59 protein-coding genes and 1 pseudogene (1 of these 60 only partly in view) are annotated in these 55,542 nt (G+C 75.5%); 24 read left to right on the top strand and 36 right to left on the bottom strand.

Annotated features, from left to right (window positions below; all coding sequences use genetic code 11):
- From BUE37_RS20560 to BUE37_RS20535, 6 genes are all read right to left on the bottom strand, one after another.
- A protein-coding gene (locus tag BUE37_RS20560) for a xylulokinase (RefSeq protein ID WP_073422318.1) crosses the window boundary here: on the bottom strand, positions 1-1,557 show its 5' portion. 66 nt of this gene lie to the left of the window's left edge; the window shows 1,557 of its 1,623 coding nt (coding positions 1-1,557); it begins with the start codon at positions 1,555-1,557; its stop codon lies beyond the left edge, outside the window.
- Positions 1,558-1,700: 143 nt separating this feature from the next.
- Positions 1,701-2,747, bottom strand: a complete 1,047-nt coding sequence (locus BUE37_RS20555; RefSeq protein ID WP_217651340.1) for a LacI family DNA-binding transcriptional regulator — start codon at positions 2,745-2,747, stop codon at positions 1,701-1,703.
- 74 nt (positions 2,748-2,821) lie between these two features.
- Positions 2,822-3,886: a galactofuranose ABC transporter, permease protein YjfF gene (yjfF, locus tag BUE37_RS20550; protein ID WP_083628971.1), complete on the bottom strand. Its 1,065-nt coding sequence runs from the start codon at positions 3,884-3,886 to the stop codon at positions 2,822-2,824.
- On the bottom strand, positions 3,883-5,070 hold the full coding sequence (locus tag BUE37_RS20545) for an ABC transporter permease (protein WP_073422316.1): 1,188 nt from the start codon (positions 5,068-5,070) through the stop codon (positions 3,883-3,885). Before BUE37_RS20545 ends, yjfF begins: the two co-directional genes overlap by 4 nt.
- On the bottom strand, positions 5,063-6,625 hold the full coding sequence (locus BUE37_RS20540; RefSeq protein ID WP_217651339.1) for a sugar ABC transporter ATP-binding protein: 1,563 nt from the start codon (positions 6,623-6,625) through the stop codon (positions 5,063-5,065). Before BUE37_RS20540 ends, BUE37_RS20545 begins: the two co-directional genes overlap by 8 nt.
- Before the next feature lie 96 nt (positions 6,626-6,721).
- The gene (locus tag BUE37_RS20535; protein ID WP_083628970.1) at positions 6,722-7,714 is read right to left on the bottom strand and encodes an ABC transporter substrate-binding protein; all 993 of its coding nucleotides are present in this window, start codon (positions 7,712-7,714) and stop codon (positions 6,722-6,724) included.
- Positions 7,715-7,979: 265 nt separating this feature from the next.
- Here BUE37_RS20535 and BUE37_RS20530 point away from each other — a divergent pair, with 265 nt between their 5' ends.
- A complete protein-coding gene (locus BUE37_RS20530) occupies positions 7,980-8,921 on the top strand; it encodes an aldose 1-epimerase family protein (RefSeq protein WP_073422315.1) in 942 nt (313 codons plus the stop codon).
- A 125-nt stretch (positions 8,922-9,046) separates the two neighbouring features.
- On the opposite strand, the gene BUE37_RS20525 is transcribed toward BUE37_RS20530, so the two are convergent.
- Positions 9,047-10,408, bottom strand: coding sequence for a dicarboxylate/amino acid:cation symporter (locus tag BUE37_RS20525; protein WP_073422314.1), 1,362 nt, complete (start codon positions 10,406-10,408; stop codon positions 9,047-9,049).
- Positions 10,409-10,658: 250 nt separating this feature from the next.
- On the opposite strand from BUE37_RS20525, the gene BUE37_RS20520 reads away from it, so the two are divergent.
- From BUE37_RS20520 to BUE37_RS20500, 5 genes are read left to right on the top strand one after another with little or no spacing between them, the layout of a single operon-like run.
- Positions 10,659-10,985 (top strand): DMT family transporter, encoded by a 327-nt coding sequence (locus tag BUE37_RS20520; protein WP_073422313.1) that lies wholly within the window; start codon positions 10,659-10,661, stop codon positions 10,983-10,985.
- Positions 10,985-11,554 carry a TetR/AcrR family transcriptional regulator gene (locus BUE37_RS20515; protein WP_073422312.1) on the top strand — a complete coding sequence of 190 codons (570 nt, stop codon included), beginning with the start codon at positions 10,985-10,987 and terminating at the stop codon, positions 11,552-11,554. The genes BUE37_RS20520 and BUE37_RS20515 overlap by 1 nt, the downstream gene beginning before the upstream one ends.
- Positions 11,555-11,604: 50 nt before the next feature.
- The gene (locus BUE37_RS20510; RefSeq protein WP_073422311.1) at positions 11,605-12,186 is read left to right on the top strand and encodes a sugar O-acetyltransferase; all 582 of its coding nucleotides are present in this window, start codon (positions 11,605-11,607) and stop codon (positions 12,184-12,186) included.
- The gene (locus BUE37_RS20505) at positions 12,183-12,740 is read left to right on the top strand and encodes a TetR/AcrR family transcriptional regulator (RefSeq protein ID WP_073422310.1); all 558 of its coding nucleotides are present in this window, start codon (positions 12,183-12,185) and stop codon (positions 12,738-12,740) included. The genes BUE37_RS20510 and BUE37_RS20505 overlap by 4 nt, the downstream gene beginning before the upstream one ends.
- A gap of 20 nt (positions 12,741-12,760) precedes the next feature.
- Positions 12,761-13,957, top strand: coding sequence for an MFS transporter (locus BUE37_RS20500; protein ID WP_139253081.1), 1,197 nt, complete (start codon positions 12,761-12,763; stop codon positions 13,955-13,957).
- Positions 13,958-13,966: 9 nt separating this feature from the next.
- Here the strand turns inward: BUE37_RS20500 and BUE37_RS20495 are convergent, their stop codons facing one another.
- On the bottom strand, positions 13,967-14,305 hold the full coding sequence (locus BUE37_RS20495; RefSeq protein ID WP_073422309.1) for a hypothetical protein: 339 nt from the start codon (positions 14,303-14,305) through the stop codon (positions 13,967-13,969).
- A 186-nt stretch (positions 14,306-14,491) separates the two neighbouring features.
- On the opposite strand from BUE37_RS20495, the gene yidD reads away from it, so the two are divergent.
- The gene (yidD, locus tag BUE37_RS24645) at positions 14,492-14,896 is read left to right on the top strand and encodes a membrane protein insertion efficiency factor YidD (protein ID WP_245794817.1); all 405 of its coding nucleotides are present in this window, start codon (positions 14,492-14,494) and stop codon (positions 14,894-14,896) included.
- A 69-nt stretch (positions 14,897-14,965) separates the two neighbouring features.
- On the opposite strand, the gene BUE37_RS20485 is transcribed toward yidD, so the two are convergent.
- The 3 genes from BUE37_RS20485 to BUE37_RS20475 form a co-directional block, all read right to left on the bottom strand.
- The gene (locus tag BUE37_RS20485; RefSeq protein WP_083628968.1) at positions 14,966-16,708 is read right to left on the bottom strand and encodes a bifunctional metallophosphatase/5'-nucleotidase; all 1,743 of its coding nucleotides are present in this window, start codon (positions 16,706-16,708) and stop codon (positions 14,966-14,968) included.
- Between the two features lie 90 nt (positions 16,709-16,798).
- Positions 16,799-17,350, bottom strand: a complete 552-nt coding sequence (locus BUE37_RS20480) for a DUF1353 domain-containing protein (protein WP_073422308.1) — start codon at positions 17,348-17,350, stop codon at positions 16,799-16,801.
- A gap of 20 nt (positions 17,351-17,370) precedes the next feature.
- Positions 17,371-18,876, bottom strand: a complete 1,506-nt coding sequence (locus BUE37_RS20475; RefSeq protein WP_073422307.1) for an MFS transporter — start codon at positions 18,874-18,876, stop codon at positions 17,371-17,373.
- Positions 18,877-19,037: 161 nt separating this feature from the next.
- On the opposite strand from BUE37_RS20475, the gene BUE37_RS20470 reads away from it, so the two are divergent.
- Both BUE37_RS20470 and BUE37_RS20465 read left to right on the top strand, forming a co-directional pair.
- Positions 19,038-20,048, top strand: coding sequence for an iron-containing redox enzyme family protein (locus BUE37_RS20470; protein WP_073422306.1), 1,011 nt, complete (start codon positions 19,038-19,040; stop codon positions 20,046-20,048).
- 114 nt (positions 20,049-20,162) lie between these two features.
- Positions 20,163-21,719: a methyl-accepting chemotaxis protein gene (locus BUE37_RS20465; RefSeq protein ID WP_073422305.1), complete on the top strand. Its 1,557-nt coding sequence runs from the start codon at positions 20,163-20,165 to the stop codon at positions 21,717-21,719.
- 48 nt (positions 21,720-21,767) lie between these two features.
- On the opposite strand, the gene BUE37_RS24640 is transcribed toward BUE37_RS20465, so the two are convergent.
- The 5 genes from BUE37_RS24640 to glnA all read right to left on the bottom strand — a co-directional run bounded on the left by BUE37_RS24640 (position 21,768) and on the right by glnA (position 28,656).
- Positions 21,768-22,178 (bottom strand): CDGSH iron-sulfur domain-containing protein, encoded by a 411-nt coding sequence (locus tag BUE37_RS24640; protein ID WP_245794815.1) that lies wholly within the window; start codon positions 22,176-22,178, stop codon positions 21,768-21,770.
- A gap of 43 nt (positions 22,179-22,221) precedes the next feature.
- Positions 22,222-23,031 carry an aquaporin gene (locus tag BUE37_RS20455; protein WP_073422304.1) on the bottom strand — a complete coding sequence of 270 codons (810 nt, stop codon included), beginning with the start codon at positions 23,029-23,031 and terminating at the stop codon, positions 22,222-22,224.
- A gap of 120 nt (positions 23,032-23,151) precedes the next feature.
- On the bottom strand, positions 23,152-26,247 hold the full coding sequence (locus tag BUE37_RS20450) for a bifunctional [glutamine synthetase] adenylyltransferase/[glutamine synthetase]-adenylyl-L-tyrosine phosphorylase (RefSeq protein WP_073422303.1): 3,096 nt from the start codon (positions 26,245-26,247) through the stop codon (positions 23,152-23,154).
- A 1-nt stretch (position 26,248) separates the two neighbouring features.
- Positions 26,249-26,986, bottom strand: a complete 738-nt coding sequence (locus BUE37_RS20445) for a type 1 glutamine amidotransferase (RefSeq protein WP_073422302.1) — start codon at positions 26,984-26,986, stop codon at positions 26,249-26,251.
- A gap of 329 nt (positions 26,987-27,315) precedes the next feature.
- Positions 27,316-28,656, bottom strand: coding sequence for a type I glutamate--ammonia ligase (gene glnA / locus BUE37_RS20440; protein WP_073422457.1), 1,341 nt, complete (start codon positions 28,654-28,656; stop codon positions 27,316-27,318).
- A 133-nt stretch (positions 28,657-28,789) separates the two neighbouring features.
- On the opposite strand from glnA, the gene BUE37_RS20435 reads away from it, so the two are divergent.
- The 6 genes from BUE37_RS20435 (at position 28,790) to BUE37_RS20410 (ending at position 33,847) form a co-directional block, all read left to right on the top strand.
- Positions 28,790-29,269, top strand: a complete 480-nt coding sequence (locus BUE37_RS20435) for a GNAT family N-acetyltransferase (protein WP_073422301.1) — start codon at positions 28,790-28,792, stop codon at positions 29,267-29,269.
- Between the two features lie 80 nt (positions 29,270-29,349).
- The gene (locus BUE37_RS20430; protein ID WP_175562949.1) at positions 29,350-29,883 is read left to right on the top strand and encodes a DinB family protein; all 534 of its coding nucleotides are present in this window, start codon (positions 29,350-29,352) and stop codon (positions 29,881-29,883) included.
- 85 nt (positions 29,884-29,968) lie between these two features.
- The gene (locus BUE37_RS20425) at positions 29,969-31,801 is read left to right on the top strand and encodes an NAD+ synthase (protein ID WP_245794813.1); all 1,833 of its coding nucleotides are present in this window, start codon (positions 29,969-29,971) and stop codon (positions 31,799-31,801) included.
- Positions 31,798-32,628 carry a 3-methyl-2-oxobutanoate hydroxymethyltransferase gene (gene panB, locus BUE37_RS20420; RefSeq protein ID WP_073422298.1) on the top strand — a complete coding sequence of 277 codons (831 nt, stop codon included), beginning with the start codon at positions 31,798-31,800 and terminating at the stop codon, positions 32,626-32,628. The genes BUE37_RS20425 and panB overlap by 4 nt, the downstream gene beginning before the upstream one ends.
- A 41-nt stretch (positions 32,629-32,669) precedes the next feature.
- Positions 32,670-33,275: a hypothetical protein gene (locus tag BUE37_RS20415; protein WP_073422297.1), complete on the top strand. Its 606-nt coding sequence runs from the start codon at positions 32,670-32,672 to the stop codon at positions 33,273-33,275.
- Complete coding sequence (locus tag BUE37_RS20410; RefSeq protein WP_073422296.1) at positions 33,272-33,847, top strand: hypothetical protein; 576 nt, start codon at positions 33,272-33,274, stop codon at positions 33,845-33,847. The genes BUE37_RS20415 and BUE37_RS20410 overlap by 4 nt, the downstream gene beginning before the upstream one ends.
- Here the strand turns inward: BUE37_RS20410 and BUE37_RS20405 are convergent.
- Positions 33,822-34,298 carry a DUF2784 domain-containing protein gene (locus BUE37_RS20405; protein WP_073422295.1) on the bottom strand — a complete coding sequence of 159 codons (477 nt, stop codon included), beginning with the start codon at positions 34,296-34,298 and terminating at the stop codon, positions 33,822-33,824. The genes BUE37_RS20410 and BUE37_RS20405 overlap by 26 nt on opposite strands.
- 74 nt (positions 34,299-34,372) lie before the next feature.
- Between BUE37_RS20405 and BUE37_RS20400 the strand changes: the two genes are divergently transcribed.
- Positions 34,373-35,488: a glycosyltransferase gene (locus tag BUE37_RS20400; RefSeq protein ID WP_073422456.1), complete on the top strand. Its 1,116-nt coding sequence runs from the start codon at positions 34,373-34,375 to the stop codon at positions 35,486-35,488.
- On the opposite strand, the gene npdG is transcribed toward BUE37_RS20400, so the two are convergent.
- Genes npdG through BUE37_RS20385 form a run of 3 tightly spaced genes read right to left on the bottom strand, consistent with a single transcriptional unit; the run spans position 35,475 to position 36,893 of the window.
- On the bottom strand, positions 35,475-36,176 hold the full coding sequence (npdG, locus tag BUE37_RS20395) for an NADPH-dependent F420 reductase (protein ID WP_245794811.1): 702 nt from the start codon (positions 36,174-36,176) through the stop codon (positions 35,475-35,477). The two genes, BUE37_RS20400 and npdG, sit on opposite strands and share 14 nt — an antisense overlap.
- Entirely contained in the window at positions 36,177-36,362 is a 186-nt protein-coding gene (locus tag BUE37_RS20390) for a hypothetical protein (RefSeq protein WP_073422294.1), read from the bottom strand. It lies immediately after the preceding gene.
- A gap of 60 nt (positions 36,363-36,422) precedes the next feature.
- Entirely contained in the window at positions 36,423-36,893 is a 471-nt protein-coding gene (locus tag BUE37_RS20385; RefSeq protein WP_073422293.1) for a cupin domain-containing protein, read from the bottom strand.
- An 85-nt stretch (positions 36,894-36,978) separates the two neighbouring features.
- Here BUE37_RS20385 and BUE37_RS20380 point away from each other — a divergent pair, with 85 nt between their 5' ends.
- Together BUE37_RS20380 and BUE37_RS20375 are read left to right on the top strand one after the other, a co-directional pair.
- On the top strand, positions 36,979-38,136 hold the full coding sequence (locus BUE37_RS20380; protein WP_073422292.1) for a GGDEF domain-containing protein: 1,158 nt from the start codon (positions 36,979-36,981) through the stop codon (positions 38,134-38,136).
- A 50-nt stretch (positions 38,137-38,186) separates the two neighbouring features.
- Positions 38,187-39,476 (top strand): M24 family metallopeptidase, encoded by a 1,290-nt coding sequence (locus BUE37_RS20375; RefSeq protein ID WP_073422291.1) that lies wholly within the window; start codon positions 38,187-38,189, stop codon positions 39,474-39,476.
- Here BUE37_RS20375 and BUE37_RS20370 read toward each other — a convergent pair whose 3' ends face one another.
- The 3 genes from BUE37_RS20370 to BUE37_RS20360 form a co-directional block, all read right to left on the bottom strand.
- On the bottom strand, positions 39,477-39,902 hold the full coding sequence (locus BUE37_RS20370) for a ChaB family protein (RefSeq protein WP_073422290.1): 426 nt from the start codon (positions 39,900-39,902) through the stop codon (positions 39,477-39,479).
- A 75-nt stretch (positions 39,903-39,977) separates the two neighbouring features.
- Entirely contained in the window at positions 39,978-40,712 is a 735-nt protein-coding gene (locus BUE37_RS20365) for a polysaccharide deacetylase family protein (protein ID WP_073422289.1), read from the bottom strand.
- Between the two features lie 13 nt (positions 40,713-40,725).
- Positions 40,726-41,904 (bottom strand): endo-1,4-beta-xylanase, encoded by a 1,179-nt coding sequence (locus BUE37_RS20360; protein ID WP_073422288.1) that lies wholly within the window; start codon positions 41,902-41,904, stop codon positions 40,726-40,728.
- A 161-nt stretch (positions 41,905-42,065) separates the two neighbouring features.
- On the opposite strand from BUE37_RS20360, the gene BUE37_RS20355 reads away from it, so the two are divergent.
- Positions 42,066-43,085, top strand: a complete 1,020-nt coding sequence (locus tag BUE37_RS20355; protein ID WP_073422287.1) for a LacI family DNA-binding transcriptional regulator — start codon at positions 42,066-42,068, stop codon at positions 43,083-43,085.
- A 16-nt stretch (positions 43,086-43,101) separates the two neighbouring features.
- On the opposite strand, the gene BUE37_RS20350 is transcribed toward BUE37_RS20355, so the two are convergent.
- The 4 genes from BUE37_RS20350 to BUE37_RS20335 are packed head-to-tail and all read right to left on the bottom strand — an operon-like array spanning position 43,102 to position 45,140.
- The gene (locus BUE37_RS20350) at positions 43,102-43,461 is read right to left on the bottom strand and encodes an acyl-CoA thioesterase (protein ID WP_073422286.1); all 360 of its coding nucleotides are present in this window, start codon (positions 43,459-43,461) and stop codon (positions 43,102-43,104) included.
- A gap of 38 nt (positions 43,462-43,499) precedes the next feature.
- Positions 43,500-43,730, bottom strand: coding sequence for a hypothetical protein (locus BUE37_RS20345; protein WP_073422285.1), 231 nt, complete (start codon positions 43,728-43,730; stop codon positions 43,500-43,502).
- A 4-nt stretch (positions 43,731-43,734) separates the two neighbouring features.
- A complete protein-coding gene (locus BUE37_RS20340; RefSeq protein WP_073422284.1) occupies positions 43,735-43,992 on the bottom strand; it encodes a DUF2795 domain-containing protein in 258 nt (85 codons plus the stop codon).
- A 14-nt stretch (positions 43,993-44,006) separates the two neighbouring features.
- The gene (locus BUE37_RS20335) at positions 44,007-45,140 is read right to left on the bottom strand and encodes a baeRF2 domain-containing protein (protein ID WP_073422283.1); all 1,134 of its coding nucleotides are present in this window, start codon (positions 45,138-45,140) and stop codon (positions 44,007-44,009) included.
- A 133-nt stretch (positions 45,141-45,273) separates the two neighbouring features.
- On the opposite strand from BUE37_RS20335, the gene BUE37_RS20330 reads away from it, so the two are divergent.
- On the top strand, positions 45,274-45,609 hold the full coding sequence (locus BUE37_RS20330; protein ID WP_073422282.1) for a DUF8129 domain-containing protein: 336 nt from the start codon (positions 45,274-45,276) through the stop codon (positions 45,607-45,609).
- Positions 45,610-45,718: 109 nt separating this feature from the next.
- Here BUE37_RS20330 and BUE37_RS20325 read toward each other — a convergent pair whose 3' ends face one another.
- The 9 genes from BUE37_RS20325 to BUE37_RS24635 all read right to left on the bottom strand — a co-directional run bounded on the left by BUE37_RS20325 (position 45,719) and on the right by BUE37_RS24635 (position 53,800).
- Positions 45,719-46,603: a type II secretion system F family protein gene (locus BUE37_RS20325; protein WP_083628964.1), complete on the bottom strand. Its 885-nt coding sequence runs from the start codon at positions 46,601-46,603 to the stop codon at positions 45,719-45,721.
- Complete coding sequence (locus tag BUE37_RS20320; protein ID WP_073422281.1) at positions 46,603-47,544, bottom strand: type II secretion system F family protein; 942 nt, start codon at positions 47,542-47,544, stop codon at positions 46,603-46,605. Before BUE37_RS20320 ends, BUE37_RS20325 begins: the two co-directional genes overlap by 1 nt.
- Positions 47,544-49,037 carry a TadA family conjugal transfer-associated ATPase gene (locus BUE37_RS20315; protein ID WP_073422280.1) on the bottom strand — a complete coding sequence of 498 codons (1,494 nt, stop codon included), beginning with the start codon at positions 49,035-49,037 and terminating at the stop codon, positions 47,544-47,546. Before BUE37_RS20315 ends, BUE37_RS20320 begins: the two co-directional genes overlap by 1 nt.
- Positions 49,034-50,221, bottom strand: coding sequence for a CpaE/TadZ family protein (locus BUE37_RS20310; protein WP_073422279.1), 1,188 nt, complete (start codon positions 50,219-50,221; stop codon positions 49,034-49,036). The genes BUE37_RS20315 and BUE37_RS20310 overlap by 4 nt, the downstream gene beginning before the upstream one ends.
- On the bottom strand, positions 50,218-50,982 hold the full coding sequence (gene cpaB, locus BUE37_RS20305; RefSeq protein WP_073422278.1) for a Flp pilus assembly protein CpaB: 765 nt from the start codon (positions 50,980-50,982) through the stop codon (positions 50,218-50,220). Before cpaB ends, BUE37_RS20310 begins: the two co-directional genes overlap by 4 nt.
- A gap of 5 nt (positions 50,983-50,987) precedes the next feature.
- On the bottom strand, positions 50,988-52,013 hold the full coding sequence (locus tag BUE37_RS20300; protein ID WP_073422277.1) for a pilus assembly protein TadG-related protein: 1,026 nt from the start codon (positions 52,011-52,013) through the stop codon (positions 50,988-50,990).
- Positions 52,001-52,432 carry a TadE/TadG family type IV pilus assembly protein gene (locus tag BUE37_RS20295; protein ID WP_073422276.1) on the bottom strand — a complete coding sequence of 144 codons (432 nt, stop codon included), beginning with the start codon at positions 52,430-52,432 and terminating at the stop codon, positions 52,001-52,003. The genes BUE37_RS20300 and BUE37_RS20295 overlap by 13 nt, the downstream gene beginning before the upstream one ends.
- A gap of 146 nt (positions 52,433-52,578) precedes the next feature.
- The gene (locus BUE37_RS20290) at positions 52,579-52,776 is read right to left on the bottom strand and encodes a Flp family type IVb pilin (RefSeq protein WP_073422275.1); all 198 of its coding nucleotides are present in this window, start codon (positions 52,774-52,776) and stop codon (positions 52,579-52,581) included.
- Between the two features lie 331 nt (positions 52,777-53,107).
- A complete protein-coding gene (locus BUE37_RS24635; RefSeq protein ID WP_073422274.1) occupies positions 53,108-53,800 on the bottom strand; it encodes a prepilin peptidase in 693 nt (230 codons plus the stop codon).
- A gap of 246 nt (positions 53,801-54,046) precedes the next feature.
- On the opposite strand from BUE37_RS24635, the gene BUE37_RS24630 reads away from it, so the two are divergent.
- The 4 genes and pseudogenes from BUE37_RS24630 to BUE37_RS20265 all read left to right on the top strand — a co-directional run.
- Positions 54,047-54,307, top strand: a complete 261-nt coding sequence (locus BUE37_RS24630; protein ID WP_073422273.1) for a hypothetical protein — start codon at positions 54,047-54,049, stop codon at positions 54,305-54,307.
- A 24-nt stretch (positions 54,308-54,331) separates the two neighbouring features.
- Positions 54,332-54,622: a hypothetical protein gene (locus BUE37_RS20275; RefSeq protein ID WP_073422272.1), complete on the top strand. Its 291-nt coding sequence runs from the start codon at positions 54,332-54,334 to the stop codon at positions 54,620-54,622.
- A 79-nt stretch (positions 54,623-54,701) separates the two neighbouring features.
- Positions 54,702-54,968 (top strand): DUF1905 domain-containing protein, encoded by a 267-nt coding sequence (locus BUE37_RS20270; protein ID WP_073422271.1) that lies wholly within the window; start codon positions 54,702-54,704, stop codon positions 54,966-54,968.
- A gap of 56 nt (positions 54,969-55,024) precedes the next feature.
- A pseudogene (locus tag BUE37_RS20265) lies at positions 55,025-55,542 on the top strand (HNH endonuclease); the annotation flags it as partial.

Here is a 55,542-nt window from a genome sequence, read left to right as displayed (position 1 = left end):
GGCGACGTAGCGCTGCACGAAGGCGTCGAAGCCGGCGACGTCGGCCGGGTCCGGCTGCGCCGTCCGCACGTCCGCGCCGGGGAAGACCGTGGTCTCCAGGTGGTCCGCCAGGCTCCGGTCCGGAGGGCCGCTGCCGGCGAAGGCGGCCAGGACGGCCATGCCCCAGGCGCCTCCCTCGCCGGCGACGTCGCCGACGGAGACCGGGGTGTCGATGGCGGCGGCCAGGAAGCGCTGGGCGACGCCCTCGGTCTTGAACAGGCCGCCGTGCGCGAACATCCGGTCGAGCCGGACGCCCTCGGCCCGTTGCAGGACGTCCATGCCGATCCGGAGCGTGGCCAGGGACGAGTAGAGGTGGGTCCGGACGAAGGTGCCGAGGTCGAGCCGGCTGTCCGGCGACCGCAGGAACAGCGGCCGGCCCTCCCCGAGCCCGGTGATCGGCTCCCCGGCGAGGTAGTTGTAGGCCAGCATCCCGCCGCCGTCGCGGGCGCCGTCGAGGGCTGCGGTGAACAGGACCTCGAAGACCGCCGACGGGTCCGCCGGGGCTCCCAGGGCGCGGGCGAACTCGGTGAACAGCCCGACCCAGGCCTCCAGCTCGCTGGCCCCGTTGTTGCAGTGCACCATCGCCACCGGGTCGCCGGCCGGGGTGGTGACCAGGTCCAGCTCGCGGTGCACCCCGGCGAGCTCGTGCTCCAGCACGACCATGGCGAAGACGCTGGTGCCGGCGGAGACGTTGCCGGTGCGCGGGGCGACCGCGTTGGTGGCGACCATCCCGGTGCCGGCGTCACCCTCCGGAGGGCACAGCGGGATGCCGGGGCGCAGCCGCCCGGTCGGGTCGAGCAGCGCCGCGCCGGCCTCGGTGAGTTCACCGGCCCGGCGGCCCGCGACCTCGATCCGGGGGAGCAGGTCGGCGAGGGTCAGGTCGACCCCGGCCTCGGCGGCCAGCTGGTCGAACCGGGTCAGCATCCCGGCGTCGTAACCGCGGGTGCCGTCGTCGATCGGGAACATGCCGCTGGCGTCGCCGATGCCGAGGACCCTCTCGCCGGTGAGCCTCCAGTGCACGTAGCCGGCCAGGGTCGTCAGGGAGTCCAGGCGCCCGACGTGCTCCTCGCCGTCCAGGATCGCCTGGTAGAGGTGCGCGACGCTCCACCGGTGCGGGACGTTGACGCCGAACTCCGCGCTGAGGCGCTCCGCCGACCGTCCGGTGTTCGTGTTGCGCCACGTGCGGAACGGGGTGAGCAGCTCACCCGCGGCGTCGAACGCCAGGTAGCCGTGCATCATCGCCGACACGCCCAGGACCCCGACCGTCGACAGGTCGACTCCGTGGCGCTGCCGCACGTTCTCGGCCAGGGCCGCGAAGCTCTGCTGCACCCCGGTCCAGACGTCGTCCAGTGAGTACGTCCACAGCCGGTCGATGAGCTGGTTCTCCCAGTCGGAGCAGCCGACCCCGAGCGGGACGTGGTCCGGCCCGATCAGCACCGCCTTGATCCGTGTCGACCCCAGTTCGATGCCCAGGGCCGTGCGACCGCCGGTGATCACTGCGCCGGCGTTCTCCGACATCGGTCCTCCTGCTCTGCGGCCGCCGGGCGGCCGCCGTCGGGACGGGGTCGCGGAGGCCGCGCCCGGGGTCAACGGGTGTGCTGGGCCCGTCGCGGACGCGACGGGAGGAGCGCCCCGGTGAGGGGCGCGGGGGACGGCGGGTCTCAGGCGCCGGGCGGGGGTGCGGTCGACGCGCGGACGACGAGGGCCGCGGGGACGACGACGGCGTCGTCGGCCGAGGACCAGCCCGGGTCCTCGATCCGCTGCAGCAGCAGGTCCACGCACCGCCGGCCCACCTCGGCGAAGTCCTGCCGGACGGTGGTCAGCGGCGGCCGCAGGTACTCGGCCTCGGCGATGTCGTCGAAGCCGACCACGCTGACGTCCTCGGGGATCCGGACGCCGCCCTCGGCCAGCGCCCGGATCATCCCCAGCGCCATGTGGTCGTTCGCGACGAAGACCCCGGTGACCGGGACGCCCGCCGCCAGCAGCGCGAGGCCGGCCTCGTAGCCCGACCGCGCACCCCAGTCGCCGGGGAGCACGACGTCGGCGGGCAGGCCGGCGGCGGCCATCGTCTGCTGCCAGCCGTGCAGCCGCGCGGCGGACTCGATCCAGTCCTCGCGCCCCGTGACGTGCCCGATCCGGCGGTGCCCGAGGTCGACCAGGTGCCGGGTGGCCTGCACCGCGCCGCCGGCCTGGTCGATGACCACGGACGTGATGCCGGGGGCGGCCCCGCCCTCGACGGCGACCGCCGGGAGGTCGGCCGGCAGCCCGGCCATCACCCGGACCGCCGCGCGCTGGGGCGCGAGCACGACGACGCCGGACACCGAGTGCTCGCGCAGCCGCTCGACCGCCTCGGTGAACCCCTCCTCCGAGAGGTCGGGCACCGTGGCGACGTGCACGTGGTAGCCGCGCTCGCGGGCCGCCTGCTCGAGACTGAACAGGGTGCTCGCCGGGCCGTAGAGGCCGGTGTCGAAGGCGACGACGCCGATGGTGTCGGTGCGGCGGGTGACCAGGGCCCGGGCGGTGAGGTTGCGGCGGTAGCCCAGCTTGTCCATGGCCGCGAGCACCCGGGTGCGGGTCTCCTCGGCCACGTGCGGGTGGTCGTTGAGGACGCGGGACACCGTCTGCGCCGAGACGCCGGCCAGCCGGGCGACGTCGGTCATGACCGCGGGACGGCTGCCGGCCGCCTGGGTCCTCGGTCGCGCGCCCATCGCCGTCGATCCTGTCAGGCCGCGGTGCGTCCCGCGGCCCGTGGCGCCGCCCCGGGCCGGGCTGCCCAGGGCGGTCACGACGCCGACCCGGCGCGCCGGGCGGTCAGCCGCTGCAGGACGACGAAGACCAGCAGCAGGACCCCGATGGTGATCTTCGTCCACCAGGAGTTCAGGCCGCCGTCGAAGTCGATGAGCGCCTTGATCGTGCCGAGGACCAGGACCCCCAGCAGCGACCCGACCACCAGGCCGCGCCCGCCCACCAGGAGCGTCCCGCCGATGACCACCGCCGCGATCGCGTCGAGCTCCAGGCCGATCCCGTGCAGGCTCCAGCCGGAGAGGATGTAGACGCTGAACAGCAGGCCGCCGAGCGCCGAGCAGAAGCCGCTGATCACGTAGACGCCGACCTTGGTCCGGCCGACGGCGAGCCCCATCAGCGCGGCGGAGGACTCGCTGCCGCCGATGGCGTAGACGGTCCGCCCGAAGCGGGTCCGGTGCAGCACGTAGGCCGCCACCGCGACCACGACCAGGGCGAGGACCGCGCCGTAGGACAGGAACGTCCCGCCCGGCAGCTCGACCACGTTGATCGCGACGGCGGTGAACAGGTCGTCCTGGATCGGGATGGAGGGCCCGCTGATGGCGAAGCAGATGCCGCGGGCCAGGAACATCCCGGCCAGGGTCACGATGAACGGCTGCAGCTGCAGGCCGTGGATGGCCAGCCCCATCAGCCACCCGAGCAGCGACCCGGTGGCCAGCACGGCGACGATCACCAGCGGCGCCGGCCAGCCGGCCTGCAGCAGGCTCGCCGCCATCACCGTGCCGAGCGCGACCACCGCCCCCGAGGAGAGGTCGATGCCGCCGGTCAGGATCACGAACGTCATGCCGACCGCGAGGACGATCAGGTAGGCGTTGTCGACCAGCAGGTTGAGCGCCACCTGCGGGTAGCCGAAGTTCTCGTAGCGGATCGAGCCCGCGCCGAAGAGCACCACCAGCAGGACCGCGGTCATGAGCACCGAGACGGTGCTCGACCCGGTCGAGGTGCTGCGCAGCCAGCGGCGCGCCGCCTCCTGCCACCCCGGGCTGGCCGGCGGGTCCGGCGGGGAGCCGGGGGCCTCGGGGAGCCGCGTGTCGGAGACGGTCATCGGAGGACCCCCTGCTCGGCCGGGCGGCCGGGGACGGACCCGGTGCCGGCGGCCGGCTCCGGAACGGACGGCCGGACGGGGTCCGGCGGGACGGGACCGGCGTCCGCGGGAGTCCCCGCGGCACCACCGGCAGTGGCGGCGGGACCCCGGCGGCGGCGGAGGGCCGCGCGCACCCGGGGCGCCTGCAGCAGGAACACCATGATGATCACGACGGCCTTGAACAGCCGGATGTACTCGTCCGGCAGGCCCATGGTCAGCACCGTGGTCGTCAGCGTCTGCAGGATCAGCGCGCCCACGACCGTGCCGGTCAGGGAGTACCGCCCGCCGGCCAGCGACGTCCCGCCGATGACGACGGCGAGGATCGCGTCGAGCTCGATGAACAACCCGGCCCGGTTGGCGTCGGCCGCGCTGACGTTGGCCGTGACCATCAGGCCGGCCACGGCCGCGACCAGGGCGACGAAGACGTAAACGGTGAAGGTGATGCTGCGCGCACGGACGCCCGCGAGGCGCGCGGCGGCCGGGTTGACCCCGACGGCCTCGATGAGCACGCCGAGCGCGGTGCGCCGGGTGAACAGCCCGACGGCCAGCAGGACCAGCGCCGTGATGACCACCTGGACCGGCAGGCCGAGCACGAAGCCGCCGCCGAGCCAGTCGAAGACGGGGTTCTCCGCGGTGACGATGTTGCCGTCGGTGACCAGCATGGCGATGCCGCGGCCGGCGGTCATGAGCACCAGCGTCGCGATGATCGGCTGGATCCCGACCACGGAGACGAGGAACCCGTTCCACGCCCCGAGGACCAGCCCGGCGGCCACCGCGAGCCCGATGGCCAGCGCGGCGGTGCCGCCGGAGGTGGGGTCGGCGGCCCCCTCGACGACCGTGAAGGCGACCGACCCGGAGATGGCCAGGACGGCGCCCACCGACAGGTCGATGCCCCGGGTGGCGATGACCAGCGTCATCCCGACGGCGATCAGCAGCACCGGCGCGACGTTCTTGACGACGTTGACGAGGTTGCCGAAGAGGTGGCCGTCCTGGATGCGCAGGCTGAAGAAGCCCGGGTTGGCCACGAGGTTGAACAGCAGCAGGACCGCGAGCGCGGCGACGGCCCACAGGACCGGGGACCGGCGGGCGCGGGCGAGCAGGCCGTCGACGGGACGGCCCGGCGCGGCGGCGGATCGGTCAGTCACGGGCGTTCCCCCGGGCGATGAGGTCGACGACGCCGTCGAGCGAGGTGTCGGAGGCGTCGAGGTCGGCGACCACCTGGCGGTCGCGCAAGACGACGACGGAGTCGCAGATCCGCAGCACCTCCTCGAGCTCCGCGGACACGAAGACCACGGACATCCCCTCGGCGGCGAGCTGGGCGACCAGCTCCTGGATCTGGGCCTTGGCGCCGATGTCGATGCCGCGGGTGGGCTCGTCGAGCAGCAGCAGCCGCGGCTCGGTGAGCAGCCAGCGGGCGAGCAGGACCTTCTGCTGGTTGCCGCCGGAGAGGTTGCGCAGCAGCGCCTCCGGGTCGGCCGGGCGGACGTCGAGGGCGCGGATGTAGCGGGCCACCATCTCGTCGCCGGCCCGCCGCGGGATCGGCCGCAACCAGCCGCGCCGGGCCTGCAGGGCGAGCAGGAGGTTGTCCCGGACGGTGAGGTCCCCGACGACGCCCTCGCCCTTGCGGTCCTCGGAGAGGAAGGCGATGCCCTGGGCGATGGCGCCGCGCGGTGACCGCAGGCGCACCGGCCGGCCGTCGACCTCCACCCGCCCGGTGCTGGCCCGGTCGGCGCCGAACAGCAGCCGGGTGAGCTCGGTGCGGCCCGACCCGAGCAGGCCGGCCAGCCCGACGACCCGCCCGGCGTGCACCCGCACGTCGGCGGGCTCGATCGCGCCCCGGCGCCCCAGGCCCGACGCCGCCAGCCGCGGCACCGCGCCGTCCTCGACCGGCCGGGGCGCGGCGTGCTCGAGGTCCTCCAGGGTCGCGAGCTCGCGGCCGATCATCGCCCGGACCAGGTCGGTGCGCGGGAGGTCGGCGGTGCGGTGCTCCCCCACCAGCCGGCCGTTGCGCAGGACGGTCATCCGGTCGCTGATCTCGTAGACCTGCTCCAGGAAGTGGGAGACGAACAGGATCGCCACGCCGCGCTCGCGCAGCGACCGCACCACCCGGAACAGCTCGGCGACCTCGCCGGCGTCGAGGCTCGACGTCGGCTCGTCGAGGACGAGCACCCGGGCGTCGGTGTCGACGGCGCGGGCGATCGCCACGAGCTGCTGGACGGCGATCGGGTGCGACCCGAGGACCGACCGCGGGTCGATGTCGAGGTGCAGCTCGCGCAGCACCCGGCGGGCCCGCTCGCGGGACGCCCGCTTGTCGATCGACCCGCGGCGGCGGGGCTCACGGCCGAGGACGATGTTCTCGGTGACCGTGAGGTTCGGGCAGAGGTTGACCTCCTGGTAGACGGTGCTGATCCCGGCCGCCTGGGCGTCGGCGGGGGTCGCGAACCGCTGCTCCACCCCGCCGAGGGTCACCGTGCCGGCGTCGTAGGGGTAGACGCCGGTGAGCGCCTTGATCAGGGTCGACTTGCCGGCGCCGTTCTCGCCCATCAGCGCGTGGACCTCGCCGGGGAACAGCCGCAGCGAGACGTCGTCGAGGGCCTTGACGCCCGGGAACTGGATCGTGATGCCGGTCATCGCGACGACCGGCTCGGGGAGCGGGGACGGGACCGGGGCGGCCGGCACCTCGGCGGCAGCTGGGGACACGGGAGTCCTCTCGGGAGGTGGTACCCGCCGCCCGCCCGGGGGTGGACGCCCGGGCGGGCGGGGGCGCGGGAGCCGGGACCGGCTCCCCGGACGGGATCAGTACTTCCGGTCCGGGAGGACCTCCGCGGCCTGCTCCTGGGTGAAGGTCGTCTCCTCGGTGACGACCCGCTCGGGGACCTCCTCGCCGTCGAGCACCTGCTGGGCGAGCTCCATCAGCTGCTCACCGAGCAGCGGGTTGCACTCGACGATGAAGTTGATCTTGCCGTCGGCGAGCGCCTGCATGCCGTCGCGGACCGCGTCGACGGAGATGATCTGGATGTCCTGGCCCGGGACCTTGCCGGCCGCCTCGATGGCCTCGATGGCGCCGAGGGCCATGTCGTCGTTGTGCGCGTAGACGGCGTTGATGTCGGGGTTGGAGTTGAGCATCGCCTCCATGACCTCGCGGCCGCCGGTGCGGGTGAAGTCACCGGACTGGGACGCCACGATCGTCAGGTTCGGGCTGTCGGCGATGGCCTCGGCGAAGCCCTCCTGGCGGTCGATCGCCGGGGCGGCACCGGTGGTGCCCTGCAGCTCGGCGATGTTCCACTGCGCCCCGGTCGAGGCCCAGTTCTCCACGGCCCACTCGCCGGCCTTGCGGCCCTCCTCGATGAAGTCCGAGCCGAGGAAGGTGACGAAGAGGTCCTCCTGCTCCGTCTCGACCGAGCGGTCGGTGAGGATCACCGGGATGTTGGCGCGCTTGGCCTCGAGGAGGACCGCGTCCCAGCCGGTCTCCACCACCGGGCTGAAGGCGATGACGTCGACCCGCTGCTGGATGAAGGAGCGGATCGCGGAGATCTGGTTCTCCTGCTCGCCCTGCGCGTCGGAGAACTGCAGCTCGATGCCGGCGGCCTCGGCCGACTCCTGGATGGACTGAGTGTTGGCGGTGCGCCAGCCGCTCTCGGCGCCGACCTGGGCGAAGCCCATCGTGATGGTGTCGTCCCCGCCACCACCGCCACCGCCGCCGCTGCCCTCCGCCGAGCCGCCGCAGGCGGCCAGCCCGAGGACCGCGACCGACGCCGTGACGGCGGCGAGGAGCTTGTTCCTGATCAACGTCTGCCTCCTGTGAGTTCCTGCCGGCCCGTCGGGTCCGGTCTCGTGGTGCTCCCCGGAGCGACCACCGCTGACTGGTCCCGGGGACGCGCTCTCAGGCGGCTCGTCCTGCGGGCCCGGCGACGCTGCTGGGCGTGACGCGGGACACTGTGAACGCAAACATGTCCGGCCGTCAAGGGGTCCGCGCCGCCGATCTGTCCCCGTCTCCGCGGGCGTCCCGGTCGCCACATGGGACGCGGGTCACAGTCTGTTAACGTTCCCAGCCATGGTCTCGACAACTCCGCCGACCGGGCGGCAGGTCACGCTGCGCGCGGGCCCGGTCAGCGCCGTGGTGACCGAGGTCGGGGGCGGCCTGCGCCGGCTGCGGACGGGCGACCGCGACCTGGTCGCGGACTTCGGGGCCGACGTCGCCCGGCCGGTCTTCCGCGGCTCGGTGCTGGTGCCGTGGCCCAACCGCGTGGGCGACGGCCGCTACCGCTGGGCCGGCCGGGACGAGCAGCTCCCCCTGACCGAGCCCGACCGGCGGACGGCGCTGCACGGCCTGCTGTGCTGGACCCGGTGGGACGTGCGCGACGCCTCCCCGGACGCCGTGGCGCTGGGCGCCCGCGTGGTCCCGCAGCCCGGTTATCCGCACCAGCTCGACGTCGTCGTCACCTACCGGGTGCACGAGGACGGGCTGTCGTGGGCGGTGGAGGCCGAGAACACCGGCACCACCGCGGCGCCCTACGGCTGCTCGGTGCACCCGTACCTCGTGGCCGGCCCCGGGCGGGTCGACGACTGGACCCTGCACCTGCGTGCCGCCGAGTACCTCGAGGTCGACGCGGAGCGCCTCCTGCCGACCGGCCGCCGGCCGGTCGACGGCACCCCGCTCGACTTCCGCGCCGGCCGCACGCCCCTCGCGGGCGTCGCCGTGGACCACGCCGTCACGGCCGTCGCGCCGGACGACGACGGGACCGCGCGCGCGGAGGTCCGGACCGCCGACGGCAGCGGGGTCGCGCTCGAGTGGGACCCGCGGGCGCTGCCGTGGGTGCAGCTGCACACGGCCGACCGCCCGGAGCCCGGGCTGCACCGGGCGGGGCTCGCGGTCGAGCCCATGACGTGCCCGCCGGACGCGTTCCGCAGCGGCGAGGGCGTCGTCCGGCTCGAGCCGGGCGCCCGGCACGTGGCGCGGTGGCGGATCCGGGCACTGGCCGCCGACGGCGGCTGAGAGGTCCCCGGGGACGACGACGGGCCGGTGACCTCCGGGGAGGTCACCGGCCCGTCGGGCGGTGCAGGGTCAGGCGGTGCCGGTCAGGCCGTGCCGGTCAGGCGCTGCCGGTCAGGCGCTGCCGGTCAGGCGGTGGCGGGCTGGCGCAGGTCGGCGTCGACCCCGCCGGTCGGCTCGACCGCCGGGGCGGCCTCGCTGAAGGTGCCGCCGGTGCGGAACCGCTCGACGTCGAGGATGCCCTCGCGCTTGGCCACGATGGTCGGCACGAGCGCCTGGCCGGCGACGTTCACCGCGGTGCGGCCCATGTCGAGGATCGGGTCGATCGCCAGCAGCAGGCCGACGCCGGCGAGCGGCAGGCCCAGGGTGGACAGCGTCAGGGTCAGCATGACCACCGCGCCGGTGACGCCGGCCGTGGCGGCCGAGCCGACGACGGAGACCAGCGCGATCAGCAGGTAGTCGGTGATCGACAGGTCCACGCCGAAGAACTGCGCCACGAAGATCGCCGCGAGCGCCGGGTAGATCGCCGCGCAGCCGTCCATCTTCGTCGTCGCGCCCAGCGGCACGGCGAAGGAGGCGTAGGACCGCGGGACGCCCAGGTTCTGCTCGGTCACCCGCTCGGTCACCGGCAGGGTGCCGATCGAGGAGCGCGAGACGAAGGCCAGCTGGATGGCCGGCCAGGCGCCGGCGAACCAGCGCAGCGGCGAGAGGCCGTGCAGCCGGAGCAGCACCGGGTAGACGACGAACAGCACCAGCGCGAGGCCGGCGTAGACGGAGCCGGCGAAGACGCCGAGGCTGCCGAGGGAGTCCCAGCCGTAGCTGGCGACGGCGTTGCCGATGAGGCCGACGGTGCCGATCGGGGCCAGCAGGATGACCCACCACAGCACCTTCTGGACGATCGCCAGCGCGGAGCGGACCAGCCGCAGGAACGGCTCGGCGGGCTCGCCGACCTTGAGGACGGCGACGCCGACCGCGACCGAGATGACGATCAGCTGCAGGACGTTGAACGACAGGCCGACCGAGCCGTCGTCGCCCGCGGAGGCCTGCAGGCCCAGGACGTTGCCGGGCACCAGGCCGGTGAGGAAGTCCCACCAGCCGCCGGTGGTGCCGGGGTCGGTGGCGGCGGCCGCGTCGACGGAGCTGTTGCGGCCGGGCTGGGTGAGCAGGCCCAGGCCGATGCCGATGCTGACGGCGATCAGCGCGGTGATGCCGAACCACAGCAGGGTCTGCGCGGCGAGCCGGGCGGCGTTGGAGACCTGCCGGAGGTTGGCGATGCTGACGATCACCGCGGTGACGATCAGCGGCGGGACCAGCGCCTTGAGCAGCGTGACGAAGGTGCCGCCGATGGTCTGCAGGGTGCTGGTGAGCCAGTTCGGGGTCCCGTCGGCGACGGGGCCCATCTCGCGGGCGACCAGGCCGAGGGCCACGCCGACGACGAGCGCGAGGAGGACCTGCGCCGCGAAGGGGACGCGGCGGAGACGTGCGAGCACGGAGGTGTGCCTTTCGAGGGGAGGAGGACGTCGGGACCGGTGTCAGGCGCCGCGGCGACAGGCGGCGGTCGTCACCCGGCCGTAGTCGAGCGCGCGGCGGCGCGTGAGTCCCCAGAGGTCGTGCACGAGGAGGTCAATGCCGCCGCGCGCCCGGGCCATCCCGCCTGTGCGGCAACTCACGATCTTGACCTGGCCCGGTACTCGTGTACCGTTTGATTGGTACCGCCGTACCACTTCGAGGGAGCGCATCGTGGCCTGGGCCCTGCTCGTCACCGCCGGACTGTTCGAGACCGCCTTCGCCGTCTCGCTCAAGCAGTCCGAGAACTTCACGCGCCTGTGGTGGTCGGTGGCGTTCGTCGTCTGCGCCGCCGCGAGCTTCGTGCTGCTGTCGTCCGCGCTGCGCACGCTGCCGGTCGGTACCGCCTACGCCGTCTGGACCGGGATCGGTGCCGGCGGCACGGCGGTCGTCGGCATGGCCGTCCTGGGCGACCCGGTCACCACGATGCGCATCGTCGCGATCCTGCTGATCCTCGGCGGCGTGCTGATGCTGCAGCTCGCGCCGTCGGCGGCCCACTGATGTCCCGCCTGACCGGCAAGGGCGAGGCCCGCCGGGCGGCCATCGTCGAGGCGGCCGCGCGCCTGCTGGCCGAGGCGGGGCCGGACGCCCTCACGCACCGGGCCGTCGTCGCGGCGTCGGGCGTCCCGCTGGCCGCCACCACCTACTACTTCGCGAGCATCGACGACCTGCGGGCCGCGGCGGTGGAGGCGCTCGCCGCGCAGGAGCGGGCGGCGGCCGAGGACCTGGTCGCCGCGGTGCCCCGCCGGACCCGTTCCGCGGCGGCCACCGCGCGCCTGGTCGTCGACGTCGTCCACGGGGCCGGCCGCACCCGCGACGACGAGCTGCTGGCCCTCTACGAGCGGTTCCTCGCGTGCGGGCGGCACCCCGCGCTGCGGCCGGTCCTGCGCGCGGCGCGGCACGCGATCGACGCCGCACTGGCCGACCTCCTCGACCGGTGCGGCCGGACCGGGGCCGACGTCGCCACGCTCGTGGCGCTGGTCGACGGCTCGACCGTCTCGGCGCTGGTCGAGGGCGACGGCTCGGCGCGGCGCCGGGCCGAGGAGGCGGTGGCGCAGGCGCTCGGCTGACCGGCGCGGCGGTGTGTACGGACGTTCCTAGCATGTGTACGGTCGTCCGCATGGCCGCTCCCGACGACTCCCGGACCATGCGCGAGCGCATGCTCGCCGGCGAGCTCTACATCGCCGACGACCCCGAGCTGGCCGAGGCGAGCGCGGCGGCCCAGGACCTCGCGGCGGCCTACAACGCCACCACCGCACGGCAGCGCCCGCTGCGCCGCCGGCTGCTCGAGCAGCTGCTCGGCGCCGTCGGCGAGGACACCGAGATCCGCCCGCCGCTGCACGTCGACTACGGCACCTCGATCCGCATCGGAGCCCGCTGCTTCGCCAACTTCGGGCTGGTCGCCCTCGACGTCGCGGCCATCACCATCGGCGACGACGTCCAGATCGGGCCGAACGTCCAGCTGCTCACCCCCACCCACCCGGTGGAGCCGGGGCCGCGGCGGGAGAAGTGGGAGGCCGCGGAGCCGATCACCATCGGCGACAACGTCTGGCTCGGCGGCGGCGTCGTCGTGCTGCCCGGCGTCACGATCGGCGCGGACACCGTCGTCGGCGCGGGGTCGGTGGTCACCCGCGACCTGCCGGCCGGGGTGGTCGCCGTCGGCAACCCCGCCCGGGTGGTCCGCACGCTGGAGCGGTCGTGACCCGGGCGCCCGTGCGGCGGGCGCGACGGCACGATCCCGGACGCCGCGACCGGCTGGTGGCCACCACCGTCGACGTCATCGCCGAGGTGGGCGTCGTCGGCGCCACGCACCGGGCCATCGCCCGCGCCGCCGACGTGCCACTCGGGTCGCTGACCTACCACTTCGCCTCCCTCGACGAGCTGCACACCGCGGCGTTCACCCGGCACGTCGACGAGGTGGCGCCGCGCTTCGAGGAACGCATGCGGGCCGCGGACGGCGCGGGCGCCGCGCTCGAGGTGCTGGTCGCCCACCTCACCGACGACCTGCTCGTCTCCCACCGCGACTTCGTGCTGATGGTCGAGCTCTACGCGGCGGCCGCCCGGCGGCCGGCGCTGCGCGCGGTCACCCAGGACTGGATGCAGCGCAGCCGCCGGAGCCTGGAGCTCCACTTCGACCCGGTCACCGCCCGGGAGATCGACGCGATGGTCGAGGGCCTGGTGCTGCACAGCGCCCTGTCGACCGACCCCATGACACCCGACCAGATCCGCGCGGCCTTCGCCCGCGTCGCGCGCTGACCCTCCCGGACAGGACACCCGTGTCGGACACCCTCGCGGTCCCCGCGCACCTGCGCGCCGCCCGCGCCGCCGTCGCCACCTGCTTCTTCGTCAACGCGGTGCTCTACGCCAACCTCGTGCCGCGGCTGCCCGAGGTGAAGGACCGCCTCGACCTGAGCAACGCAGCCCTCGGTGCCGCGATCGCCGCACTCCCCCTCGGCGCCCTGGTCAGCGCACTGGCCTCGGCCGCGCTCATGCGCCGCTTCGGGTCGGCGCGGGTGGCCTCGTGGGGGCTCGTCGCGCTGGCGGGAGCCATCTGGGGCGCGGCGGTGTCACCGTCGTGGTGGCTGCTGGCCACCGCGCTGTTCGTCGCCGGCGCGCTGGACGCCGTCGTCGACGTCGCGCAGAACGCGCACGGGCTGCGGGTGCAGCGGGCCTACGACCGGTCGATCCTCAACGCCTTCCACGGGCTCTGGAGCGTCGGCGCGGTGGGCGGCGGGCTGCTCGGCTCGGCCGCGGCGGGCCTGCGGGTGCCGCTCGCCGTGCACCTCGGCGTGGTGGCGGCGGTGTTCGCCGTCGTCGCCCTGGTGGCGTACCGCCGCATGTTGCCCGGACCCGACCACGAGGAACCCGTCGACGACGACGGCGCCCCGCCGGCCGGACGGGCGGGGATGCGGGCGTCCCTCGGCGCGATGGCGGCGCTCGGCGTGCTGGCCACCTGCGGGGCGTTCGTGGAGGACGCCGGCTCGTCGTGGGCCGCGCTGTACCTGCGCGGCGAGGTGGGCACCGGGGTCGCCACGGCGGGCCTGGGCTTCGTCGCGCTGTCGGTGGCGATGACCGTCGGCCGGCTGACCGGCGACCGCGTGGTGGACCGCTTCGGCCAGCGCCGGGTGGCCCGCGGCGGCGGCGCGCTGATCGCCGTCGGCATGGGGCTGGCGCTGGCGGTGCCGTCGCTGGCGACGACGCTCGTCGGGTTCGCGCTCGCCGGGCTCGGCGTGGCGACACTCGTGCCGGCCGTCTACGCCGCCGCCGACGAGCTGCCCGGCCTGCGGCACGGCGTGGGCCTGACGGTGGTCAACTGGCTGCTGCGGATCGGCTTCCTCGCCTCGCCCCCGCTGGTCGGCGCGGTCGCCGACGCGACGAGCCTGCGGGTGGGCCTGCTCGGCGTCGTGCTCGCCGGCGTCGTCACCCTCGTGCTCGGGCGGGTGCTGCGGCCGACGGTCTCCGCGGCCCGCTGACCGCCGGGGTCAGGCGGCGTCGTCCTCCAGGACGGGGGCGTCCTCGAGGCCGACCATGACCTCGTTGGTCTGCAGGGTCACCAGCCAGGCGAGCGCGTGGTCCTCGACCGGCTGGCCGGAGACCTGCGCGATGGCGTGCAGCTGCGCCGCGACCAACCCGCGGGCGGCCTGGTAGACGTCGGCGGCGGTGACGGCGACGCCGAGCTCGGCCAGCCACAGCCGGCCGTCGGACAGCACCCGCACCTCGGGCTGGGCGCCCACCTGCAGGTCGGCGGCCGCGCTCGTGAGCACGGACATGCCGGCGCGCAGCTCGGTGAGCCGGCGGCTGGGCTGGGGCGACGACGACATCGGGTGCTCCCTCGGACGGGCCCACGGGCCTCGGGTCGTGGGAGAGGAGTCGGCAGCCGGCAGGCGGCACCCGACCACCGGTGGGACGGCGGTGCACCCGTGGGGCGCCGGTGACGAACCGTTGCCGTCCCGACCCGCGCGCGCGGCCCTTCCGCGGACGGCGGCCGCCCTGCACGATGCCGCCCCGTGACCAGCCTCCCCGGGTGCCGCCGCCGGAACCGCCGCTCGCGACGCAGGAAGAACGGGTCCGACGGCTGCGACGGGTGCGACGGCTGCGAGAACGGCTGCGACGCCATCGGCCTGTTCTCGCTGCTGTGGCTGGCGCTGCCCGCGGCCCTGGTCACCCCGGCCCCGGCCGGCACGCCATGGGCGGCGCGCTGGCCGGCGCGGCTCGTCGTCGCCTACCGGGAGCGGGTCAGCCCGGCCCGCCCGCCGTGCTGCCGGTTCACCCCGACCTGCTCCACCTACGGCCTGCAGGCGCTGCGCGTGCACGGCCTGCTGCGCGGCGGGCTGCTCACCGTGCGGCGGCTGCGGCGCTGCGGCCCCGGCGACGGTGGTTCCGACCCGGTGCCGGTCCGGACCCGGACGTAGGACGCCCCGGACGCGCGCCGGCGGCGGCCCTCCGGAGAGGACCGCCGCCGGCGACGGGGTGGTGCGGGGTCAGGCGACCGTGGTGATCCGGTCGGTCGCCGGGGCGCTGACCGGGCGGTTGGCGCCGAGGTACGCGGTGAAGGCGTCCAGGTCGATGGAGCCGGTCACGGCGTTCGTCCCGGTGCGGAGCTGGGTGAAGCCGTCACCGCCCCCGGCCAGGAAGTTGTTCACCGTGATCCGGTAGGTCTGCGTCGGGACGACGGCGACGCCGTCGATCGTCAGCCCGCCCACCTTCTGCCCGGTGCACGGGTCGGCGGCCGGGCCGGCGGCCCCGCCGGTGGAGACGGTGTAGCGCAGGGCCGAGGACGGCTGCAGGACGACCGGGTTGCCGGCGCGGGCGTACTGCTGCTCCAGCACGCAGTCGAGCTGGGCGCCGGTGAGGTCCAGCGTGACGAGGTTGTTGGCGAACGGCTGCACCGTGAACGCCTCCTCGTAGGTGATCGGGCCTGCCAGCAGGTCGGCCCGCACGCCGCCGGGGTTCATGAGGGCCGCGACGGCGCCCTCGTCCCGGGTGTCGGCCAGCTGGGCGTCGGCGATCAGGTTGCCCAGCGGGGTCTCCCCCTCGGCGTCGGCGGTGCGCCGGATGTCGGTGGCCGCGTCGCCGACGACCTCGGTCGCGATCGGGCCGAGCGCCTCCCGGTACCGGGCGATCAGGGCGGTCTGCGCCGGGTCGGCGGCGACGCCGCGCTCGACGATCACGTTGTCGACCCGGGTGGCGGAGTCGATGACGTCGCCGGTCCGCTTGTCGACGGTGAGGTCGATGTCGGTGACCAGGCGGCCGTTATTGCCGGCGCTGCTGACGACCTTGCCGTCGACGGTGCAGTTGTAGGCCTGGTGGGTGTGGCCGCTCACCACGACGTCGATGGCGTCGGACATGCCGTTGGCGATCTGCACGATCGGGCCGCCCAGGTTGCTGCAGCCGTCCACGTTCCAGGCGTCGGGCCCGCTCTGCGCGCCACCCTCGTGCAGCAGGACGACGATCGTCTCGACGCCGCGGGCCTGCAGCTCGGCCGCGTAGCGGTTGGCCGTCTCCACCTCGTCGCGGAACTCGAGGCCCGCCACGCCCTGCTGGCTGACGATCTGGCTGGTGCCCTCGAGCGTCATGCCGATGAAGCCGACCTTCACGCCCTGCACGTTGTGGATCGCGTAGGGGTCCAGCAGCGGCTGCCCGGTCTCGGTGACGAAGGCGTTGGCCGACAGGTACTGGAAGTCCGCGCCCTCGTAGGGCGTGCCGTCGGCGCAGCCGTCGACGGGGTGGCAGCCGCCGTTCTGGATGCGCAGCAGCTCCGCGGGGCCCTCGTCGAACTCGTGGTTGCCGACGCTGGCGTAGTCCAGGCCGGCGAGGCCCAGCGCCTCGATGGTCGGCTCGTCGTGGAAGGCCGCCGACAGCAGCGGCGAGGCGCCGATCAGGTCGCCGGCGGCCACGGTGATCGTGTTCTGCCTGCGCTGCGCCTCGGCCAGCTGCCGCAACTGCGTGGCCAGGTACTCGGCACCGCCGGCGTCGACCGTCGGGGCGGGCAGCGGGCCGCCGCTGCCGTCGGGGTCCGGACCCGTCTGGACGCGGCCACCCGATCCGGTCGGCGGCTCGAGGGCGCCGTGGAAGTCGTTGAGGGCCAGCAGCTGGATCTCGACCGGCTTCGGCCCGTTCGGGGCGGCGGCTGCCGGTGCGAGGGCGGCGGCGACGACCAGGCCGGTCATCGCCGTCGTCACGGCCGCGGCGACGGTGCCGCGGCGCAGGACGGAGGGGCTCATGCGGAGGACTCCCAGGGTCTCTGGAGGAGGGACGCCGGCCATTCCACCCGCGTCCGGTGACGGGAGTGTGACGGACCGGTACGCCCATCGTCACCAGGGGGTGCCGGATCCGTTCCGCCGCCGGGTCCACGGCCGCACGCCGTCGTCGCCGGACACCAGCCGCTCCAGTCCGGCGTAGACGGCCAGCCCCGGGACCGCGAGCAGCGACGGCGGCAGCACCAGTGGCGCGGCGAGCACCGAGATCACCAGCACCCCGGGCGCCGACAGCAGCCACCCGGGCCGCCGCTCGGCGTCGGCCAGGGCGCCCCAGCGCACGGCGGTCCACATGAGCCAGCGCAGGAGCACCGGGACCCCGGCCTCCCGCATCGCCCGCCGGAACAGCCCGTCCGCCTCGCGGGAGGTGACCGCGCGGGTGCGGATGCCCACGGTGCACAGCCAGTCGTGCAGCACCGCGGCGAGCGTGTAGGGGCCGGACTCCGGCACCAGCCAGAGCACCGGCCGCGGCACGCTCGCCAGGTCCGTGGCGAAGCCGGCCGGGACGACGAACCGGTCGCGCCGGCCGAGGTAGATGAGCGGCTCGGCGAGCGTCCAGCCGTCGGCGCCGGAGGTGCGGAGGACCGCGGCGGGCGGGTCGAAGGGCACGCCGCGATCCTGCCGCGCGGTCAGCCCCGCGGCCGGGCCGCACCCTCCGCGCGGGTGGCGGGACGGCGGGCGGCGAACGGCGTGGCGACGTCCTCCAGCGACTTGCCCTCCGCGTCGATGCCGAGCACCGCGGCCACCACGCCGCCGACCACCATCACCGCGGCGCCCAGCATGTAGCCCCAGAACAGCCGGATCGGCTGGGAGCCGTCGCCGATCAGCGAGCCGTAGACGACCGGGCCGAGCGCGCCGAAGCACTGCGCGATGGCGAAGAAGACGGCGATCGCCTTGGCCCGGACCTCCATCGGGAAGATCTCGCTGACCGTCAGGTAGGCCGAGCTCGCGCCGGCCGAGGCGAAGAAGAAGATGACCGACCAGGCGATCGTCTGGGTGTAGGCGTTGAGCACGCCGGCCTGGAACAGCCCCGCCGTGACCGCCAGCAGGATGCCGGAGAGCACGTACGAGCCGGCGATCATCTTCTTGCGGCCGACGGTGTCGAACAGGTGCCCGAGCACGAACGGCCCGGCCAGGTTGCCCACCGCGAAGGCGATGAGGAACAGCGGCGCGTCCCCGGAGTCGACGTCGTAGTACGTGCCGAGCACCAGGACGTAGGTGAAGAAGATCGCGTTGTAGAGGAACGACTGGGTGACCATCAGCGTCGCGCCGTAGACGGCGCGGGCCGGGTACTCGCGGAACAGCACGCGGGTGAGCGCGGCGTAGCCGATGTCCGGCGTCGGCTTCAACTCGATCGCGCGGCTCTCGTCGACCGCCGGCAGCGACCGGCCGCCGTGCTCCACCTCGTGCTCGATGTAGGCGATGGTCTCCTCGGCCTCGGCCTCCCGGCCGTGCATGACCTGCCAGCGGGGGCTCTCCGGCAGGTGCCGCCGGACCAGCAGGATCACCAGGCCCAGGACCGGGCCGATGAGGAAGGCGATGCGCCAGCCGGTGCTGGGCTCCAGGGCGTTGAGCAGGATGAAGGTGCCGAGCGTGCCGAGGACGGCGCCGGCCCAGTAGGTGCCGCTCACCATGATGTCGACCCGCCCGCGGTACTTCGCCGGGATGAGCTCGTCGATGGCGGAGTGGATCGCGGCGTACTCGCCGCCGATGCCCATGCCGGCGATGAACCGGGTGACGTAGAGGAAGGCCACCCAGCCGGGCCCGTTGCCGAGCGTGAGCGCGGTCAGGCCGCTCCCGACGAGGTAGACGGCGAGGGTGATCATGAACAGCTTGCGGCGGCCGAGCTTGTCCGACAGCCGGCCGAACCAGAGGGCGCCGACGACCTCGCCGAGCAGGTAGACGGTCGCGATGAGGCCGACCTCGGTACCCGACAGCCCGAGGGTCTCGGGCTCGGTGAGGCGGTCGACGACGGCGCCGGCGACGGTGATCTCCAGCCCGTCGAGGATCCAGGCGGTCCCCAGCGCGGCCACCATGCGGGTGTGGAACGGCGACCAGGGCAACCGGTCGATCCGCGCCGGGATGAGGCTGCGGATCGCGCCGGGCGCCTCCGCCGGCTTCGACAGGCTCGTCATCGAGCACCTCCAGTTCGGGAACCGGAGCGCGCTCTACCCCGTTGACGATCGGTTGACGCAACCAACCTCCCAGAGCCCCGTCCGGGTGACGCCGCTCCTCCTGTGCGGCATCCCATCGCGCGCGGTGCATCGAAGCCACGCGGGCTGGGCATGGGCGGGGCATGCGCCTTCCCCAGCCCCGGGGCCTGCTGACCGCCGCCCTGCGCGACGACCTGCTCGCCGGTGAGGTCTCCGCCGCCACCGTCGAGCTCGCCCGCCGCACCGCGGAGGAGTCGGCCGACCCGCTGCACGACGACGACCTGCAGCTGGCGCTGGCGGTCTGCTACGAGCTGCACTACCGCGGCTTCGACGACGTCGACGACGCCCTCGAGTGGGACCCCGACCTGCTCGGCCTGCGCGCCCGCCTCGAGCGCGCGCACCTCGCGGCACTGCGCGCGCTGACCGGTCCGGTGACCGCGACCGGCGAACCGGTCGACGAGCAGCTGGCCGCGCTCATCGCCGCCGACGACGGCCCCTCGCTGTCGCGGTACATGGCGCGCAGCGGCACCGAGGAGCAGTGGCGCGAGTACCTCACCCTGCGGTCGGTCTACCACCTCAAGGAGGGCGACCCGCACACCTTCGCCATCCCGCGCCTCGGCGGCCGGGCCAAGGCCGCGATGGTGGAGATCCAGGCCGACGAGTACGGCGGCGGGTCGCCCGAGCGCATGCACAGCGAGCTGTTCGCCGGGATGATGCGCGACCTCGGCCTCGATGCCGGCTACGGCGCCCTGTGGGACGTCGCGCCCGCCGTGGCCTTCACGGCGGTCAACACCATGTCGCTGTTCGGCCTGCACCGGCGCTGGCGGGGCGCGGCGCTCGGCCACCTCGCCTGCGTGGAGATGACCTCCTCGGAGCCCAGCCGCCGCTACTCCTCCGGCCTGCGCCGCCTCGGCCACGACGAGCACACGACCGTCTTCTACGACGAGCACGTCGAGGCCGACGCCGTCCACGAGCAGATCGCCTCGGTCGACATGTGCGGCTCGCTGGTGGCGGAGGACCCGTCACTCACCGCCGACGTGCTGTTCGGCGCGGCGTGCTCGCTGGCCCTCGACGGGCTGGCGGCCGGCCACCTGCTCGGCGCCTGGGAGGCCGGCCGGTCGGCCCTGCGCGGGGAGGCCGCGCTCGCCGCCTGAGGTCCCGTGTCGAGGAGGTCACCCGGCTGGACTTCAGTCGGGCGCTGCCGATCCTCTGGGCGCACGGACCGGTGGGGACCCGCTCCCCCGGTCCCCTGATCCCCGGAGGACCCCATGTGGCGGCGTACCGACCCGGCACCGGCCGGCCAGCCCGCGGCCCAGCCGATGCCGCGTGACGTCGAGACGCTGGAGCGGGTCGTCGAGGCCCTCGACGACGGCGTCTCCACGGTCCTCGACGCGCACGTCGCCGTCGCCCGGACCATCGTGGAGACCTGCGACCTCGGCTACGGCGCCGTCTGGCTGCCCGACGGCACGGGCGCGTTCGTCCTGGCCTGGGAGGGCGGGCCGCTCACCCGGACCATGTCCGCCGCCTGGCCGCGTGACGGCCGGCTCACCGAGGCCGCCGGCATGGGCGGGCGTGCGCTGCGCGAGCGCAAGCCGGTGCACATGACCGAGGCCCCCGCCGGGCGCGGGCAGTGCATCCGGTGGGAGACGGCCTGGGCGGCCGGCGCGCGGGAGGGCACCTTCTCCCCCGCCGTCGACGACGGCGTGGTCACCGCGGTCCTGGAGTTCCACAGCGCCACGCCGCTGCCCTTCTTCGGCGTCCGCAGGGAGAAGTGGCGGGCCATCGCCCGGCTGCTGTCGCACGCCCGGAAGGCCGCCCTCGCCACCTCCGCGCTCAAGGAGACCCTCGACGACCGGGTCGCCGTCACCACCGTGGTCACCGAGATCGGCGCGGCCCGGGACGAGCAGAGCGCGCTGCGCAGCGCGCTGGACACGGTGCGCACCGCCTTCGGCTGGGCGTACGGCTCGTTCTGGGCGCTCGACGAGGCCGAGGGCGTGCTGCGCTTCTCGACCGAGTCCGGCTCGGCCGGCGAGGAGTTCCGCAAGGTCACCCTCGCCGCCAGCTTCGCCGAGGGCGTGGGCCTGTCGGGGCGGGCGTGGAAGCGGCGCGAGCTGGTGTTCGTGCGCGACCTCGCCGAGGTCACCGACTGCGTGCGCCGGCCGGCCGCGCAGCGCGCCGGCGTGAAGTCCGGCGTCTGCTTCCCCATCACCGTGGGCGGCCGGGTCATCGGCACCATGGACTTCTTCGTCACCGAGACCATCGAGCTGTCCGAGTCGCGGCTCGACGCGCTGCGCAACGTGCAGCAGCTGGTCAGCCAGCGGCTGGACACGCTACGCCGCTCGGAGGCCGACGCCCGCCGCTCGCAGGAGCTGCTCGAGAGCGTCGACCGGCTGCGCGAGGCCGCCGCGGCCGCCGGCGAGGTGGCCACCAGCGCCGTCGCCCAGGCCTCCACGATGACCACCGAGGTGGCCACCCTCACCGAGGCGTCGACGTCCATCGGCGAGGTCATCCGGATCATCTCCGGCATCGCCGACCAGACCAACCTGCTCGCGCTGAACGCCACCATCGAGGCCGCCCGCGCCGGCGAGCTCGGCCGCGGCTTCGCCGTGGTGGCCAGCGAGGTCAAGGACCTGGCCCGCGAGACCGCCGCGGCCACCCAGCAGGTGTCGGACCAGATCGCTGGCATCCAGGCCAGCAGCGAGCAGGTCACCGCCGGCATCCACGCCACCAGCGACGTGATCGGCCGCCTCGACGCGGTGCAGGCGCGGATCAACGACGTGCTCGAGGAGCAGGTCCGGATGGCGCGCTCCATCCAGGCCCACTGAGCGCGGGCGGCGCGGACCGGGCACGGGGGCCGGTCCGCGCCGCCGCACTCAGGCCGGGTCCGGGGCGTGCGCCCCGGCCGGGTCCTGGCCGTGCGCCCCGGCCGGGTCCTGGCCGTACACCCCGGCCGGGTCCTGGCCGTACACCCCGGCCGGGTCCTGCCGGTGTCGCTCCCGCAGGATCGCCGCCGCGGGCCGCGGCCGGCTCGGGGCGCTGGGCGCGGAGAAGCCCGAGCGCTTGTGCGTGCCGTCGCAGAACGGCTTGATGCCCGACTTCCCGCACCGGCACAACGCCACGGTCTTCCGGCCCGGGTCGATCTCGGTGCCGTCCTGGTCGACCAGCCGGAAGTCGCCGCGCACGATCAGCGGCCCGTCGCGGTAGGGCGTGATGGTGGCGCCGGCAGCGGCGTCGTCGGGCCGGTCGGCGTCGTCGGGCGGGTCGGCGGGCAGGGCTGAGCTCACGTCCCCAGCGTGCCCCGCCCGGCCGGGCGGCACACCCGGCGGGTCAGACGGGCCGGCGCCCGGCGTCCTCCCGCCCGGGGGTGCGCTGCCCGGCAGCGGACGGCACGTCCGCGCCGGTGGCGTCAGCGGCCGCCGGCGCGGCGGTCCCGTCGGCTGTCCCATCGGCGAGGACGGGAGCCGGCCCGGACAGGACGCGCGCGGCGGCCACCGCCACCACGGCGCCGACCAGCGGCGCGAGCACGAACAACCACACGTGCGCGAGCGGGTCGCCGCCGGCGAACAGCGCCGGACCGATCGACCGCGCGGGGTTGACCGACGTGCCGGTGAGCGGGATCGCCACCAGGTGCACCGCGGTGAGCGTCAGGCCGATGGCCAGCCCGGCGAAACCGGGGGCCGCCGACCGGGCGGTGACCAGCAGGACGACCAGGACGAGGACGAAGGTGAGCACCGCCTCGACGACGAACGCGCCGCCGGCCGTGACGGTGTCGCCCCAGTCGTTGGCGCCCAGCGCCCCGGTCTGGTCGGTCACCCCGCCGACGTCGCCGGTGAGCAGCCACAGCAGCGCGGCGCCGGCCACGGCGCCGGCCACCTGGGCGATCCAGTAGGCGACCGCCTCGGCGGCGGTCATGCCGCGGGAGAGCAGCACGCCGAGGGTGACGGCGGGGTTGACGTGGCACCCGGAGACGGGGCCGATGGCGTAGGCGAGGGCGAGCAGCACGAACCCGAAGGCGAGCGCCACGCCCGTCGGGCCGAGCACGTCGAGGCCGGCCACGGCCGACCCGACCGCGACGACGACGAGCAGCGCGGTGCCGAGGAACTCCGCCAGGACCTGGCGGGAGAGCGTCGGGGACACGAGGACTCCACGGGGAACGTCCGCAGCCACTCCCCCGCGCCGGACCGGATGCCGGCTGCACTGCGGGCCGGGGACAGGCTGCCAGCGCCCGCGCACGGCGCGCCAGGGGCGCCCGGCGTGTCAGGCGCCGGGCGCCTGTCCGTAGAAGACCTGTTCGACGACGGTCCGCGCGTGCCGGGTGGTGCGCCGGTACTCGTCGAGGAACTGCCCGGGGTCGACGTCGGGACCGGCGCCGCTGGCCCGCGCGACGCCGGCAAGTTCCAGCCCGGGGCGGGGCAGCTGGTCGCTGGGCCGCCCGCGCACCAGGAAGACGGCGTTGCGCGCCCGGCTGGCCAGCTCCCACGCCTCGCGCAGGGCGTCGGCCTGCTCGCCGCTCAGCAGGTCGTGCGCGGCGAGCCCGGCCAGCGCGCCGACCGTGGAGGCCTGCCGCAGCTCGGGCACCCGGGCCGCGTGCTGCAGCTGCAGCAGCTGGACCGTCCACTCGACGTCGGCCAGCCCGCCGCGGCCGAGCTTGGTGTGCGTGGCCGGGTCGGCGCCGCGGGGCAGCCGCTCGCGCTCCACGCGGGCCTTGATCCGGCGGATCTCGGCGACCTGCGCGTCGGTGAGCCCCTCGGCCGGGTAGCGCAGCGGGTCGACCAGCTCGACGAACGCCTCCCCCAGCTCGGCGCTGCCGGCGACGGGGGTGGCGCGCAGCAGCGCCTGCACCTCCCACACCGACACCCAGCGCTCGTAGTACTCGCGGAACGCGTCGAGGCTGCGCACCAGCGCGCCCTGGCGGCCCTCGGGGCGCAGGTCGGCGTCGACCTCGAAGGCGGGGTCGGGCGCGGGCTCGCCGAGCAGCCGGCGCAGCGTGTGCGCGACGGCGTTGGCCGCCTGCGTCGCCCGCGGCTCCGCGGCGCCCGGCCGCGCCCGGTGCACGAAGAGCACGTCGGCGTCGGACCCGTAGCCCATCTCGCCGCCGCCGAGCCGGCCCATGCCGATGACGGCGAGCTCCATGGGCACGTCGGCGGGGTCGGTGCCGGTCTCGCGCGCCCAGGCGCGGACGGCGGTGTCGAGGCCCACCTGCAGCGTGGCGACGGCGACCGCGGTGAGCGCCTCCCCCACCCGGACGACGTCGAGGCGCCCCAGCAGGTCGGCCGAGGCGATGCGCAGCAGCTCCTGGCGGCGCAGGCCGCGCAGCACCCGGATGCCGGCCTGCGGGTCGGGCGCGCGCCCGGCCGCCTGCCGCCAGGCGCGGGCCAGCGTCTCGACGCCGCGCGGCTCGAGCTCGTCGTCGTCGGCGAGGATCCGCATCGCCTCGGGCGTGCGGGTGAGCAGCGCGGCCACGTACTGGCTGGACCCGAGCAACCGGGCCAGCCGCTCGGCCACCGACCCCTCGTCGCGCAGCAGCCGCAGGTACCACTGGTCGTCGCCCAGCGCCTCGCTCACCTGCCGGTAGGCGAGCAGCCCGGCGTCGGGGTCGGCGCAGTCGGCGAGGGTCTGCAGCACCACGGGGAGGAGGTAGCGCTGCATCGACGCCGACCGCGACAGTCCGCCGGTGAGCGCGGCCATGTGCCGCAGCGCCCCCTGGGGGTCGGCGAAGCCGAGCGCGCGCAGCCAGTCGCCGGCGGCCCCGCTGCCCAGCTGCGCGGCCTCGGCGGGCACCTTGGCGACCGCCGACAGCAGCGGCCGGTAGAAGAGCTTCTCGTGCAGCCGCCGCACCTCGCGGGTGTGCAGCGCCATCTCCGCGCGCAGCACGTCGACGGCGGTGCCGCGGGCGTCGGGCTTGTAGCCGAGCGAGCGGGCCAGCCAGCGCAGCTGCTGCTCGTCGGTGGGCAGCAGGTGGGTGCGCCGCAGCTTCAGCAGCTGCAGCCGGTGCTCGACGGTGCGCAGGAACCGGTAGGAGGCGATGAGCGTGTCGGCGTCGTCGCGGCCCACGTAGCCGCCGGCGCGCAGCGCGTGCAGGGCGGGCAGCGTGCCGCCCACCCGCAGCCGCACGTCGACCCGGCCGTGCACCATCTGCAGCAGCTGGACGGCGAACTCGACGTCGCGCAGGCCGCCCCGGCCGAGCTTGATCTCCCGGTCGGCCTGCGCGGGCGGGATGTTGTCCTCCACCCGCCGGCGCATCGCCTGCACGTCGGCGACGAACCCGGGGCGCTCGCCGGCCTGCCAGACCATGGGGAACAGCTCGTCGACGTAGGCGCGGCCGAGGTCGGGGTCGCCCGCGACCGGGCGCATCTTGAGCAGCGCCTGGAACTCCCAGGTGCTCGCCCACTGCCGGTAGTAGGCGACGTGGTTGGCCAGCGTCCGCACCAGCGCCCCGGCCTTGCCCTCCGGACGCAGCGCGGCGTCGACCTCCCAGGCCGCCTCGTGGCAGATGCGCATGAGCGCGGCGGCCACCCGGGTGGCGCTCTGCACGGCGGGGGCCTCGGGGTCGCTGGGGTCGACCGGCTCGGCGACGAACACGACGTCGACGTCGCTGACGTAGTTGAGCTCCCGCCCGCCGGTCTTGCCGAGCGCGATGACCGCCAGCCGGCAAGCCGCGGCGCTGGCGGGCTGCTCGGCGACGGCGAGCGCGAGGCCGGCGGTGAGCACCGCGGCGGCGATGTCGGCGAGCTCGGCGGCGACGTCCTCGGCGGGCAGCCCCTCGCCCAGGTCGCGCCCGGCGAGGGAGAGGACGGCGCGGCGGTAGGCCGCGCGCAGCGCCGCGACCCGCTGCGGCGAGGCGTCGGGCGCCGCCTTCCCGAGGCGCACGCCCCACGGCGGGTCGTCGGGGTCGGCGCCGACGGCGGCCAGCATGTCCCGCTCGATCGCGTAGGCGGCCGGGCGGACGGGGCCGTGGTCGGCGTCGTCGAGGACGGCCCAGTCGGCGGGGTGGGCGGCGAGGTGGTCGGCGAGGCCGGCGCTGGCGCCGAGCAGCGAGAGCAGCCGGCTGCGCAGGGCGCCGGACCCGCGGAGTCGGGCGAGCAGGCCGGCGGCGGCGCCGCCGCTGTCGTCGGCGGCGTCGAGGGCCTCGACCAGCCGCGACAGCGACCGGACGGCGAGGTCGGGGTCGCCGGCCCGGGCCAGAGCCGAGACGACCGGGCCGGCCTCGGGGTCGGCGGGCTCGTTGCGGTCGAGGTCCCACAGGCCCAGCGCCGGGTCCGACAGGAGCAGCGCCGCCTTCTCGCCGTCGTCGAAGCCGAAGCGGGCCAGCCGCACCACCGCGCGGCGCGGCACCTCCCGGGAGGCGGTCACGTCAGACGGTGGCGCCGCGGGCCGCGCGGACCAGGTCGGCGAAGCGGGCGGCGAACGGCGCCCAGACCGCCTCGACGTCGGGGTGCACCGCGGCGGCGCGCTCGGCGATCTCCGCGGCGTCGAACGGGGTGGCGGCCACGCCCACCGGGTCGCCGTCGGCCCACGCGCGGACGATCTCCGGCGTCGTCTCGACGTGGAACTGCAGCGCGTAGCAGGCGCGGCCCACGCGGAAGGCCTGGTGCGGGTAGCGCACGCCGGCGGCGAGCAGGGTGGCGCCGGGCGGCAGCTCGGAGATCTCGTCGTGGTGCCACTGGACGACGTCGGGGCTCAGCGGCACCGGGCCGAACAGCGGGTCGGTCTCGGCGGCGTCGCGCTTGGCGACCAGCCCGGCGCCCACCTCCGGGCCGTCGACGCCGACCCGCACCCGTCCGCCGCCGGCCTGCGCCATGAGCTGCGCGCCGAGGCAGACGCCCAGCGCCGGCGCATCGGTGGCGATGGCGCGGCGCAGCAGGTCCCGCACGGGCTCGAGCTCGGTGGCGGCGTCGTCGACGCTCGACTGCGGGCCGCCCATCACCAGCAGGCCGTCGTGCTCCGACAGGTCCGCGGGCAGGGCGTCGCCGGCCCCGAGGTGCCGCTCGTCGAGCTCGAGGCCGGCGGCGCGCAGCCACTCCCCCAGCCGGGCGGGCGGCGCGGTGTCGCTCGGGACGACGACGAGCAGGCGGGCGGCGGTCTCCGGCACGACGCCGAGGTTAGTGCGCCGCCGTCCCCCGGCCCGTCAGCCGCCTCCCTGCCCGCCCGGCGCGGCCCGCCTCCGCCGTTGCGGGCGTTCCTCGTGGACTGCCGGTCCTGCAGCACCGGCAGTCCACGAGGAACGCGGGCAGTTGCGGCTCCGAGCGGCCTTCCGCGGGCGAGAGGCGGCACGTGCCCGCGGCCGGGTCCGCCGGAAGGGCCTTTGTCGCGCTCTTGGCCCTCACCGGCCCGCACTCTCGGGGCGCTTTACGTGCTCTTGCGGTCCTGCAGCACCGCAGGAGCACGAAGAACACCCCAGGAGCGGAGCGCTGTCGGCCGCTACAGGCCGGGGAGGTAGCGCTTCAGCTCGAAGGGCGTCACGTTCTGGCGGTAGGAGTTGAACTCCTCCCACTTGTTGCGGAGGAAGAACTCGAACACGTGCTCGCCGAGGGTCTCCGCGACCAGCTCGCTGCCCTGCATCGCCGTCAGCGCCTCGCCGAGGGACACCGGCAGGTCCTCGTAGCCGGCGGCGCGGCGCTCGGTGTCGGTGAGCGACCAGACGTCGTCCTCGGCCTCCGGCGGCAGCTCGTAGCCCTTCTCGATCCCGCGCAGCCCGGCGGCGAGCAGGACGGCGAAGGTCAGGTACGGGTTGCACGCGGAGTCCGGCGAGCGGACCTCCACCCGCGCCGACTGCGCCTTCGACGGCTTGTACGACGGCAGCCGCACCAGCGCCGAGCGGTTGGCCCGGCCCCAGGTGGCCGCCGTCGGCGCCTCGGTGCCGGCCAGCAGCCGCCGGTAGGAGTTGACCGTCTGGTTGGTGACGGCGGTGAACTCGCGCGCGTGGGTGAGCAGCCCGGCGATGAACTGGCGCCCGGTGGCCGAGAGCTTGATCGGGTCCGACGGGTCGTGGAAGGCGTTGCGGTCGCCCTCGAACAGCGACACGTGGGTGTGCATCGCCGATCCGGCCAGGTCGGTGAACGGCTTGGGCATGAAGGTCGCGTAAACGCCCTGGGCGAGCGCCACCTCCCGGACGACGTGCCGCAGCGTCATGACGTTGTCGGCCATCGACAGGGCGTCGGCGTAGCGCAGGTCGATCTCCTGCTGGCCCGGCGCGACCTCGTGGTGGCTGAACTCCACCGAGATGCCCATGGCCTCCAGCGCGAAGACCGCCTCGCGCCGGAAGTCGTGCGCCACGTTGTGCGTGGACAGGTCGAAGTAGCCGCCGTTGTCGGCGGGCCTCGGGGCGCCGCCGTCGGTGGGCAGGTCCTCGAGCAGGAAGAACTCGACCTCGGGGTGGGTGTAGAAGGTGAAGCCCATGTCGGCGGCCTTCGACAGCGCCCGCCGCAGCACGTGCCGCGGGTCGGCCCACGACGGCGACCCGTCGGGCAGCGTGATGTCGCAGAACATCCGCGCGGTGTCGCTGGCGCCGCCCTTGGTCGCCGGCATCACCTGGAAGGTGCCCGGGTCGGGCTTGGCGAGCATGTCCGACTCGTAGACGCGCGCGAAGCCCTCGATCGCCGAGCCGTCGAACCCGATGCCCTCGGCGAAGGCGGCCTCGATCTCGGCCGGCGCCACCGCCACGGCCTTGAGGTAGCCCGAGACGTCGGTGAACCACAGCCGCACGAAGCGGATGTCGCGTTCCTCGAGGGTGCGCAGGACGAACTCCTGCTGTCGGTCCATGCTGGCCATGATCAGGTCCGCTCGTTTCCAGGGTGTGACGTCGCCGCACACAGCCTGCCCGGTCCGGGCCGCTCGCACACGGCCGCCCCGCCGGGGACACGTCCGCGCCCCGCCGTACCGACCAGGAGTACCCGTGACCGACGACCCGCCCCTGACCGCCCGCCGCGCCGGGCCCGGTGACGCCGGCGTCGTGCTGGCCCTCGTCCGCGAGATCGCCGCCCACGAGGGCGACGTGTCCGACGTCCGGAGCACGGCCGGCACCTGGGCGGCGATGCTCGACCGGCCCGACGTGCTGGTGCTGCTCGCCGAGCGCGCCGGCGAGCCGGTCGGCTACGTCTCCGCCGTCCGCCGGCTGCACCTCTGGCTCGGTACCGACGTCCTCGCCCTCGACGACCTCTTCGTCCGCGACGGGCACCGCGACGCCGGCGTCGGCCGGTTCCTCATGACCGAGCTGGCCCGGCTGGCCACCGCCGAGGACCTCGTCGTCCGGTGGGAGGTGCGTGTGGACAACACCGCTGCGCAGCGCCTGTACCGGCGCCTGGGAGCGCGGCTGTGGCCGAAGATCGTCGCCTGGTGGCCGCCGGAGGCCCAGCGCGTGGTGCTGGGCGACTGACCTCGGCTGGCAGGAATCCGGCGGACGGCGGCCGCCGGGACGCTGGTGGTCCCGGCCCGCGGTCGGCGAGCCTGTCCACCGTGACGACGACGCAGGCCCGCCCGGCCGATCCCGTGACCACCGCCGCGACCGCGCTGGCCGCGCAGCAGGACCGGGTGTCCGCCCTCCTCGGGCGGGCCGGCGGGCGTCCCCTGCAGCTGTCCCCGGAGGCGCGCGACCGCCTGGTCGGTCTCGGGCACTTCCCCGCCTACGCGACCGAGCTGGACTGGACGCCGCACGAGGTCGCCGGCCACCTGCGCGACAGCGCCCGGGTCTTCACCGCCCGCATCCGGCGGATCGGCACGGAGGACAGCCCGGCGCTGCCCGACTTCGTCCCCGACGAGCCCGCGCGCGTCGCCGGCTACCGCGCCACCCCGCCCGCGGTGCTGCTGACCGAGCTGGCCGCCGCCCAGGCGGAGCTGCGACGGGCGGTCGCGGCCGTAAGGCCCGACCGGCTCGGCGCCGTCGGCGTGCACGAGGTCGACGGCCCGGTCACCCTCGCCGACCTGCTGGCCTTCCTCCCGGGCCACCAGCGCGACCACGCCGAGCAGCTGGCCGCGCTCGTCGACGGCTGAGCGGGCGCCGGGCTCGGTCGGCGGGCGGGTCCGGGTCCCCGTCCCCGGTCTGGCCGGTCCCGGGTGCCGGTTGTTGGATGGAGCCGTGACGGTGCAGCTGAGAGTCGCGATGGCCCAGGTCGACACCCGCGTCGGCGACCTCGAGGGCAACGCCGCGCTGGTCGTGGAGTGGTCCCGCAGGGCGGCCGACGACGGGGCGCACCTCGTGGTGTTCCCCGAGATGACGCTCACCGGCTACCCGGCCGAGGACCTGGTGCTCCGCGAGTCGTTCGCCGAGGCCAGCGAGCGCGCGCTGACCGACCTCGCCGCCACCCTGGACCGCGAGGGGCTCGGCGAGGTCGCCGTCGTCGTCGGGTACCTGGCGCACACCGAGGGCTCGGCCACGGTCGACACCGCGCCCAGCGACGAGGAGACCCTCGACGAGGAGCGCCCCGGCGACGCCAACCCGCGCCGCATCCAGCCCCGCAACGCCGCCGCCCTGCTGCACGGCGGCCGGGTGGTGGGCCGCTACGCCAAGCGGCACCTGCCCAACTACGGCGTCTTCGACGAGGCGCGCTACTTCGTGCCCGGCTCCGAGCTGCAGGTGGTGCGCTTCCGCGGCGTCGACGTCGCGCTGACCATCTGCGAGGACCTCTGGGTCGAGGGCGGCCCGTGCGGCGTGGCCGGGCAGGCCGGCGTCGACCTCGTCGTCTCCCCCAACGCCTCCCCCTACGAGCGGGCCAAGGACGACCTGCGGCTGCCGCTGGTGCGCCGCCGCGCGGCCGAGGCGAACGCGCCGGTCCTCTACTGCAACCAGGTCGGCGGGCAGGACGAGCTGGTCTTCGACGGCGACTCGCTGGCCGTCTCCGCCGACGGCGAGCTGCTCGCCCGCGCGCCGCAGTTGGTCGAGCACCTGCTCTGCGTCGACCTCACCCTCGACCGCGGCCGGGTGACGCAGCGCCGCGAGGGCCGGATCGGGCCGATGACGGTCACCCGCACCGTGCTGTCCGAGGAGCCGGTGCCGGCGTTCGAGCCGCGGGCCGGGCACGTCGCCGAGCCGCTGTCCGACCCCGAGGAGGTCTGGCGGGCGCTGGTCCTCGGCCTGCGCGACTTCATCGACAAGAACGGATTCCCGTCGGTGGTGTTCGGGCTGTCCGGCGGCATCGACTCCGCGCTGGTGGCCGCCCTCTCCGTCGACGCCCTCGGCGCCGACCGGGTGCACGGCGTCGCGCTGCCGTCGCGGTGGTCGAGCGAGCACTCGCTGTCCGACGCCGAGGACAGCGCCCGGCGGCTGGGCCTGCACTTCTCCACCGTGCCGATCGCGCCGATGATCGACGCCTTCGAGTCGCAGGTGGAGCTCTCCGGGACCGCGGCGGAGAACCTGCAGGCCCGCATCCGCGGCACGCTGCTCATGGGGCTGTCCAACCAACACGGCCACCTGCTGCTGGCCACCAGCAACAAGAGCGAGGTCGCCGTCGGCTACTCGACGCTGTACGGCGACGCCGCCGGCGGGTTCGCGCCGATCAAGGACGTCCCCAAGACGCTGGTGTGGGAGCTGGCCCGCTGGCGCAACGCGTACGCCCGCGAGCGCGGCGAGACCGAGCCGATCCCGCAGAACTCCATCGACAAGCCGCCGTCGGCCGAGCTCGCGCCCGGGCAGAAGGACAGCGACTCGCTGCCCTCCTACGAGGAGCTCGACGCCGTCATCGGCGACTACGTCGACCGCGACCTCGGCATGGCCGCCCTGCTCGAGCGCGGCCACGACCCGGAGGTGGTGGCGCGGGTGCTGCGGCTCGTGGACATCGCGGAGTTCAAGCGCCGGCAGTCCGCGCCCGGCACCAAGATCAGCCTCAAGGCGTTCGGCCGCGACCGGCGCCTCCCGATCACCAACCGCTGGCGGGAGAGCCTGCCCAGCGTCCGCGAAGGAGCCCAGGCGTGACGGAGTCGGTGCTGTACGGCGGGACGTCGTCCGCCCGGGTGCGCATCCACCACCTGCAGCAGGCCAAGGCGCGCGGCGAGAAGTGGGCGATGCTCACCGCCTACGACACCTACAGCGCGCAGGTGTTCGAGGAGGCCGGCATCCCGGTGCTGCTCGTCGGCGACTCCGCGGGCAACGTCGTCCTCGGGCACTCCTCGACCGTCCCGGTGACCGTCGAGGACCTGCTGCTCCTGACCAAGGCGGTCACCCGCTCGACGCAGCGGGTGCTGGTCGTGGCCGACCTGCCCTTCGGCAGCTACGAGTCCGGCCCGCAGCAGGCGTTCGAGACGTCGGTGCGGATGATGAAGGAGGGCGGCGCGCAGGCCGTCAAGCTCGAGGGCGGGGTGCGGGTCGCGCCGCAGATCCGGCTGCTGACGGAGAACGGCGTCCCGGTGATGGCGCACGTCGGCTTCACGCCGCAGAGCGAGCACGCCCTCGGCGGGTTCCGGGTGCAGGGCCGCGGCGCCGGCGCCGACCAGCTGCTCGAGGACGCCCTCGCCGTGCAGGATGCCGGCGCGTTCGCCGTCGTCCTGGAGATGGTGCCCGCCGACGTCGCCCGGCGGGTCACCGCCGAGCTGTCCATCCCGACCATCGGCATCGGCGCGGGCCCGGACTGCGACGCGCAGGTGCTCGTGTGGCCGGACATGGCCGGGCTGAACGGCGGGCGGGTGCCGAAGTTCGTCAAGCGGTACGCCGACCTGCGCGGGGAGCTGCTGCGCGCGGCCCGCGAGTACGCCGACGAGGTCCGCGGCGGCGTCTTCCCCGGCCCGGAGCACTCCTTCGAGTAGGCGGCGCTGGGGACGGGGGCGCCGGCCGCGATCATGGCCGGGTGACCTCCACCGCCCGCGGCGTCCGCGAGTTCCGCCCGTCGCTGCGCACGTGGTGGCGGACGCTGGCGACCCCGGTGCCGGTCACGCTCGTCGCGCTGTGGGTGCTGCAGGTCTTCGTGAACACCGGCGACGCCGGACCGGGCGTGGCGCTCGTCTTCCTGCTGGTGACCGTGTCCCTCGGCGCGCTGGTCGTCGGGGCGCGCCACGCGGCCGGCCGGGTGGTCGTCACGGACGCCTCGGTCCGGCGGCACGACCTCCTCGCACGGACCCGCGCCGTCCCCCGCGGTGACGTCGCCTCGGCGCTGCTGGTCCCGGGCTACCGGCAGTCCGGGAGCGTGCCCACGGGCCTGCTCGTGCTGCTCGACCGCGACCGCCGGCCGCTGCTGCGCCTGGACGGCCTGCGGTGGGGGCGCGAGCAGTTGCGGGAGATCGCCGTGGCCACCGGCGCGCCGCTCGACGTCGTCGACGGCGACCTGCGGCCCGCGGACCTGCGATGGCGGCGGCTCTACGAGCTGCCGTGGCACGAGCGCCACCCGCTCGGCGTCCTGGTCGTCGTCGCGGCCCTCCTGGTCGGAGGCGCCGTGCTGCTGGTCAGGACGTGGTGACGGTCGAGCTCCGGCCACGGCCGCGGTACCTGCTGGCCCCGGCGCTGCTGCTCCTCGTGGCGGCACAGACCTGGCTCGGCTCCCGGGAGGAGGGACTGCCGCCGGGCGGCGTCCTGGTCCTGCGGGGACTGGCCCTGCTGGTGGCCGCAGCCGCCGTGGTCCTGGTGCTGCGCCGGCCCGGGCTGCGGCTCACCTCGGACGCCGTCGTCCACCGTCGGTTCCGCGGCACTCGCGTCGTGCCCCGCGGCGACCTCGCCTCGCTGGTGTGCGCGCCCCGCGTCCTCGGCGGCCGCTCCGGCGCCGTCCTGCTCGCGCTGCTCGACCGGGACGGCCGGGCGCTGGTGCGCCTGCAGTCCACGTCCTGGGACCCCGGCGAGGTGGAGGCCTTCGCCCGGGCCACGGGCCTGCCGGGCCGGTTCGTCCCTGAGCTGACCTCGCTGGCCGAGATCGCCCGGCTGGCCCCGGAGGCGGTCTCGGAGGGCGACCGCCGACCCGTCCGCCACGCCGCCCTGGCGCTGGGCGCGCTGCTGCTCCTCGCCGCGGGGGTCACCGCCGCGCTGCTCCTGGGCTGACCCGTCCGGGCGACGCGGCCCGGCGGCCGCTCCCACGGCGCCCACCGGGGCGCCCTCCTCCCGCGTCGGCGCGGCGTCGGTCGTCCTGACCGCGTTCGAGGCGCGAGAGCCGTAGCAGCAGGCCGTAGCCGAGTGCGTTGAGGCCGATCGCGACGGCGTACACCCCCACCTGGACGGCGGCCGAGCGGACGTCGAGCCCGACCGGCCCGAACACGTACTCCCCGAGGAAGCCGCCGTCGTAGGGCGCGGCCCCGCCGGCGGCCCGCAGCGCGAGCTCCAGCGTGGTCAGCGGGCACGGCGCCCCGGCGAGGTTGACGGCGAGCACGGCCAGCGCCACCGGGGCGTGGAGCGCCACCAGCCGCGGCCACCGCAGCGCCAGCAGCGACCCGGTGAGCATGAACAGGACGACGGCGCCGTGCAGCACCGCCACCGCGCCCGCGAGCACCAGCACGGCCCCATCGTCGCGCGGGCCGCGGCGCGGGGGAACGCCTTGTGCGGCCCGGGCACCGCGGCCAGCCTGACCGCGTGCGCGTCCTGGTCGTCGCCTCGCCCCTGACCGGCCACGTCCTGCCGCTGGTCCCGCTCGCGCTGGCGATGCGCGACGCCGGCGCCGAGGTCGTCCTGGCCACCGCGGGCGACGGCCTGGCCGTCTGCCCGCCGGAGCTGTCGCCGGCCGACGTCGCGCCGGGCCTGCGGCTCGGGCCGCTGTTCGGCTCGCTCATGCTGCGCCACCCGCTGCTCGCCCGGCGGGAGCTGGCCGGCCGGGGCGGCACCGACGCCGTCGGGCTGCTGTTCGGCCGGCTCGGCGCCCGCACGGCCCGCGGCGTCGTCTCGCTGGCCGCCCGCCTGCGGCCGCACCTGGTCGTGCACGAGCCGCTCGCCCCCGCCGGCGCCGAGGCCGCCGCCCGCCTCGGCGTCCCCGCGGTGCTGGTCGAGGGCAACCTCTTCGACGCCGGCGTCCTGCGCGAGGCGGCCCTCGGCGTGCACGCCCGCGCCCGCCGGCTGGGCGAGGTGCCGCCGCCGGTGGAGGTCGTCACCACCGCGCCACCGAGCCTGGTGGGCGAGCGCGCGGGCCGGCCGATGCGCTTCGTCCCGTGGGCACCCGAGCGGCCCTCCGACGGGCGGTTCGCCGAGCCCGGGCCGCGGCCGCGGGTGCTGGTCAGCCGGAGCACCGTGGCGACGCCGGGCCGCGACCGGCTGATGGCCGACGTCGCCGCCGCGGCCGCCGGCACCGGCCTCGACGTCGTCCTCGTCCGCCCCGACCGGGAGGCGACCCGGCGCCCGCTGCCGCCCGAGGTCACCACGACGGGCTGGCTGCCGTTCCCGCGGGTCCTCCCCGCCGCGGCGGGCGTCGTCCACCACGGCGGTGCCGGGACCCTGCTCACCGCGCTGGCCGCCGGGGTGCCGCAGCTGGTGGTCCGCGGCGCCGGCGACCGCCGCACGAACGCCGACCTGCTCGCCGCCCGTGGCGCCGGCCTGGCCGCCGACCCCGGCGAGGTGACCGGCACGCACCTGCGCCGGCTGGCCGGCGACCCGGCCCTGGCCGCCGCGGCGCGCGAGGTGGCCGCCGAGATGGCCGCCATGCCCGCGCCGGCCGAGGTGGCGCCCGCGCTGCTGGAGCGGGCCCTCAGACGTCGGTGACGCGCAGCCCCGCCGCCGCGCCGTACCGCTCGTCGACCGAGCCCAGCACCACGGCCATCGCCTCCAGGTGGCGGGCATTGCGCAGCGGCCCGGCGTACACCCCGCGCATCCCCGGCAGGCGCCCCGCGAGCGCCTGGGCGGTGGCGGTCGCCGCGGCGTCGTCCCCGGCCACGAGCACGTCGGCGTCGACGGTGGGCCGGGCGAGGTCGGCGAGCGCCGCGACCGGCACGGTGTGGAACGCCCCGACGACGGCGGAGTCGGGCAGCAGCGCAGCGGCCTGCTGGGCGGCGCTGCCCTCCTCGACGTCGACGAGGTAGGTGCCGAGGTCGTCGGTGCCCACCGGGACCACCGCGTCGACGACGACCTTGCCCGCCAGCGCCTCGGCCAGGCCGCGGAGGGTGCCGGCGTGGTCGGCGAAGGGCACCGCCACGACGACCAGGTCGGCCGCGCCGGCGACGTCGGCGTCGGCCCCGCCCTGCACCGGTCCCTCCCCGCCGCCGGCCGCGGACGCGAGGCCCGCCACCTCGGCGGCGACGGCGCGGGCGCGCTCGGCGTCGGCGTCACCGAGCAGCACCCGCTGCCCGGCGGCGGCCAGCCGCAGCGCCAGCCCGCGCCCCAGCGGGCCGGTGCCCCCGAGCACCCCGACGAGCAGGTCGTCGACCATCCGGTCGGCAGCCGCGGAGGTCACTCAGTCGCCCTCCCGCCACTCGCGGTCCTCGGCGTCGAGGCGCTCGTTGCGGTCGGCCACCGACTGCAGCGCGCGCTCGGCCTCCTCGCGCGTCGCGTACGGGCCGAGGCGGTGCCGCTCGGCGCAACCGTCACGGGTCTCCACGGCGTGGTGCTTCAGGCAGTAGAACCACGGTCCCTGCGCCATCGCGGCGCACCTCCTCGTGTCGGGGTGTCGCGAGGAGCCGTGCCCAGCCGGTCCCCGCGCTCAACCCTCCACCATCACCTGGTCGTGCCGCGCGTAGAACGCCGTCATCTCCTCCGGCGAGGGCCGCCGGCCGCTGCGGCGCATCTCGGCCATCTCGGCGAAGAACTCCTCCCGGGCGATGCCCGGGGTGAACAGGATGAGGAAGGACGCCGGCTCGTCGGAGTCGTTGCGGAAGCCGTGCACGCCGCGCTCGTGGGCGAGCGCGAAGTCGCCCGGACCGCAGGTGCGCCACTCCCCGTCGGCGTGCAGGGTCAGCCGGCCGGAGAGCACGTAGAAGGACTCCGAGAAGGTCTGGTGGTAGTGCGGCGCGGCGCCGGGCGAGTGCGGGCCGAGCCGGTACTCGACCAGCCCGAACCGGCCGGCGGTGACCTTCCCGGGGGCCACCATCCGCAGGGCGGCGGTGCCGGCCTCGGCCAGCGGGTGGTCGGCGAGCAGCCGGAGGTCGACGAGTGCGGGGTCGGGGTGCGACATGCCGGGGAGCCTGGCACCGCCGGGCGTGTCGCGGACCGCGCGTGCGACCTCCCCCTGAGGCCCTGACGTGCGGCATCCTCACGCCGTGACCTCCGACCGACGCTCCGTCACCGGTGACGCGCAGCCGGCCGCCGGTGGGTCCGCCGGCTCCGACCACCGGGTCACCGCCCTCGCGCTCGCGGTGCTGCTGGTGGTCGGCGGCGGCATGGGCCTGCTGAACCTCGCGCTGGACGGCGTCGTCCGCGAGGGCACCGTGCGCTGGACCTACGGCCTCACCATGGCCACCCTCCTGGTCGCGGCCCTCGTGCTCGCGGTGCGCCGCCGGGTGGACCGCTGGTCGACCTTCGGCCTGGTGCTGCTCGGCGAGGTCATCTACGCCGTGGTCGCGCTGTGCATCGAGGACCCGGTGCGGCACGCGACGCCGATGATGCTGCTGTTCGTCGCGCTCACCGCCGCCTGGTTCCTCGACGGCTGGATGTTCGCCGTCTCGCTGGCGGTCACGCCGGTGTCGGTCCTGGTCGCCATGGCCGGCAGCTATCCCGACCGGGTCGACCTCGCCGTCCAGGTCGTGGTGCACGCCGGGATGCTCGACGTCGTCGCCACCGGTGTGTTCCTGCTGCGCCGCCGCGTGCAGCGGCTGCTCGTGGCCACCGAGGAGCTCTCCCAGCGCGACCCGCTCACGGGGCTGGCCAACCGCCGCCACCTGGTCGAGCAGGCGCCGCGGCTGTGGCGCCACGCCCGCCGGGAGGGCCTGCGGGTGGCCGCGCTGGTGATCGACCTCGACCACTTCAAGCAGGTCAACGACGTCCACGGCCACGCCGCCGGCGACGCGGTGCTGCGCGCGGTGGCCGACGCCCTCGGCCACAGCGTGCGCCCCAGCGACGTGCTCGCCCGGCTCGGCGGCGAGGAGATGGTCGTCCTCGGGCTGGTCGGCGACCCCGGGGAGGCGGGCCGGCTCGCCGAGCGGCTCAGGCACGCGGTGTCCGCCGCCCGCACCGACGCCGGGCACGCCGTCACCGCCTCGATCGGCGTCGCCCTCACCCGGCCCGCCGACGGCGACGACGCCGCCGCGGAGCTGTGGTGGCTGGTGGACCGGGCGGACGCCGCCATGTACGCCGCCAAGCAGGGCGGCCGCGACCGGGTGGGGTGGCCGGCGCCGCCGCGCCCCCGCCCCGCGCCGCGCGACGAGCGGGTCGACCCGCCGACGGTCCCCGGCCCGGCGCTGCCCTCCGACGCCGGCTGACCTCTCGTCCCACCCGGTGGGGACGGCGTTTCTCTGCTTCCCTGTCCTACATGACGCTGGTCGTCCCGGACCCGACACGGACGGTCCCGCTGCCCCTGCGGCAGCAGGCCGACGTCCGCGACCGGTGGCTGACCCAGCGCCTGCTCGACCTCCTGCCCGGCCTCATGGACCGCGCCGGCATCGACCTGTGGATCGTCACCGGCCGGGAGAACAACGAGGACCCGGTGCTCGCCACCCTGCTGCCGGCCAGCTGGCTCTCGGCGCGCCGGCGCACCGTCCTCGTCCTGCACCGCAGCGACGACGGCGTCACGCCCGTCGCGGTCTCCCGCTACCCGGTGGGCCAGTTCCTGGCCGGCTGGGCGCCCGGCGACGGCGGGCAGTGGTCCGCGGTCCGGCGGATCGTCGAGCAGGCCGCGCCGCGCCGGATCGGCGTCGACGTCTCCGCCCGCTGCGCGGCGGCCGACGGGCTGTCGGTGGCCGAGCACCGCGCGCTCACCGAGGCCCTCGGCCCGTGGGCGGACCGGGTGGTGTCGGCGGAGGACCTCGTCGTCGGCTGGCTGGAGACGCGGCTGCCGGAGGAGGTCGCCGCCCTCGACGCGCTCAACCGGCTCACCGACCGGGTGCTCGCGCACGCCCTCTCCCCCGACGTCGTCGTCCCGGGCACGACGACGGCCGCGGACCTGGCGTGGGCGGTGCACCAGCGGCTGGCCGACCTCGGCGTGCCGCCGTGGTTCCACCCCGGCGTGACCGTGCAGCGGGCCGGTGTCCCGCTGGCCGACGAGGGCGGGACCGCGCTGCCGGCGCTGCCCCAGGACACGGTGCTGCGGCCCGGCGACCTGGTCACCTGCGACGCCGGCCTGGCGAGCCTGGGCCTGGCCACCGACCTGCAGCGCAGCGCCTACCTGCTGCGGGAGGGCGAGACGGCGCCGCCGCCGGGGCTGCGGGCGGCCTGGACCGCCGGCACCCGGGTGCGCGCGCTCACCGCCGAGGCCCTGGCGGCCGGGCGCACCGGCGACGAGGTGCTCGCCGCCGCCCGCGCCGCCGCGGCCGCCGAGGGCCTCGACGCGGAGGTCTACTCCCACCCCGTCGGCGTGCACGGGCACGGCGCGGGCCCGGCGATCGGCCGCTGGGACCGGCAGGACGGCGTCCCCGGCGACGGCGAGCGGGTGCTGCGCCCGGCCACCGTCTTCGCCCTCGAGCTGGCCGTGCGCGTGCCGGTGCGCGAGTGGGGCGGCCAGTGCGTGCGCCTGGCGCTGGAGGAGGGCGTGGAGCTCACGCCCACCGGCACCGCGTTCCTCGGCTCCCCGCAGCGGGAGCTCTGGACGCTCCCCGCCGGCTAGCTAGCCCTCGCGCGCCTTCCGGGTCTCGCGGTCGCTCGCCTTCTGGATGGCGTCGACGAGCTCGTCCTTGGTCATGGACGACCGGCCGTGCACGTCGAGCCGCTTCGCCACGTCCATGAGGTGCTCCTTGGTGGCGTTGGCGTCGACACCGCCCTTGGTCTCCCGGTCGGTGTCGGCGCCGCCCTCGGCCTGCGCGTCGGACGGGCCGTTGTGGTCCTTCGGCTCCCAGTGGTCGCCGACCTTCTCGTGGGTGTGCTTGACCGCCGCCCACGCCACCCGGTTGGCGCGCTGCTCGTCGCCGTCGTAGCTCTCCGCGGCGGAGTCGTGCGCCTTGGCGAAGGTGCGCTGCGCCTTCTCGTCGGAGCGCTGCAGTGTGCTGGGGATCTCGTCCTGCTTCGGCTTCCCGCTCTTCGTCGTCTTCGGCATGGGACGGACCTACCCAGCCGCGACGCCGCGGAACGGCGGGCTGCCCGGCCGGGGTACGGCCGGGCAGCCCGTCGGTCAGCCCCGGCGGTCGGGCTTGTGGAACCGCCAGCCCTCGGCCCGCAGCTCCGGGATCGCACGCGCCACCGCCTCGACGGTGCCGCTGCGGTCCATCACCGGCCCGTCGTGCAGCAGGACGACGGCGCCCGGGTTGGCCCGGATCCGCGACTCCAGCCGCTCGGTGAGCACGTCGGCGTCCTGGGTCTCCCAGTCCTCGATCGTCACCGTCCAGCCCAGCGGCTGCATGCCCAGGTCCGCGGCCACCTGCGCGCTCTGCCCCCACGACCCGTACGGGGCGCGGAAGTACGGGATGGGCGCGCCGGGCGCCACCTCCCGGATGAGCGCCGAGGTGGCCTCGAGGTCGGCCCGGACGGCCTCCGGCGTCCAGGTGGCGAGGTCCTCGTGGTGCATCGTGTGGTTGCAGAGGGTGTGCCCCGCAGCCACGATCTGCCGCACCAGGTCGGGGTTCTGCCGCACCACGTCACCCCAGAGGCAGAACACCGCCTTCACGTCGTTCTCGGCCAGCACCTCGAGCAGCCGCGGGGTGTCGTGCGGGTTCGGTCCGTCGTCGAAGGTCAGGGCGGCGACCTGCCCGCCCAGCCGCGTGGTGGTGACGACGTCGGCGGTGGCCGGGCCGCCCTGGCCGGGGCCCGCCCCGGTGCCGCCGGCCAGCGCCGGGGCGGCGCCGGACAGCAGCGCCCCGACGGCGAGCGGAACGGCGAGAAGGCGCAGGCGGGTCCGCCTCGAGGTCATCGGGCTCCCCCGCTCAGTCCTGCGCCGCGGCGAGGGTCTCGTGCAGCGCCCAGTACGCGGGCTTGCGCTCGTAGTCCTCGAACATGACGTTCGCGGCACCGGTGCCCTCGAAGAAGTAGGGCACCCACGAGTACTTGTCGGTGAAGCCCCAGATGGTGAAGGAGTTGCACTCCTCCACGCCGAGGCAGGCCTCCAGCGCCTGCTGGTACCAGTCGGCCTGCTGCTCCAGCTGGGCCTCGGTCGGCCCGCCCTCGGCGACCGGCATGCGGACGTCGAGCTCGGTGACCGCCGTCTCCAGGCCCAGGTCGTCGAAGCGCTGCAGGTTCTCCTGCAGGGAGGTCGGGAACGAGTACTCGAAGCTCAGGTGCGCCTGGACGGCGAAGCCGTGCAGCGGCACGCCCTGGGCGAGCAGGTCCTGCGCGAGGGCGTAGTAGGCGTCGCTCTTGGGCCCGATGTGCTCGACGGCGTAGTCGTTGAGGAACAGCGTCGCCTGCGGGTCGGCCTCGTGCGCCCAGCGGAACGCGTCGGCGATGATGCCCGGCCCGAGCTCCTGGATCCAGAAGTTCTCCGGGCGCAGCCGCGGCGTCGCCTCGTCGGTGAAGATCTCGTTGGCGACGTCCCACTGGTCGATGCGGCCCGCGTAGCGGCCGACGACGGTCCGGATGTGGTCCTCGAGGATCTGCCGGAGCTCGGTGTCGTCGATCTCGCCGCTGGCCACGCCCTCGGTGAGCCACGCCGGGTTCTGGCTGTGCCACAGGAGGGTGTGCCCGCGGACGGCCTGGCCGTTGCGCTCGGCGTTCTCGACGATCGCGTCGGCCGGGCCCCAGTTGTACTGGCCGCGCTCGGGCTCGAGGAACTCCCACTTCATCTGGTTCTCGGGCGAGACGGAGCTGAACTCGGCGTTGAGGATCCGCCGGTACTGCCGGTCGTACGTGAACGGGTCGGGGTAGCCGGCCGTCACGTGGTGCCCGCCGCCGGCGGCCGCGGTGCCGATGACCAGGTCGTCGGGCGCGACGGTGCGCAGGCCGTTCTTCTTGGCCTGGCCGTACGACTGGTCCTCGTTGGCGTGCGGTGGCGGGCCCTGCGGGCCGGGGGCGGCCGACGCGGGGAGCACCGCGGCGGCCAGCAGGAGGGGCGCGAGCCCGAGCCCGACGGCGCCGCGGGCGAGGGTGCGGTTGCGAGAGGAACGCATGCGGGGAGGACCTTCCGGGAGGAGCGACTCTGCTTTTCGGAATGTTCCGGAACGTGAGCCACGTTACGAACCCGACCCGGACGGGTCAAGGCCGACCCCGGGTCCGGCCGGTGCCGGAGGCGGCAGCCCTAGGCTGACCAGCACCGAGGCAGGAGGCACGCGTGTCCGAGAGTCAGGGCCGAGCCGTCACCATCGCGGCGATCGCGGCGGAGGCGGGCGTCTCCCTGCCCACGGTGTCCCGGGTGCTCAACGGGCGCTCCGACGTCGCCCCGCACACCCGCGAGCGGGTCGAGGCGCTGCTGCGCGAGCACGGCTACCAGCGCCGCGGCGGCCGTCCGCGGGAGCGCGCCCGCCTGGTCGACCTGGTGTTCAACGACCTCGACAGCCCCTGGGCGCTGGAGATCATCCGCGGCGTCGAGGACGCCGCGCACGCCGAGGGCGTCGGCACCGTCGTCTCGGCCATCCACCGCCGCGTCAGCGCCACCCGCGCGTGGCTGGAGAACCTCGCCGCCCGCGCCAGTGACGGCGTCATCCTGGTGACCAGCGAGCTCGACCCGGTGCTCGCGTCGGAGCTGCGCGGCCTGCAGGTGCCGGCCGTGGTGATCGACCCGGCGGGCGTGCCCTCCCTCGACGTCCCCACCGTCGGCGCGACCGACTGGGCCGGCGGCCTGAGCGCCACCGACCACCTGACCGGCCTCGGGCACCGGCGCATCGGCTTCGTCGGGGGGCCGGCCCCGCTGTGGTCCAGCCGCGCCCGGATGGACGGGTACCGCGCCGGCCTGGGCGCGGTCGACGTCGCCGTCGACCCCGACCTCGTCGTCGAGGGCGACTTCGGCTACCGCTCCGGGTCGGAGAGCGGCGAGCGCCTGCTGGCGCTGCCCGACCGGCCGACGGCGGTGTTCGCCGCCAACGACCAGATGGCGCTCGGCGTCTACGAGGCCGCGCGCCGCCGGGGCCTGCGGGTGCCCGAGGACCTCAGCGTCGTCGGCTTCGACGACCTGCCACAGGCGCAGTGGTCCTCGCCGCCGCTGACCACGGTGCACCAGCCACTCGCGCAGATGGGCACGCTGGCGGCGCGCACCGTCCTGCGGATGGTGCGCGGCGAGCCGGTGGAGACCCCGCGCATCGAGCTGGCCACCCGCCTGGTGGTCCGGGACAGCACCGCTCCCCCGGCCGGCTGACCCCGCCGGAGCGGGGTCAGCCCACCTGCCAGCGGGCCCAGTACGCCCGCTGCGCCTCGGTCATGGGCGCCGAGCGGTCGGCCGCGTAGTCGAAGGTGACCAGCACCATCTCCGCGCGCAGCGCCACCTCGCCGTCCTGGGTGAGGTCCTGGCGCATGCCGATCGAGCTGCGGCCCAGCCGGGTCACCGTGCTGGTGACCGTCAGGTGCTCGGCCACCCGGTAGTGGACCTGCCGCAGGTAGTCGATCTCCAGCCGGGCGAGGATGATCCCCGCGCCCGGCGACGGGTCGGCCATCGCCAGGCGGGCGTCCTCGAGCAGCCCGAGCACCCGGGCGTGGTTGACGTGGCCGAACACGTCGGTGTCCGACCAGCGCAGCTGGACCGGGTGCTCGTGCGGCTCGCCGCCCCCTCCGCTCAGGGCAGGTCCGCCGTCTCCGCCGACTGCCGGTGCGCGCCCTGGGCGTCGTCGGGGTCGGGGTGCACGGTGCGCTCCTCGGACTCGGCGAGGATCACCTCGGCGGCGACCTCCTCCATGCCCGTGCCGCGCACCGCCGCCTCCTCCGGCAGCAGGTCCGCGCGCGTCTCGATGTTGTGCTCGGTGACGTTGGCGAGGGCCTCGGGGCTGGGCTCCTTGTTGGTGGTCACCGGGTCAGAACCGCTGCTGCTCGGTGCCGATGCCCAGCGCCCGGGCGACGTCCTGCACGTTCTCGAACGTCTGGCCCTCCGGCAGGCGGCGCAGGTCGCCGAGCACGCGGTCGGGAGCGTTGGACTCCTGCGCCTTGGCCACGAGCGCGTCGCGGTCGGCGGGCCACACCTCCTTGCCGAGCGCCTCGGCGATGGCCGCGCGGTGGTCGACGTCGGCCGGGCTGGTGCCGGCGGGCGTGCCCTCCTGGTGGGGGTCGGTCATGGCTGCTGCCTCCGTCACTGGGGGGTGGGGGTCGAGTCGTCGGTGTAGCGCAGGATCGCCGCCACCGGGATGTCGCCGGGCATGGCCGCGCGCGGGACCACGACGACGCCGGCGGTGCTGGCGACGGCGGCCGCGAGCAGCGCGTTCGTGGCCGGCACCGAGCGCGCCTCCTGCACGCCGAGGGCGTCCATGTCGGCCTGCGCGACGCCGAGCTCCAGCGGCGAGCCGCCCACGAGGAGCTCCTCGTCGTCGGCCGGCTCGGCGAGCACGAGCGTCTCCACCTGGGCCTTGCGGAGCGCCTCCACGACGTTCGCCGTGCCGGTCACCGCGAGGCCGTGGGCACCGGCCGAGCTGATCTTCTCGACGGCGTCGGCCTCGTCCCGGGCCTCGTGCTCGGCGACCAGCTCGGCGGCCTTGCGCTCCACGGGCTCGCGGTCGGCGCCGGCGGCCCGCCCGCCCTCGTCGATGGACACGATGAGGTCCGACCACAGGTCGCTGGCGCGGTCGGTGAGGATCTGGCGGGCCCGCATGTCACCGGCGAGCAGCACGAAGCGCGGGTGCAACCGGCGGACCACCGAGGACACGTGCTGGGCGACGTCCTCGGCGTTGTGCACCCACTTGTTCTCGGCGTTGTGCTGGTACCGGTGGTGGGCCCAGCCGCCGCCCTGGAACTTGCGGATCTGGAAGGTGTCGCCCTTCACCGTCTCCTCCTCCTCGGCGTGCCCGGGGAGGCTCGCGACGGTGAGGTCCGCGCCGGTGCGGTCGGTGAGCACGACGACGTGCGGGATCCGGCCGGGCAGCGCGCGCAGCACCGGCAGCAGGTCCGGCGTCGGCGACCACTGCGCCAGCTCCTGCCGCGGCACGTCGGCGAGCTGGGAGTCGAAGACGACGGTGCCGTCGGCGGCCACCACGACCGCGCGGCCGCGGACGGTGCCGGCCTCGCCGCCGTCGTTGCCCTCGAGCAGCCGGCCGCGCACCGCCTCGACGACGGCCTCCGGCGCACCCTGCTCGGTCAGCTTCTCGGCGACCGCGCGGACCTTGAGCTCCAGCTCGGTGTCGGCGGTCTCGGTGGTGTGCGTGACGTCGGCGGTCACCGTGGCGTAGGGGCCGGCGGCGTCGAAGACGGGTGCCAGGAACGACACGTCCATGGGTGGGACCACTTCCTCGGTGCGGATCGGTGGGACGGCGTCCTCGGCGGGACGCGCACTGTCCGCCGCCTACCCACCGGCCCCACCCCCACACACCGTGTCGGAACGGGAGGGGACGGGTAGGCGCTGCCCCATGACCGAGCACGACCAGCTGCCGCTGCCCGACTACGACCACCTGCCGGTGGGGGGACTGATCTCCCGGATCCGCACGCTGGACGCGACCGGCCTGCAGACACTGCTGGACTACGAGCGTTCCCACGCCCGGCGCCTGCAGGTCGTCACCGCCATGGAGAACCGGCTGGCGTCCCTGCACGAGGGCGCGCAGCCCTCCGGCGGTGACCCGGCGGCCGCGGCCGCCGACGACCCGGCGCACGCGAGCGGGGGCTCCAAGGTGTCCGAGGCGACCACCGGCCCGAAGATCAACCCGCCGTCGCAGGGCGACCCGACCAACCCCGGCCAGCCGCGCTGACGGGCTGACCGGTCCCGCACCCGAGCGGTCCCGCTCGTGCAGGAGACCGCGCACCCCCCGGGGTGCGCGGCCGCCTGCGTCCGGGCCCCGGAGCGCCGGGGCCGGGCAGCTACATGACCTCGCCGAGACCGGCGATCATCGGCCCGACGACGATGATCAGCAGCGCCGGCAGGATGCAGGCGATCAGCGGGAAGGTGACCTTCACCGGCACCTTCGCGGCCTGCTCCTCCGCGCGCTGGCGGCGCTTGAGCCGCATCTCGTCGGCCTGCACGCGCAGCACGTCGACGACGGCGATGCCGTAGGCGTCGGCCTGGTTGATGGCGCTGACGAAGCGGCGCAGGTCCTCGACCTGCGTGCGCTTGACGAGCGCCTCGTAGGCCTCGCGCCGCGGGCGGCCGACGGTGACGTCCTGCAGCGTGCGCACCAGCTCGCCGGCCAGCGGGCCGGTGCCGGTGGCCGCGGCGCGGGCCAGCGCGCCCTCGAAGCCCAGCCCCGCCTCGACGGCGATGGTCATCTGGTCGAGGACGTCGGGCAGCTCCAGGGCGATCGCCGCCTGGCGCTCCTGGCCGCGGCCGTGCAGCAGGATCTCCGGCACGTGGTAGGCCACGGCGACGCCGGCGACGCACAGCACACCGACCAGCAGCCCCGGGTTCTCGGTGAACGCGACCGCCGCGACGAGCACGGCGGCGGCGCCCAGCGCGAGCTTGGCCCACAGCAGGCGGGTCATCGTCCAGCCCTCGGGCCGGCCGGCGAGGTCGAGCAGCCGGCGGACCCGGCGCGCCGCCGGGTCGGGGGTGAGGGCCCGCAGCACCGCGCCCCAGCCGGTGCGCCGCGCCTCCAGCGAGCCGACCTCGTAGGTGGTGGAGAACAGCCCCCGGGTGAGGTTGCGCCGCGCGATCGACAGCACCCGCCCCGAGCGGGACAGCGCCACGTGCACCGACAGGCCCAGCGGCAGGACGATCGCCAGCACGCCGGCCAGCACGATCCCGGGCATCAGAACCTCACCTTGACGACGGCCCGCAGCCACAGCCCGCCGAGCAGCATCAGCACCGCGGCGACGACGAGCATCACCACGCCGGCCGAGGTGCCGGTGATCTGGTCGAAGTAGGTCGGCGAGATCAGGGACAGGAAGCAGAAGACGCCGACCGGCATGAGCATGAGCACCAGGCCGGACATGCGGCCCTCGGCCGACAGCGAGCGGGCGTGCCGGCGCAGGGCGTTGCGCTCGCGGATGGTGGTGCTGACCCGGTCGAGGACCTCGGCCAGGTTGCCGCCGACCTCGCGGTGGATCGCGATGGCCTGCACGACCCACGCGAAGTCGCGGCTGGCGGTGCGCTCGGCCACCTCCTCCAGCGCCCGGTTGACGTCGCGGCCCACGCGGGTCTCGTTGACCACGCGGGAGAACTCGATCGACGTCGGCTCCGGGGCGTCGCGGGAGACGGCGTCGAGCGCGCGCAACACGCTGTGCCCGGCCCGCAGGCTGCTGGCCATGAGGTGCAGGGCGTCGTCGAGCTGGTCGGCGAAGGCGGCCTGCCGCCGGTCGCGCCGGCCGTTGACCCAGACGACGGCGGCGACGGGCGGGAGCACCGCGAGCAGCACGCCGAGGACCACCCCGCCCAGCACGCCCCCGGCGAGCGCCGCGCCGGCGGTGGCCCCGGTGACGACCAGCGCCACCTCGGCCGGCGGCCGGGAGATCCCGGCGCGCTCCAGCGCGAGCTCGAGCTGCTCGGCGCGGCCGAGCCGCCGCAGCACCCGGTCGGCCAGCGCCGCGGTGTCGTCGGCGGCGCCGCCCAGCCGGGTGGTCTGCTGCGGCCGCGCGCCGGGGGCGAGCCGCTCCAGGCCCACCCGCGGCGGGCGCGGCACGGCGAGCACCAGCACGCCGGTCGCCAGCCCGAGGGCCACCGCGCCGACGGCGACCCACAGCATCGGCGTCATCAGCCGCGGCCCCCGAAGGCGGGCCGCTGCGGTGAGACGCCGAAGACCCGGGAGGACAGGCTGATGCCGAGCTCGGCGAACTTCTCGGTGAACCGCGGGCGCACGCCGGTCGGCACCGCGCGGCCGAGGAACCGGCCGTTGAGGTCGGTGCCGGCGGAGTAGTCGAAGAGGAAGGCGTCCTGCAGGGTGACGGTGTCGCCCTCCAGGCCCTGCACCTCGGTGACGTGGGTGACCCGGCGGGTGCCGTCGCGCAGCCGGCTGATCTGCACGATGACGTCGACGGCGGAGGCCACCTGCTCGCGCACGGCCCGCAGCGGCAGGTCCATGCCGGCCATGAGCACGAGGGTCTCCAGCCGCGCGATGGCGTCGCGTGGGGTGTTGGCGTGCACCGTCGACAGCGAGCCGTCGTGGCCGGTGTTCATCGCCTGCAGCATGTCGAGGCTCTCGCCGCCGCGGACCTCGCCGACGACGATGCGGTCCGGGCGCATGCGCAGCGAGTTGCGCACCAGGTCGCGGATGGTGATCTCGCCCTTGCCCTCGATGTTGGCGGGGCGGGACTCCAGCCGGACGACGTGCTCCTGCTGCAGCTGCAGCTCGACGGCGTCCTCGATGGTGATGATCCGCTCGTTCTCCGGGATGAACGACGACAGGACGTTGAGCAGCGTCGTCTTGCCGGTGCCGGTGCCGCCGGAGACGACGATGTTCAGCCGGGCCTCGACGCAGGCGCGCAGCAGCTCGGCCATGTCCGGCGATAGGGTGCCGAAGGAGATGAGGTCGGCCACCTGGAACGGGTCGCGGCTGAACTTGCGGATGGTCAGCGTCGAGCCGCTGAAGGCCAGCGGCGGGATGACGGCGTTGACGCGGGAGCCGTCGGCGAGGCGGGCGTCGACCAGCGGGGAGGACTCGTCGATGCGGCGGCCGACCCGGGACACGATCCGCTCGATGACCTGGCGCAGGTGCTGCTCGTCGGCGAAGGACGCCGTCGTCCGGCTGATCCGGCCGTTGCGCTCGACGTAGACCGAGTCCGGGCCGTTGACCATGACCTCGCTGACGGCGGGGTCGTCCAGGTAGGGCTGCAGCGGGCCGTGCCCGAGCACCTCGTCGGTGAGCTCGGAGATGAGCCGGCGGCGGTCCTCGGCCGACAGCGGAGTCTGCTCGTTGGCGACCACCCGCTGCAGCTCGGCGCGGACCATCGCGAACAGCTGGTCCTCGGGCAGGTTGCCGTCGCTGAGCTTGGCGCCCAGCCGCTCGAACAGCGACCGGCGGGCGCGGTCCTTCAGCCGGCCGAGGGCGTCGCCGCCGGCCACCGCGGCGTCGGCGGCCGGCCGCGGGCCCGGCAGCGCTCCGGGCTCGGGCACGGGGTGCGCCGCCGCGGCCCGGGTGGCGAGCGAGCCGTGCTCGATCACCTCGGGCGTGCTGCGGGCCACCCGCACGGGGTCGGCGCCGAGGGCCGCCTCCCCGCGCGCGAGGGCCACCCGGTCGTTGAGGTTCACCGCGAGCCCGCCCGCAGGCGGCCGAAGAGGCCGGCCTTCCGCGGGCCGGCGTCGGGCAGCATCCGGCCGAGCAGGGTCTGCAGTCCGCGGGCGACGGCGTCGCGGCTGCCGGACTCCAGCAGCGGCGCGCCGGTGTTGGTCGACAGCGGGACGGCGGTGGTGCGCGGCAGGACGACGTCGAGCGGCGCGCCCACGGTCGTCTCGACGTCGGCCATCGACAGCGCGCCCGCGGAGTCGGCCATGTTGATCACCAGGTGCCGGCCGGCCGGGACGAGGCCGAGCTCCTGCAGGACGTCGAGCTCCTTGCGCAGCCCGCGCACGCCCGGCACGTCCATGCTGCTCATGAGCACCAGGTCGGTGGCCTTCTCCAGCGCCATGAGCGTGTGGTCGGACAGGCCCGGCGCGGTGTCGACGACGACGTAGCGGAACTCGTGGCTCAGCGTCTCGATGAGCCGGCCGACCTGCTCGGCGGTCACGGCGTCGCCGGCGGCCGGCGACTCGCTGCCGGCGACCACGTAGAGGCCGCTGGGGTGCCGGGTGAGGAAGGTCTTGAGGACCAGCGGGTCGTTGCTGGCCGCGCCGTGCACGGTGTCGGGCAGCGAGTACTCCGGCGCGAGGGCCAGGGCGCTGGCGACGTCGCCGAACTGCACGTCGAGGTCGACGATGACGGTCGGGCCGACGCCGGCCTTGGCCAGTCCGACGGCGAGGTTGGTCGACACGGTGGTCTTGCCGACGCCGCCCTTGGGCGAGGCGACGACGATGACGCGGTGGTCGGGACGCGAGGCGGTGCCGGCCTGGGTGGCCTCCCACCGGGCGCGCGCGAGGTCCCCGGCGCGGCCGAGGACAGCCGCGACGTCGCCCGGGCCGGCGTCGGCGGCCAGCACGTCGCGGACGCCGGCGCGCATGGCCGCCATCCACAGGTCGGGGTCGGCCGGGGCCACGACGACGACGCTGGTGGTCGGGGCGGCGACGTCGACGTGGCCGGCGAGCAGGAACGCCCGCTCGAGCGGCACGGCGGGACCGAGCACGACCACCTGCGGGCTGCCGGCCTCGGCGATCCGGGCGAGCAGGCCGCCCTCGGCGTCGAGCGACTCGACGCCGAGGTTCAGCAGCGCGCCGTTGCTGGCGTGGGCGAAGCGCTGGACGAGGTCGGCGCCGACGCCGACGGTGAGGACCTGGGTCACTTGTCGCCTCCGGAGGTGGTGGTAGCGGTGTTGACGGCCGTGTCGGCGGGAGGCGCGGCGCCCTCGAACGTCAGCCACGTCGTCCCGAGCTCACCGCCCGCGACGACGAGAGGGGCGAGCGTCGGGGGGACGGCGAGCGTGACGGTCACGGTGTCCGTGGGGGACCCGGGGATCGCCGTGCCGCCGTCGGGGTCGGCGGGCATCGTGCTGGACACGTGGGTCACCACGAATGTCACGAGATCAGGGTTCGTATCTATGTCGAGTCGCGCGATGACCGGCTGGCTCTGCGTGGTACCCGGGATCGTCTGGGGCGTGGAGACGTAGATGCCGACGCGGTCACCGGCCTGCAGCCGGCCACCAGCAGCACGCTGCGGCTCGAGGGTCAGGCTGATCTCGACAGTGCCATCGGGTGCGCGCACGGTGCCCTCCGGCTGCAGCGCGGCCGGGTCGGCGAAGCGCTGCTCGAGCAACTGCTCGCCGGGGAGCAGTTGGGCGGTGGTGACCTTGCCGGAGGCGGCGCTGATGTCGGTCATGGCGCCCTCCGCCCGGAGGCGGGTGGGCACCTCCTCGGTGCGGACCGCGTTGCCGACGGTGATGGCATCCGCGCCCGCCGGCACGGCCTCGTCGACGACGAGCACGGAGACGAGCTCCTCGCCGGCGCGGGCGCGCTCGTCGGCGTCCTGCACCCAGCGGACGAGCACGATCACGCCGAAGAGCGCGATCGCGAGGGCCGTGAAGCCGGCCAGCAGTCGACGTCGCATGGGTCCTATCCCTGGGGCTCGAGGAAGACGGAGTACGCGCCGCGGTACTGCGCGTCGAAGGTGGTGAGGTCCGGCGCCGTCCGGGAGACGGTGGCCGGGGTGCCGGAGGCGGCCGGCAGGGCGGCGCGCGAGAAGCGGCCGACCAGCGCCGGGTCGTCGAGCCGGTTGATGTAGTCGTAACCCTCGAGGTAGAAGGCGGCGTAGGCGTAGACGTGCAGCCGTGCGCTCCCTTCCACGCCCTCCACCCGGTCCCAGATCGGGACGATCACCGTCGTCCCGATCAGGCTGCCGAGGTACGCCTCGGTGCAGCTGACCGGCAAGCGGTAGGAGGTCGTGTACATGCCGGTGTACTGGTTGACCCAGCCGCCGATGCTCGACGTCGTGCCGCAGGCGGCGTTGCTGCCGTCGCCGTTGGTCACCGCGTAGCCGACACGGACCGGCGTGACCCCGTCCGGGCCGATGCAGGTCTCGGGGGACCCGAGGTCGGTCGTCGCGTTGACGCGGATGGTGGCGTTGCCGTTGGGGTCGCGCTGCATCTGGCCGACGTACTCGCACCAGCTGATGACCAGCGGGAACCGGGCGGTCCCGGCGGAGGTCGGGGCCCAGGTGGCGCGGCTGGTGGCGGTGACCCGGCTGGCGTCGCGGCCGAGCAGCGGGGCGAACCAGTGGGCGGCGTCGGCCGACGTCGTGACGTCGACCCGGCGGGTGCCCACGGTGACGGCCGGCGTCCGGAGGGTGGCGTCGAAGGAGTCGGCGACGGAGGCGTTGGCGGTCTGCAGCGTCGTCGCCGTGGTCGTGGTGTCCCCGCAGGCGCCGCGGGCGCAGTCCGAGGCGATGGCGATGGCCGCCGCGTCGGCGGCGTTGAGCAGCTGTGCGCGGTCGGAGTAGTAGGAGGCGACGTCGACGGCGATGGCGCCGCAGGCGAGCAGCGGGACGAGCAGCATCGCCGTCATGACGGCCGTGGCCCCGCGCTCCTCGGCGAGGCGGCGCGGGGCGAGGCGGCGGAACGGCGAGGTGATCAGCCGCCGCATCGCATCCTCGCCGTGCCGGAGAGGTCGACGCCGGTGCGGCCGAGGAAGCCGGAGACGAAGGTCTGACGGTAGGTGACCCGGGCGGTGACCGTGTCGGTCGGCGTCGCGCCGGAGCAGGAGGTGCCGCGGGAGAAGGTGAAGGTCACCGAGCCGGCCGGGACGCCGAGCGAGCTGGCGGCGTTCACCGCGGCCGTGCGGGCGGTGCCGGCGCTGTTGGTGAGGGCCATCACGCGGACGCCCTCGCGGGCGGCGGCGGACAGGGTGCTCTGCGCCTGGAACATCTTGCTGCACTCGACGATGCCGATGAGCAGCAGGATCAGGACCGGGGCGACGAGGGCGAACTCGACCACGGCGGCGCCCCGCTCCCCCAGCAGACGGGTGCGCAGGGTGCGGGGACGGCGGCTCGACCGGGAGCGCATGGCCGGTGCACGTCCTCTCGGGGTGGTCAGGGCAGGGATGCCGGGCGGGCCGGCGGGATGGGGCGAGAGGGGTGGAGGCGGCGCGGTGCCGGGAGGGCACCGCACCGCCTCGCACGACCCTTCGGGAGCGGCTGGGCCGCGACGGGTCAGGGGATGATGCGCTCGAAGAGGCCCGTGAGGTCGTCGGTGAAGGCGGCGACGGCGGTGGCGACCACCGCGGCGATGGCGGCGACGAGCAGCGCGTACTCGACCATCGTGGCGCCCTTCTCGTTCTCCTTGACCGCCGCGAGGCGGTCCGAGACGACGAAGGACAGGGTCTGCAGGGCGGCGAAGATGCTGGTCACGGGGTGCTCTCCTAGAGGGTCGGCCGTCGGCGGTCCGGGTCGGTGTGAACCGGTGTCGCGGCGTCGCAGTGGTGTTCGGCCGGTCGACCGGGCGGGTGAAGCAGGTGGCGCGGCGTCTCCCCCCGGGGGGTGAGGCCGGGCGCTCCACAGGCCCGCTCAGGTCCGGCGGTTCAGGTGCGTCTCCGCAGGTCAGTGGAGCGTTCGCCCGTTCCGGGGGCGGGCCCGCGCCGCGGGGGCCACCCCGGGTCTCCTCCGGTCACGGAACGTGCGCGGGAGCACCGGGACGGGTGGCGCGCAGTACCCGTCCAGGGGCACGGGCGCCGCTCGGCGGTCACAGCAGGCCCTGCCAGGTGCCGGCGAGCACCGCGGCGGCCAGGGCGCCGGCCGCGAGGGCCGGCCCGAAGGGCAGCTCGGTGCGCCGCCCGGCGCGGCCGGCCGCCATAAGCGCCAGCCCGAGGACGGCCTGGAAGAGGAAGCCGAGGAGGAAGCCGACCAGGACGACGGCCCAGCCGAGCCAGCCGAGCAGCAGCCCGAGCAGGCCGGCGAGCTTGACGTCGCCCATCCCCATGCCCGACGGCGAGATCAGGACCAGCGCGAGGAGGACGCCGTAACCGGCTGCACCGGCGAGGACCGCGCGCAGCAGGTCGTCCCAGCGGTCGCCCGCGGCGGCGGCGACGGTGAGCAGGACCAGGGCGCCGGCGACGGCGGGCAGCAGCACCCGGTTCGGCAGCAGCTGCTCGCGCAGGTCGATCACGCTGAGCAGGACGCCCGCGGCGACGAACCACAGCCAGGCCGGGAGCTCCGCCGTCGGGCCGAAGCGGAGGGCGGCGAGGAGGAACAGGGCCGCCGTCGCCGCCTCGAGCAGCCCGCGCGGGGCGGCGCCACCGCGGCCGCCGAGCACGGCGCCGACGGTCGCCGGGCGCGGCCACGGGAAGCGCGCGGCGGCCCGGTCCACGAGGTGGCCGACGCCCGCCCCGGCCAGCGCCGCCAGGACCGGCACCAGCACCGGCGCGGGGCCGGTCACCGGGCGGTCCGGGGGCGGGAGGCGGGCACGGCGTGGACGCTGACACAGCGCGGACACCGGTCCCGGGCGGTACCGCGGGCGCTTTCCCCGCGTCGTCCCGCTCGTCACGGACGGCGCAGTCGCCCCACTGTCCCCTCCCGCCCACGGCGAGATGCCACGGGATCGGTGCTGGTCGGACGGCAGGTCCTGCCGAGAGACGTGCGACGATGCGCACGCCGGCCGGCGCGGCCGGCGGGGGGAGGTCGCGTGGACGAGCAGGCGCCCGAGCGGCCCACCCGGCGCGCGCGGCGCCTGGCGGCCCGGGCCGAGGCACGGGTCGACGCGCGCGGTCCGCGCACCGGCGAGATCGCCGTCACCGACGCCGCCCGCGCCGCCCGCGAGGCGGCCGGCCTCCCGGCGGAGCCGTCCGACACCGCCCGCTGGCGGTGGCTGCAGCGCGAGGAGGAGCGGGCCCGCGCGACGCCTCCTCCCCCACCCTCGGGCGGGCGGCACCGCGCCCCGGAGTGAGCGCCGATCCGTCATGCTCCGACCGTGCGCACGCTGCCGGTGCTCGCCGTCCTGTGGCTCCTGCCGCTGACGGCCGCCTGCGACCTGGGCGGCTGCGACCAGTTCGCCGTGTCCCTCGCGTCGGACCGGGGCGGCGCCGCCTCCCCGGTGGCCGCGGCGGAGGCGTACGCCGGCCCCGGGGACGTGCCTTCTACGGGCTGGCGGGTGGTGGACGAGGACGCGACCGGCGTCGAGCTGAGCGCCGGCGACGTCACCCTGCACGCCGTCCAGGGGCCGGACTCGACCTGGCAGGTCGACTCAGGACGCCGCTGCTGAGGCCGCGGGGTGTGAGCCGGAGGTAGCGCTGGCGCTGCTCGCCGGCTGAGCTGTCGGTGCCCCGCGGCAGGGTGTGCGCGTGCCCTTCGAGACGACGCTCGTCCGCTCGCCCGGCTCCGGCGGCTGGGTCTTCGCGCCGGTGCCCGCCGAGCACGCGCCCGACTCAGCCGGCCCCTTCGGCCGCGTGCCGGTGACGGCCACCGTCGACGGGAGCACGTGGGCCACGAGCGTCTGGCGCGACCGCCGCGCCGGGTGGCTGCTGGCCGTCCCCGCGCGGGTCCGCCGCGGCAAGGACGACGGCGACGTCGTGACCGTCGAGGTGACCGTGGACCCGACGCGGATGTGAGCCGATCCGGCCACTGACCTGCCGTTTCTGTCGTACCCCCGCCGTAGGTTGGGGTCATGTCAGCAGGCGGGTCGCGCTTCGAGCGTGGCCTTGCCGCGTTGCTCGCCGAGCGACCCGTTCCCTTCCGCCGGCTGCCGGTGGCGTTGCTCTCGCGGGAGCACAAGGCACGTGAGCTGCAGCGCCTGGCCGCGCTGAAGGCCCAGACCGCCGCCTACGAGGCGGAACTCGTCCTCGGCCTGGCCGACGACTCCCCCGACGACGACGACCCGCCGCCGGGCACGCCGGGTGCGCGGTCGGGGTCGTGGGCGCCGGATCCCGAGTTGCCGGGGGTGTCGGAGTTCTTCACCGCCGAGCTGGCGGTCGTGCTCAACGTCGGCCGCCCCACCGCCTCCACGCTGGCCAAGCGGGCGTGGACCTACCGGGAGTCGCTGCCGGCCACCTGGGCCGCGCTGGCCGCCGGGGAGCTGGACGAGCGCCGGGCGATGGTGCTGGTGGACGTGCTGCAGTGGACCGCCCCGGCGCTGGCCCGACAGGTCGAGTCCCGCCTGCTGCCCCGGGCTGCGGAGTGGACGCT

It is taken from the genome of Geodermatophilus nigrescens, from assembly GCF_900129495.1.
Taxonomy (GTDB): domain Bacteria; phylum Actinomycetota; class Actinomycetes; order Mycobacteriales; family Geodermatophilaceae; genus Geodermatophilus; species Geodermatophilus nigrescens.
The sequence above is the reverse complement of the archived record's forward strand: the minus strand, read 5'-3'. Positions and strand labels throughout refer to the sequence as shown.

Coding starts and splice junctions, on each gene's coding strand:
- BUE37_RS20515 (WP_073422312.1), top strand. CDS start 10,985: ATGTCCCGCCTGACCGGCAAGGGCGAGGCCCGCCGGGCGGCCATCGTC.
- BUE37_RS20475 (WP_073422307.1), bottom strand. CDS start 18,876: ATGACGAGCCTGTCGAAGCCGGCGGAGGCGCCCGGCGCGATCCGCAGC.
- BUE37_RS20470 (WP_073422306.1), top strand. CDS start 19,038: ATGCGCCTTCCCCAGCCCCGGGGCCTGCTGACCGCCGCCCTGCGCGAC.
- BUE37_RS20385 (WP_073422293.1), bottom strand. CDS start 36,893: ATGTCGCACCCCGACCCCGCACTCGTCGACCTCCGGCTGCTCGCCGAC.
- BUE37_RS20555 (WP_217651340.1), bottom strand. CDS start 2,747: ATGGGCGCGCGACCGAGGACCCAGGCGGCCGGCAGCCGTCCCGCGGTC.
- BUE37_RS20335 (WP_073422283.1), bottom strand. CDS start 45,140: ATGGACGTGTCGTTCCTGGCACCCGTCTTCGACGCCGCCGGCCCCTAC.
- BUE37_RS20365 (WP_073422289.1), bottom strand. CDS start 40,712: ATGACCTCGAGGCGGACCCGCCTGCGCCTTCTCGCCGTTCCGCTCGCC.
- BUE37_RS20330 (WP_073422282.1), top strand. CDS start 45,274: ATGACCGAGCACGACCAGCTGCCGCTGCCCGACTACGACCACCTGCCG.
- BUE37_RS20340 (WP_073422284.1), bottom strand. CDS start 43,992: ATGACCGACCCCCACCAGGAGGGCACGCCCGCCGGCACCAGCCCGGCC.
- BUE37_RS20370 (WP_073422290.1), bottom strand. CDS start 39,902: ATGCCGAAGACGACGAAGAGCGGGAAGCCGAAGCAGGACGAGATCCCC.
- BUE37_RS20300 (WP_073422277.1), bottom strand. CDS start 52,013: ATGCGGCGGCTGATCACCTCGCCGTTCCGCCGCCTCGCCCCGCGCCGC.
- BUE37_RS20510 (WP_073422311.1), top strand. CDS start 11,605: ATGGCCGCTCCCGACGACTCCCGGACCATGCGCGAGCGCATGCTCGCC.
- cpaB (WP_073422278.1), bottom strand. CDS start 50,982: ATGCGACGTCGACTGCTGGCCGGCTTCACGGCCCTCGCGATCGCGCTC.
- BUE37_RS20530 (WP_073422315.1), top strand. CDS start 7,980: ATGGTCTCGACAACTCCGCCGACCGGGCGGCAGGTCACGCTGCGCGCG.
- BUE37_RS20465 (WP_073422305.1), top strand. CDS start 20,163: ATGTGGCGGCGTACCGACCCGGCACCGGCCGGCCAGCCCGCGGCCCAG.
- BUE37_RS20390 (WP_073422294.1), bottom strand. CDS start 36,362: ATGGCGCAGGGACCGTGGTTCTACTGCCTGAAGCACCACGCCGTGGAG.
- BUE37_RS20485 (WP_083628968.1), bottom strand. CDS start 16,708: ATGAGCCCCTCCGTCCTGCGCCGCGGCACCGTCGCCGCGGCCGTGACG.
- BUE37_RS20320 (WP_073422281.1), bottom strand. CDS start 47,544: ATGACGCCGATGCTGTGGGTCGCCGTCGGCGCGGTGGCCCTCGGGCTG.
- BUE37_RS20375 (WP_073422291.1), top strand. CDS start 38,187: ATGACGCTGGTCGTCCCGGACCCGACACGGACGGTCCCGCTGCCCCTG.
- BUE37_RS20495 (WP_073422309.1), bottom strand. CDS start 14,305: ATGTCGTCGTCGCCCCAGCCCAGCCGCCGGCTCACCGAGCTGCGCGCC.
- BUE37_RS20295 (WP_073422276.1), bottom strand. CDS start 52,432: ATGCGCTCCCGGTCGAGCCGCCGTCCCCGCACCCTGCGCACCCGTCTG.
- glnA (WP_073422457.1), bottom strand. CDS start 28,656: ATGGACCGACAGCAGGAGTTCGTCCTGCGCACCCTCGAGGAACGCGAC.
- BUE37_RS20325 (WP_083628964.1), bottom strand. CDS start 46,603: ATGCCCGGGATCGTGCTGGCCGGCGTGCTGGCGATCGTCCTGCCGCTG.
- yjfF (WP_083628971.1), bottom strand. CDS start 3,886: ATGACCGTCTCCGACACGCGGCTCCCCGAGGCCCCCGGCTCCCCGCCG.
- BUE37_RS20360 (WP_073422288.1), bottom strand. CDS start 41,904: ATGCGTTCCTCTCGCAACCGCACCCTCGCCCGCGGCGCCGTCGGGCTC.